This window comes from Chryseobacterium sp. CS2K3, assembly GCF_059515185.1.
Genome location: NZ_JCAKRW010000006.1, coordinates 1 through 57,671, shown reverse-complemented (window position 1 = coordinate 57,671; position 57,671 = coordinate 1). Strand labels below are relative to the sequence as shown.

Here is a 57,671-nt window from a genome sequence, read left to right as displayed (position 1 = left end):
AATGCAGCAATCCCCAATGCTGAAGCTGAAGAGTTTAACATGCTGATGAACATATCACCTGTAGAACATCAGAATAAAACGGTGAAAATCCTGAATTCTCTGTTTGATAATGATCCTAATGCAAAGGAGTGTATTGTCCTGATTCAGAATCAATCGGACTGTAATATTATTGTAAGAATGGAAAGTGTAGGGACCATAAAATACAGGCTTGCTATCCCCGCTCACAGTGATAACTCAATCGTTATTGAGAAAGGGCAATACCTTTTCAGCAGCCTGGTGTGCGGTGCACAGTATGCTTCACAAAAAACCATTCAAAAACCTATTATGGTAGCACTGGGAAGCACAACAGCAAAATAATCAAATCAATATAATAACTTAGCCATAGGTCTTTTAGTTTTAAAACCCCTTAATTCTATGTAAATTTTAGTATTTTTGCAGTCATTTTATAAATGACTCAATGGGCAAGAATAAATTAGCAAGATTTGCAGAAAACAAGATATTACCAAATGTAATTCAACCTACAAGAGAAGATGCTTTAGCAGGCTTTGAACTGAAAGGTAAATGGAGAGACAATTTCTTCAAAAATGATCATCCTATCGTTCTTGAACTAGGTTGTGGTAAAGGAGAATATTCTGTAGGACTGGCAAAAACGTTCCCGGAAAAAAACTTTATCGGGGTTGATATCAAAGGAGCAAGATTTTGGTTTGGTGCCAAAGAAGCAGTAGACAATGGAATGAATAACGTGGCTTTCTTAAGAACGCAGATTGAGCTTGTAGATTACTTCTTTGCAGAAAATGAAGTGGATGAAATCTGGATTACTTTCCCGGACCCACAAATTAAATATAAAAGAACAAAACATAGATTAACTCACCCTGACTTCTTAAACAGATATAAAAAGTTTCTTAAACCAGGCGGAATCGTTCATTTAAAAACAGATTCAGAGTTTCTTCATGGCTATACTTTAGGATATTTGCAAGGTGCCGGATATGAGATCATTTCTGCCCACCATGATATCTATGGAGCGCCCGAATATGATCCGGATACAGAACATTTGAGAGATATCAAAACATATTATGAAGAACTGTTCTCATCTAAAGGGAAAACAATTACTTATATTAAATTTCGTATCAACTAATGAACTGATTCAGTTTATTAATCTATCAAGGAAAAATAAAACGGTATGAAAAAGCTATTCGTTCTCGCAGGAGTATCACTGATTCTTACCAGCTGTAATGTGAATTATGGCGGTTATCCTATCAGGAACCCTTATCCAACTAATAATCGTGGTAATGCGGGTAATGCAGCCAATACGGAAAGAGAATACAATGAGCTTATCAAAACCTATAAACCGGAAACAACAGAGGTACTCAACGATCTTCTCAATAATGATGATCCGGCTAATCCCAGAACTTCCATCTCTGTAGAAAATAAGTCCCGTTGCAATATGGTACTTACCGTAAGCGGAAACAATTTCTTTAAAAAGATTCCCATAGGTGCCGGAAAAATAGGTTATACAATGGTTCCTAAAAATCAAAACTACAGATTGTCCGGAATGCTTTGTAATTCATCTTATCAATCTACAAAGTTTATTACGAGTTCATACTCTATAAAACTTACAAATTAAAATAAAACCCGCAGACATACTGTGGGTTTCCTTTTTCATAGTTAAACGGTCAGTATAGCTATTAATAATGGATTAGTCTCAAACTGGGGATTACATTGTTAGGTGTTATGGAATTTAATTTGACGCAAAGTTTTATAATCTTATCTTATATTCTTAAGAAAGCAAAGGATGAATTAATTTCATTGATTCTTTCTAAGCGAATACCTATTCACAAAGCTTTTTCAGCGACACAGTTGCCCTTCTTAGCTTCCTAAAGTAAAACATTTGACGTCTTTCTTTACGATTAAAAAAAGTGTTTCTTCCATAAAATTAGCTCCAATTTTTGCCCCCTCATTCAATCATTTTCCATTTTAAGAAAAACCATAATACATCATTACAGAGATACTTTAAACTCATTTTGTATAAACAAAAAAACGCTGGACCTAGATCCAGCGTTTTTCCTATATTAAAGAAAACCTTTAATTATTCAGCATCGAAATCAGCATCTGTATCAGCAGATACTTTTTCTCCTTCTTCTTTAGATTTTTCTTTATCAGCTTTTCTTTGAGACTGACCTTCTTTGATAGATTCAGAAACTACGCTAAGGATCATATCAATAGACTTAGAAGCATCATCGTTTCCTGGGATAACGAAATCAACTTTTCTTGGGTCAGAGTTTGTATCAACGATACCGAAAACTGGAATACCTAATTTCTTAGCTTCAGTTACCGCGATGTGTTCTCTTAAGATGTCAACTACAAATACAGCAGAAGGAAGTCTCACCATGTCAGCGATAGAACCTAAGTTCTTCTCTAGGTTAGCTCTTTGTCTGTCAACTTGTAATCTTTCTTTTTTAGATAAAGTTTCGAACGTACCGTCTTTTTTCATTTTGTCGATAGAGTTCATCTTCTTTACCGCCTTTCTGATTGTAACGAAGTTCGTTAACATACCTCCAGGCCATCTTTCTGTAATATAAGGCATATTAAGTTCAGAAGCGTGTTTTGCAACCACTTCTTTCGCTTGCTTCTTAGTAGCTACGAAAAGAACTTTTTTACCTGCAGAAGTTAATTTTTCTAAAGCGCTGCACGCCTCATCTAATTTAACTGCTGTTTTATGTAAGTCTACAATGTGAATACCGTTCTTCTCCATAAAAATGTATGGAGCCATATTTGGGTTCCACTTTCTAGTCATGTGACCGAAGTGTACGCCAGCCTCTAAAAGGTCTTTTACATTTGCTTTTGCCATGTTTTCTGTTTTTGTTAGTTTACTTTCCGTCTTTTAAACAATCAACAACTTCTTTAGATGGGAGAAGCGTTTGGATGCTAAACGTAACGGGCAATTTTAAATTTAAGATTAATAGATTTCAGATATAAGATACCAGACAAAAAAAGTCCGAAATCTGACATCTCCAATCTGATGTCTGAAAAAAAATTAACGTTTTGAGAATTGGAATCTCTTTCTTGCTTTTTTCTGACCTGGCTTCTTTCTTTCCACCATTCTTGCGTCTCTTGTAAGTAAACCAGCTGGCTTTAATGCTAATCTGAACTCAGCGTTGATTTCGCATAAAGCTCTTGAAATACCTAATCTGATAGCTTCTGCCTGACCTGTATTACCACCACCGAATACGTTTACGGTAACGTCATACTGACCAACAGTCTCAGAAAGGATGAACGGTTGGTTTAATTTGTAAACCATCACGTCTGTAGAGAAATATTCTTTAGCATCTTTACCGTTTACTGTAATGTTTCCAGAACCTGGTTTTACATAAACTCTAGCTACAGAAGTTTTTCTTCTTCCGATTTTGTGAACTATAGACATAATTAATTATTTAAATTCGTTAACATTAATTGTTTTAGGCTGTTGAGCTTCATGTTTGTGCTCAGTTCCTTCATATAAATAAAGGTTCTTAAGGATAGCAGCACCTAATCTGTTTTTAGGCAACATACCTTTTACAGATTTCTCTAATACCTTTAAAGAATCTTTCTTTTGAAGTTCAGCCGCAGTCATAGACTTCTGTCCACCAGGGTATCCTGTATGCCAGATATAAGTCTTATCAGCCCACTTGTTTCCGGAAAGCGTAATTTTCCCAGCATTCAAAACGATTACGTTATCACCACAATCTACGTGAGGTGTAAAGTTCGTTTTGTGCTTACCTCTCAAAATCTTTGCAACCGTAGAAGCTAGTCTTCCTAACGGCTGTCCTTCAGCGTCTACCACAACCCATTCTTTATTAGCAGTAGCTTTGTTCGCTGAAACAGTTTTGTAACTTAATGTATTCACACGTTTTAGTTAAAGATTAAACATAATTTACCCCTAAAAGGGTGTGCAAAGGTACAAATTATTTTTGTAACCCAAAAACATATTTCATTTAATCTATAGAATATCTGCTATTCAGCCTTCTACCATTATATTTTAACAGTTTTTATATTTTGGCATAAATCTTGTAAATTGTTGCTGCGATGAAAAAAAACGCTTAGAAGATTCTAAGAACACAAATATGATAAAGCAAGAGTTTCTTCCCTCAACTCTTTCTTTATTCACTTTCCTTACTATTAACTTTTATCTGCTATCTCAGATTGGGTCGTTTTAAAATATTTTTATTCATTTTATATTTATATTAATATTTTCTTCAAAAAGACATCATAATCTTTATTTATTTCATTAAATAATTATCTTTGTCGCAGAAGAAACTACCCATGAGTCACGGAAAAATCAGAGAAGATAAATCCTGCCTGAACTGCGGGCACCACGTCGAAGAAAGATTCTGCCCCCATTGCGGACAGGAAAATACTGAACGCAGACAACCTTTCTATTTCCTGTTTACCCATTTTGTTGAAGATTTTACCCATTATGACGGACAATTTTGGGGCACAGTAAAAAATCTGTTATTTAAGCCCGGTAAACTTACCAACACGTACCTGGAAGGTAAGAGACAAAAATTTGTTCCTCCTGTAAAGCTTTATATTTTTGTCAGCTTTATTACATTTTTTGTATTTGCACTATTTCCCATGGTAAATACAGGATCCAGTGAAAAACATAATGAAAAGCAAGGTGATACAGGTCTTGCAAAAATTATGAACCCCATTAAAGCTATTGGAACACAAAAAATAATAGACAGTATAAAAGCAAAAAAAGCATTAACCGAACAAGATTCTCTTGCTATTGAAAAACTAGAAATGATTCCTGATTCTGCCGATGTGGAAAAAATACTGGATATGGACAGTACAATAGATTCAGGTGATGGAAACTATAAAACAAAAAAGTCCTATGACTCAGCTAAAGCTAAAAACCCAGGGCTCTTTGATTTTGTAGAAAGACCGATTATTCATAAATACTTTGAGCTTAAAGAACACGGGGTTACTAAAAAGGAGCTATTAAACAATATGTTAGAAAAATCATTTCACAATCTGCCTAAAGCCCTCTTCATCTATCTGCCTTTGTTTGCCTTCTTCTTATGGGTATTTCACAATAAGAAAAAATGGTGGTATTTTGATCATGGAATTTTTACCCTGCATTACTTCTCTTTCTTATTACTCATCGTTTTATCGATATTCCTATTTGGAAAGCTAGCAAAACTAACAGAAATTAAAGCTCTTAATGCACTTATCTATTTCGTAATGACTATCATTACCATATACAGTATGGCGTATTTCTTTATTGCTCATCGCCGGGTTTATCACTCACACGGACTGGTAAGCATTATAGTCGGGATCATATTATTTGCTATCAACTTCTTTGCATTCATGTTTTTACTGGCAGGGCTCGCTCTGGTAAGTTTTATGATGCTCCATTAAATAAAAAGAGACTATATTAAATAAAAAAGGCTGTCCATTGGGCAGCCTTTTGTTAGTTTTCATTTTCTTAATGATCTATTTCCTTAATGATTTCGTCCCTCTAAAACTTGCAATTAAATAATAGGCTACAAAAACCATAGAAAATTTCAGAATAGATGGAATAGCCAGCTCAAGTTTAAAAATCAGAGTCCCAATAAGAACAAGAACTCCCATAGCAACGAAAGATAAACCTAGTTTCTTAGGTAATGTAAAATCCGGAGTATCCAGATAATAGGCAGTTCCCCATGCCGCACCAAAGGCAACAGCATAATAGATTTCCAGTGCTATACTCTCTGAACTTATAAAGAAATAATTAATAAGGAAGCTCACCACCGTTCCCAATGCGAAATATATCAAAGCTTTTTGCATGTCTGTAAAATATGGTGCAAAAATAAAGATTTAATTCTAGTAATTACCGACCTACTGATTTCTAAACAAAATACGTTAATTCTTTTTGATTCTGTAACCACCGAACCTCAGCACTTTGAAATCATCAAACATTAAATTGGAGATATTTTATTAAATAACCCAACACACAATACTGATATTCAACAATATAAAATCAAACACAAGGTTCTTTTTTTATTATTATATTTGAAAACTTAGAAACTTTCTAGAATTTTTATGGAAACCCAAAAATATACTCCAACCAACAAGGTAAGAATCGTAACAGCTGCCTCATTATTTGACGGGCATGATGCTGCGATCAATATTATGCGTCGTGTCATTCAGGGAACTGGATGTGAAGTTATTCACCTAGGACATGATAAATCAGCAGAAGAAGTTGTAAATACGGCTATTCAGGAAGATGCCAACGCTATCGCATTAACGTCCTATCAAGGGGGTCACAATGAATATTTCAAATATATCTATGACCTTTTAAGAGAAAAGAATTCCCCACAGATTAAAATTTTCGGTGGTGGCGGAGGTGTAATTCTTCCGGAAGAAATCAAAGATTTAATGTCTTATGGAATTGACCGAATTTATTCTCCAGACGATGGTCGTGAACTTGGACTTCAGGGAATGATTGATGATCTGGTACACAGATCAGACTTCGCTACCGGAAAGGATGTTACAGCAGAAGACCTGGAGGCAATCAGCTTTGAAAATTCAACAAGCATTGCAAGAATTATTTCTGCTGTTGAAAACTTTTCTGATGAAAAACCTGAATTGGTAAATGCTATTGACGAAAAAGCAAAAGATTTAAATATTCCGATTATTGGTATTACAGGAACCGGTGGTGCCGGAAAATCATCTTTAACAGATGAATTGGTAAGACGTTTCTTACGTGCCAATACTGATAAAAAAATTGCGATTATCTCTATTGACCCTTCTAAAAAGAAAACAGGAGGAGCGTTATTGGGAGACAGAATCCGTATGAATGCGATCAACGACCCTAGAGTGTACATGCGTTCTATGGCAACCAGAGAAAACAATGTTTCTGTTTCTCCGTTCATTCATTCCGCCTTGAATGTCTTGAAACTGGCTCATCCGGATGTAATCATTCTTGAAACTTCAGGGATCGGACAATCAGGTTCTGAGGTTTCTGATTTTGCGGATGTTTCCATGTATGTGATGACTCCTGAATATGGTGCATCTACACAGTTGGAAAAAATCGACATGTTAGACTACGCTGATCTGGTAGCCCTAAACAAATCTGACAAAAGAGGAGCTCTTGATGCTCTTCAGGCAGTAAGAAAACAATTCCAGAGAAACCACCTTTTATGGGAAAGCCCACTGGAAGACATGCCGGTGTATGCTACTAAGGCTTCTCAGTTTAATGATCACGGAACAACGGAGCTTTACAACAGATTGGTTTCAAAAGTAAATGACAAGTTCGTAGATTTAGGACTGAAAACGTTTGTTGAACAGGAAATCACAGATGAAGTAACCATCATCCCTCCAAAAAGAGTTCGTTACCTTTCCGAAATCGTTGAAAATAACAAACAATATGATGCAAACGTTGAAAAACAGGCTGCTCTTGCAAGAACTATGTACCATATTGAAGGAGTAAAAAATATTATTTCCAATGAAGCTTTAGACACAGAATACCAAAAAGCAGAAAAAGAGCTTCAACAGGAAAATATTGACTTTCTACAGACATGGGATGATACTAAAAAAGCCTTCCATGCTGAGTTTTATTCTTATTTTGTAAGAGGAAAAGAAATAAAAGTAGAGACTTCTACAGAATCTTTATCTCACTTAAGAATTCCTAAAATTGCATTACCAAAATATAACGATTGGGGAGACCTGATCAAATGGAAAGGACAGGAAAACCTTCCGGGAAGCTTCCCTTATACGGCAGGAATCTATCCATTCAAAAGAACTGGTGAAGATCCTACAAGGATGTTTGCCGGAGAAGGAGGTCCGGAAAGAACCAACAGAAGATTCCACTATGTATCTGCAGAGATGCCTGCAAAACGTTTGTCCACAGCTTTTGACTCGGTAACGTTATATGGACAGGATCCTGCCTTACCACCGGATATCTATGGTAAAATTGGAAATGCCGGAGTTTCTATTGCTACATTGGATGATGCTAAAAAACTTTACTCAGGATTTGATCTGGTAAATGCATTGACTTCGGTTTCAATGACGATCAACGGACCTGCTCCGATGCTATTGGCTTTCTTTATGAATGCTGCTATCGATCAGAATGTTGAAAAATACATTAAAGAAAATGGTTTAGAGGCTAAAGTTGAAGCTAAGCTAAAAGAAAAATTTGATGATAAAGGGTTAGAAAGACCTAGATATAACGGTGAACTTCCTCCTTCCAATAATGGGTTGGGATTACAGCTTTTAGGATTAACAGGAGATGAAATAATCCCTGCTGATGTATATGCTGAAATTAAAGCTAAAACAATTGCTACCGTTCGTGGTACCGTTCAGGCTGATATTTTAAAAGAAGATCAGGCTCAGAATACCTGTATTTTCTCTACCGAATTTGCCTTAAGATTAATGGGTGACGTTCAGGAATACTTCATTAAAGAAAAAGTAAGAAACTTCTATTCAGTTTCCATTTCAGGATACCATATTGCAGAAGCGGGAGCCAATCCTGTTTCTCAGCTTGCCTTCACTTTAGCAAATGGGTTCACTTATGTGGAATATTACTTGTCAAGAGGTATGGATATCAATGATTTTGCACCAAACTTATCTTTCTTCTTCTCTAATGGTATTGACCCTGAATATTCAGTAATCGGACGTGTGGCAAGAAGAATCTGGGCTAAAGCAATGAAACTGAAATACGGAGCAGACGAAAGAAGCCAGATGTTGAAATATCACATTCAGACATCAGGACGTTCTCTTCATGCTCAGGAAATTGATTTCAACGATATCAGAACTACACTTCAGGCGCTTTATGCAATCTATGATAACTGTAATTCACTTCATACGAATGCCTATGACGAAGCGATCACTACACCTACCGAACAATCTGTAAGAAGAGCGATGGCTATTCAGCTGATCATCAACAAAGAATTAGGTCTTGCTAAAAATGAAAACCCACTTCAGGGATCATTTATTATTGAAGAGCTTACAGATCTTGTAGAAGAAGCTGTATATGCAGAGTTCGACAGAATTACGGAAAGAGGTGGCGTACTGGGAGCAATGGAAACGATGTACCAGCGTTCTAAGATCCAGGAAGAATCTATGCACTACGAGTGGTTGAAGCATACAGGTGAATATCCAATTATTGGTGTGAATACCTTCTTAGGAAAAGATGGCTCTCCAACTGTACTTCCTGGTGAAGTTATCCGTTCTACTGAAGAAGAAAAGCAGGCACAGATTGAATCACTTCATAATTTCCAGAAAGCAAATGAAGAAAAATCTGAGGATGCTTTGAGAAAACTTCAGCATGCAGCGATCAACCAGCAGAACTTATTCGAAGTGATGATTGATGCTGTAAAATACTGTTCTTTAGGACAAATAACCAATGCTTTATTTGAAGTAGGTGGTAAATACAGAAGAAACATGTAAGCCTTCTCATCAATACTTACAAAAATCATATATCAAAACCTCAAGGATTTCTTTGAGGTTTTGTATTTTTAAAGATAATTAAGAACTTAATGACCAAAAAATTTCAGATTAAAGAACCGTGTAAACAAAGATGGGAGGATATGCAGAATGTACCGGATGGTAAATTTTGTGAGGTATGTACTAAAAAAATCTGGGATCTTGACTGTTTTTCCGAGAAAGAAATTGAACAGATTTTAGAAGATGAAAAATCTATCTGTGGAAAAATTTCCTTTTTAAAACCTGCCTTATCAAGCGTAATGTTAGCTTTAACTTTAACGTCTGCAACACATATCCAGGCTCAGACAAATACTTCCGTGGTGGAAAATGTTTATCAAAAAAATATAACCATCAATGGTAAATTGATCTCTATAAACAATGTAAAGCTCAACTCAGGAGAAATTTCTCTGGTAACATTGGGAAAAATTTATACAGCAAAGGCAGATGAAGAAGGAAACTTCACTTTAACTTTTCCCGAAAAAGTTTTAGGAAAACAAAATATCATCAGAATAGATTATTCTGTAACGGGTTCCAATAATAAAGAATTTATAGATTATACCACTTCTATTCTACAACCCAACGAACTGCTGAGCAAACAGAATTTTGAAATTGAAAAAAAATATGTCACTATTGGCGGGATTTCAATTACGGATCTACAGCCTCCCGATTATTATTTTTTCGATGGAAAAAAAGTTGGAAAAAGAAAATTTGAGAGGATAAGACAAGAACATCCTGAATATAAGTATCTGGCTTTTTATGATCAAGTAACTGCCAAAGAATTATCCGGTAAAGGCTTTATCGAAAATTTGTATTTACTCTATTCCCATTAATTATTCTGGACAATATCATAAAAATACATTTATAATTTATCTGTATAACAATACATGAAATCTCCTTATTTTTGGGAGATTTTTATTTTTGAAAATGAAACCAAAAGCCTTATTTAATTGGAGCAGCGGAAAAGACTCTGCATTGGCTCTTTACAAAACCCTGAAAGAAGATCAATACGAAGTTGCTACTTTACTAACCAGCGTTAATAAAGAATTCCAAAGGATTTCTATGCATGGTGTTCATGTTTCCCTTTTAGAACAACAGGCTTCTCTTCTTAACATTCCTCTTACTAAAATGGAACTTCCCAAAGAGCCCTCCATGGAAGAATATCAGGAAATTATGAGTAAAACAATGGCTGAAATACAAGCTCAAGGCATTACCCATTCTGTTTTTGGAGATATTTTTCTTGAAGATCTTCGTAAATACAGAGAAGAACAATTAAATAAGATTGGAATGCAAGCCGTTTTTCCACTCTGGAAACAAAATACTTCAGATCTCATCCTGGAATTTTTACAATTAGGATTCAAAACTATTGTAACATGTGTCAATGGCTCCTATTTAGACAAAAGTTTTGCAGGAAGGATTATTGATCAGCAATTCCTTAATGATCTGCCGGAAAATGTAGATCCTTGCGGAGAAAATGGAGAATTTCACACCTTTACTTTTGAGGGTCCTATTTTTAAAAGCCCCGTTCAGTTTGAAATTGGAGAAACAGTACAGAAAACTTATCCCAAGCCTAAAGCAACACCAGAGGATGAGGATGGAGAATATACCTTTTGGTTCTGTGATCTGCTCCCGAAATAAAATATTCCCGGGAATGTTTATTTGTACCCTGAAAAATCCTTCTTAGCACGCATTTTGCTTCCTATAATGCTCTTAAAAATTTCAGTATCTTTAAGAGTATCAATGTTAATTTCAAAAAATAAACACCCGTGATCAAAAATTTAGTATTCCTCATTTCTTTTTGTTTTTTACTATCATCCTGTAAAACAGAAACTTCCCCCTCTCCTATCGATAAAAAAGCAATTATAGACTCTACCGTTACTGCTTTTCAAAAGACCCTTTTAGAGCAACAGATTGATTCTGTTTTTAAAAAGTATCATTTTAATGGAAGTATTGCCGTTTTTAAAGACTCTATTCCTCTTTACAGAAAAGAAAGCGGATATTCTGATTTTAAACGAAAAACAAAAATTGACAGCAATACTATTTTTGCGATTGGATCGGTAAGTAAGCAATTTACTGCAGTAATGATCTTACTTCAGATGGAACAGGGAAAACTGAATGTGACGGATAAAGTTTCAAAATACTTAAAGGAATTTCAGCTTAAAGAATACGAAAATATCACTATTCATCAACTTCTGAATCATACTTCCGGACTGAATATGATGGGTGGAAAACTTATGTTTAAAAGCGGCTCGGATTTCTATTACTCAAATGACGGATTTAATGCGCTTGGAAAAGTTGTAGAAAATGTAACCGGAAAATCTTATGATGAAAATGCACGGGAGCTTTTCAAAAAAGTTGGGATGGCTCATTCATCAACAGGTACTATTTTTCAAGGAAATAATTTCGCCTCCGCTTACGTAGGAAATAATAATACGGCTCAAGAAGTTCCGAATATGCCCAAAAGGGTAGGTGGAAAAGAAATAGGTACTCCCGCCGGTGGTATACTTTCTACCATTGATGATCTTCACACCTGGAGCAATGCTTTATATGGCGGAAAAATCCTTAAGCCAGCAACTCTCACTCAATTTATGGCAAAAAGTGCGGAAAGACACCATGCCATCTTTGGAAAAATGGGGTATGCTTACGGCATCATGCTCAATATCGGAAAGCCCAATTCTTACTTCCATAGCGGATATATAAAAGGGTCTCCGTCTCTGAACATTTACTATCCGGAAACGAAAACCTCTGTGATTATTCTGTCTAATATTGCAGATGAAGAAAAAGGAAAAGGACTTGTTTTCAGACCTCATATCGAAGTGAAAAAGATTACAGATAATCTTGAAAATACTTTAACACAAATTAAATCAAAACATTAGTCTTTTTTCTAATTAATAGCTGAGATCAAAATAAAATATATTATTTCGAAGATGTATTGATGCTAAGAAAATCTTGCATTTTCAACAAACTCTTTTTATGTTCGAAAAAATTAAGTAAAGTAAAAATCACACCGGTCTGAAGTATAAAAGGTACGATCAATGTAATCATAACCATCAATAGACTTACCTCATTCTGTTCTCTGAAAAACTGATATGCGTAATGTCCGTTTTTGGTAGTGATCTGAAACATAGAAATAGTACAAATCAGCATTAATCCTATATTTTGCTGATACATTGTATAAAAACATCTGCCCCTGTATTTAAAATCTGTTTTCATATATTTCCAGATTTTAAAATTCATGATCCATACCACTCCGAGAATAAGTAAAAACAATGCATTAAATGATCTGAACAAAATTCTATAAGTCTCCTGATTATTGGAAATGAAGATTAGCAATATATTGATCCCAAAAGCTAATATCCCAGCCAGAAAAGACGTTTTCATTAATCTGTTATATTTCTCCCTGATTATTTTCTTTGCAATAAAAGGAATGGGCGTTGAAAAAAACATCCAGTAGTTCACCGGAACAAATTCTCCTTTCCAGGAATCTTTTACTTTTGAAAATGCTTCTTCAAAGTCAAGTTTTTCTTCCAACTCTAAATCCATAATCTGGTTGATCATATGGTCTCTGATCTCCACGAGAATATCCACTGAAATCTGTTTGGAAACCAGATAATCTGTTATGCTGTTTTCTTGTGTCTGGGTTATCATATGTTGAAGATTGTTTGCAGGTTTACCAGATAACTTTTCATTTCATTCTCCTGATCTACCTGCTGTTTCTGTCCTTTCTCAGTAAGCAGATAGTATTTTCGGTCTCTTCCATTGATCTTTTGAACTTCTGAAGTAATCATTCCATCACTTTCCAGCTTATGCAATAATGGATATAAGGCTCCTTCAGTCATTTCAAGTTCTCCTTGGGTAAGTTCTTTTGCTCTTTGGGTAATTTGATAACCATACATTTTAACTTCTTTTGCAAGCAGCTTCAAAATGATATTCTGTAAAGTACCTTTATAAAGACTATTCTTTTTCATGGTGTTGCTTTTATACATTGCAAACATATGCATAATTTTCTTATGTATATAAATTTTATTAAAATTATTTAATTTGCCATCATGAAAAAGAGGTACTTTATTGCCATTTATCCTCCCCGGGAAATAATAGAAGAAGTCAAAATTTTTAAAAGAGACTTTGCTATTTCATATGACAATTCCAAAGCATTAAGCAATGAGGCACATATTACTCTTTTACCTCCTTTTCTCAGAGAATTGGAACTGGAAAATGACATCCATATTGCTTTTCAAAAAATTGATACACAGATACCATCATTCGAGGTTGAACTCAACGGATTTGGAAGTTTTCCAAACCCTAAAAACCCCGTGGTCTTTGTACATCCTGAAGATAATATTCATCTAACAGATCTTCACAACAGAGTAAAGCGGCAGTTCACTTTTGCTAAGCATTCTTTTAACCCTCACATGACCGTAGGTTACAGGAATCTCACATGGGAAAATTATCTTAAAGCATGGGAAAAATATCAGACTAAAGAATACAAAACTAAATTCATAGTTGATAAAATTTTATTATTGCGGCATGAAGGAACATGGGTGCCAATTGCAGAAAAAAATCTTCTCGGCTAAAATTCTAAAGGTTTATAAATCGTTTTAGTACTTCTTCTGCTTTAAATATTATTTTATAAAGTCATATCTTTGAACCAATGATTTCAGAGAAAATAATTTTAGGTATTGACCCAGGAACAACGGTTATGGGTTTTGGTCTTATTTCCGTTAAAAAAGGTAAAATGGAAATGGTTTCTATTCATGAATTAATTCTAAAAAAATATCCTAATCATGAAACCAAACTTAAATATATTTTTGAGAAAACATTAGCCCTTATTGATGAATACCATCCCGATGAAGTAGCTCTGGAAGCACCATTCTTTGGAAAAAATGTGCAGAGTATGTTAAAATTGGGACGTGCTCAAGGAGTTGCAATGGCAGCCAGCCTTTACAGAAACATCCCTATCACAGAGTATTCTCCAAAAAAAATTAAAATGGCTATTACAGGAAATGGTAACGCCAGTAAAGAGCAGGTAGCTGGAATGCTTCAGAATTTGCTTAAACTAAAGGAATTCCCAACAAAATATCTGGATGCATCGGACGGTCTTGCGGTTGCCGTATGTCACCATTTTAATTCCGGAACAATTGCAGATACAAAATCCTATTCCGGATGGGATAGTTTTTTGAAACAGAATCCGGACAGATTGAAATAATAGTTTTTCACTAAATTGAAATTCCAGATAAATTTTTTTTTGAATAAATAATTCTAAAAAGTACATTTTTGATCGTGTAAATATTAACGTTGGTAAAATTACTTGGTAAAACATAATACTATCTTTTACATTGGTATGATTTTTAATACTACCTTTGTATAAATTTTCAGCTATGAAAACAAACCAACAAACTATAAATCAAGTGAATCATAAAATAAATTGGTTCCAGAAGTTTCTGATGCTCTGCTCCGGCGGAAACATCCATATTTTAAGAAAAACACCTAGTGAATGGAATAAATTCTCAGGAATTGGAGGAATTGTACTCTTTACCGCAGTATTTGCAACATTATCTGCAGGCTATGCCATGTATACAGTATTTGATGACATTTGGACATCTGTAGGATTCGGTATTTTATGGGGATTAATGATCTTTAACCTTGACAGGTATATTGTTTCCTCCATTAAGAAAACCGGAACATGGTGGAATCAGATTTTAATGTCTATCCCCAGATTGATTCTTGCTACGTTCTTAGGAATTATTATTTCAAAGCCTTTAGAGCTTAAAATATTTGAGAAAGAGGTAAACAAGCAACTGAATACAATTATTCAAAGGAATAAAAAGCAGCTTCAGGGTGAAATGTCCGGAAGGATTCTCCAGCAAAGCGGTCCTTTTGAAACGGAAAAGAAAGAGATTTCAGAAAAAATTGCAGTATATCAGAAAGCGTATGACTCTGCATCTGTAGAGCTTGAAAAAGAAATCCTGGGGAAACAATCCGGCTTAACGAGCGGTAAAGAAGGTTTCGGATCTAATGCGAAGCGTAAGCAACAATTAAAAGAGCAGCGCAGACAGGATCTTGAAAACTATCAGAAACAAGCTGCTCCAAGACTAGAATACCTCGATAAAGAGATTTCAAAAGTATATACAAATCTGGAAACAGAAAGAAAATCAACAGAAACTTTTGAGGATAAATTCAATGGTTTTGCAGCCAGATTACAGGCATTGGACGAATTGGGAAAAAATTCTGCCATCATAGGTCTTGCAGCAACTTTTATCATGGGATTATTTATCTGTCTTGAGATTTCTCCTGTTCTCGTAAAGCTAATCTCTCATGTAGGTCCTTATGACTACCTTTTAGAAAAAACGGAAAATGACTTTAAACTTTATTCTAAAGAAAAAATTGAGAAAGGAAATGCTTTAACGGATTTTAGGATCGATGATTTTAAGGATAATTTAAAAAAATAGTATGTTTTTACATATAAAATTGTTGATAAGAAATAAAGTCAGAAAAAGCTGAATGCTTACAATATATTAAAGGAATATTTTTTGCAGGAATCTGAATATGCCATCCAGTGTTGTTAATAGTTTTATATACTTCCCGGAAACTGAAATATTGAGAATTGTATATCAGTCAGGAGCTGTTTATGATTATTTTAAAGTTCCGTTTACCATTGCGGAGAATTTTGGAAAGGCAAGTTCTAAAGGAAAATTTCTGAATACGGTTATTAAACCTAAATTTCGATATCGTAAGATTAAATAAAAAATGCCTCCATTTTGGAGGCATTTTTATATATTTTAAATCAAAAGATTATTTGATGATCAATTTCGAAGACTTACTGTCTTTACCATTAGAGATCTGAATCATATAAACTCCTTTTTCTAATTGTTGGTTTACTTTATAAATTCCGTTTCCTTCTTCAGCTACATCTGGGCTTGCTACCAATCTTCCAGCCATATCAGAAATTGAAACTTTTAAATTTTTACCGTTTTTAGCTTTGATGAAAATTTTATCACCAGTAGCTACCGGGTTAGGATAAACTACCAAATCATCATTATTAGCTTTTACTTCGTTGGTTGCTAAGCTTGTTACAAATGTTACAGAATAATCTTCTATTTGTCCGTAATTTAAGTTTCCACAAGCAGTTAGAGGTCCACCAATATCAGCTAAAACTCTCATACGAAGAGGAGTATTCATTGTTGCTGTTGCAGGTGGGGTGAAAGTAGCTGTGAAAGTCCCCCAATCATCAGCTCCTGCAGGAACATTATTTCCTGAAGCCACCAATTCATTAGATTCAAAAGTTCCGTTGTTGTTATAATCAATCCAAACTCTTATTGACTGATTTAGATTTGTTCCTTGTACAAAACCTACTTCAATAGTTTGCTGCTGACCTATCACTAATGGTGTATGAGCATTTGCTAAACAATTTTGAGTCGTATAATCAATATAATATCTTAAATCTCCAGGCCAAGCACCTGAAGATGAGTTATTAATATTTCCAAGCTTTACAGATGTAGGTCCAGCAAGAGATACTATTCCATTTGGACTTCCTACACTTGGGTTAGTAACTCCAGCAGGATTACAGGTAGCAGCAATAGGAGTAGTTGAAACACTACTTGCAACAGGTGCTGTTGCTCCTTTTGAAGTTGTTAAACTATTTCTGATTAACATAAAGAAGTCATTAATTCTTTGCCCTTGTCCTGCAGTAAATTTCTGTGCAACAGAGTTTGTATAATTCATCATATTATACTGTACACCCTGATAGTTTACCCCTGTACAAGGATTCACTGTAGAATTGGAAGGAATCGTTGGCCAGAATGTATATGCACTTCCTGCTCTTTCAGTATCACATACTTCATCATCATCATTGGCACAAACACCTGTTGTAGGAGGACAATAATCCGGATCTCCTGGAACAGCGTCATATCTACCTCCGTCAAAAGTATGATATAATCCCATTGCATGACCAAATTCGTGTGCAAATGTTGTATCATGCGGGTTGGTTACTACACCAGTTTTCATAAAAGACTCGTATCCTGCATCAGTACTATTCGGGAATGCGGCAAACCCCATTAGACCAGCATTTGGTGTATTGCTTCCATCAAAAGTAGTAATTACATAAATATTAAAATAGGATGCTTCTGGCCAGTGCGGAGCCAAAGCTTTGATATTAGCTCTACTTGCTCCATTTGTAGTCTGATAAGCCATCCCCGATGTATTATATCCAGATAATGATGAACCGTTGTATCTTATAATACCATTTGTTGCCGTACAATTAGGTGTTCTTTTTGCTAGTACTAATTTAATTGGAAAAACGGCAGAAGTTCCAAAATCACTAGGTGTGCCTGATGCCGGCCAAGGATATGTACCTGCATACATTTTATTAGCATTATCTATCCAAGCCTGGATCTGAGCATCTGTTCTGGTATAATTGGCATTACTTCCTTCAATAACGTGAACAACCACTGGAATTTCATAAACTCCATTTACCGTTTTAGCAGATTGAGATAATGGATTAGCTTTTCTGTCAGCCTGAATTTTTCTAACTACTTGATCAAACACCTGTCTTAATCCAGGATTTTCTTTATCCTGCACTTGTAAAGTTTCATCAAAGCCACATATTTTAGCTTGATGTTGCTGTTGCTGCGCCGTTAACGAAAGCGAAAATAACATCGCTCCATAAAGGAAAGTTTTCTTCATTTCAATAATTTTTAAAAAGTTTTTAAATTTACAACATTACAATAAAAAAATGTATTTTTTACTTATTTTCATCAATTAAAAAACAAATAAAACACAAATATCATTACAGTTAGTAGTAAAAAATACTTTTTTGTTACATTAATCAAAATTAAAATTTAATAATTAAAATAAATATTTTTTAAACCAGATCATAAAAATAAACGATTTTAAGAAAAAACTCATTTAAAATAAAATTTATTAAAATCATAAGATTGCGAAACAAATACCTAATAATCAACACTAAAAAAGTATTTAATCAAATTAACTCTAATTATAGACAAAAATAAAAGCCGCACAGACGTGCGGCTCTTTTATCATATGAATTATATTCGTTTATAAAGAATAATTCGGAGCTTCCTGAGTGATGATAACATCATGCGGGTGAGATTCTTTCAATCCGCTTCCTGTAATCATTACCAATTTGGAATCTTTCTGTAAAGCTTCAATATCTTTAGCTCCACAGTATCCCATACCGGCTCTTAAACCTCCCGTCAACTGGAAAATTACATCTTCTAATTTTCCTTTGTGCGGTACTCTTCCTTCAATTCCTTCCGGAACGAATTTCTTAGCTTCACTTTGGAAATATCTTTCTTTTCCTCCTCTCTTCATTGCAGAAAGACTTCCCATACCTTGATAAGACTTGAATTTTCTTCCCTGGAAAATAATTTCTTCTCCCGGAGCTTCATCTGTACCAGCTAAAAGAGATCCAAGCATTACTGCTCCTGCTCCACTTGCAATAGCTTTTACAATATCTCCTGAAAGCTTGATACCTCCATCAGCAATTACTGTTACATTTTTAGATTTTGCGTACTCGTATACGTTGTAAATTGCTGATAACTGAGGAACCCCAACTCCTGCAACTACTCTTGTTGTACAGATAGAACCAGGTCCTACTCCTACTTTAAGAACATTTGCTCCTGCTTCGATAAGATCTTTTGCTGCTTCCGCAGTTACAATATTTCCTCCAACGATATCTAAGTTCGGATATGCTTTTCTAATCTCAGAGATTTTGTCTAGCACACCTTTAGAATGTCCGTGAGCAGAGTCAATAGCAATAATATCTACTCCAGCCTGAACTAAAGCTTTAATTCTGTCTAAAGTATCTTCTCCTACACCAACTCCGGCTCCTACAATAAGGCGTCCGTTTCCGTCTTTATTGGCATTTGGATATTCTAATTGATTATCAATATCCTTGATCGTAATTAATCCAACAAGTTTGTTATCTTTATCTACGATAGGCAATTTTTCCACTCTGTTTTTAAGAAGGATTTCTTTTGCTTTTTCAAGGTTAGTATCTTTGTCAGAAGTGATCAGGTTATCTTTAGTCATGATCTCTTCCACTTTTATATCAAGATTTTCCTGATATTTCACATCTCTGTTGGTAATGATTCCGATAAGAACATTATCAGCATCTACCACTGGTAAACCTGAAATTTTGAACTTGGACATCATTTCCTTAGCTTGTCCTAAAGTATGATCTTTAGAAAGGGTAACCGGGTCTGAGATCATTCCGTTCTCGGAACGCTTTACACGGTTTACTTGTGCTGCCTGCTCGGCAATCGTCATGTTTTTGTGAATAAAGCCTAAACCTCCGACTCTTGCCAGGGCAATTGCTAAATCACCTTCAGTAACTGTGTCCATCGCAGCGGAAACTATCGGAACATTCAGCGTGATTTTGTCGGTAAGTCTTGATTTTAATGAAACCTGGTTAGGTAAAACTTCTGAATAAGAAGGGACTAGAAGAACGTCATCGAAAGTGATGGCTGTCTCTACAATTTTGTTATGAATAGACATCTTTACTTTCTTTGCAAAATTAGGTTATTTTGACGAGATATGAAAATCCTTTTTGATAGTTTACATAAAATTTAATAATCAATAACTTAAATCGAAAAACCATTCCTTTATAGGAACGGTTTTTCTTCACAAAATAATTTTGAATTGTACGAATTACTTGCTTTATTTATTATTTACAGTAACGGAATTGATCATTTTTGAAATATCATCAGGGGTAAAATTTCCTTTTACATCTACAAAAACCAATTCTTTATTCTTAGAATCTACTGTAAGTAGCATATTTTTAATACTCTCGCCATCCTGCTTTACTCTTATATTAATATTATCACCATCATGTTTTATGGTTGCCCATTCTTCATAATGATTGTCATTTAAATATTGAGCATAATCATTCAGCATTTCTGCATTTCCATCGGTTACCGTAAGAACTTTTATTTTAGATGCTTTCTTTATGAGATTAATTGTCTCTTCATTTTCTCCTTCTTCTCTTAATGCTTTTTTAATATAAGACTTTGCGAGAAACATCGGTACATTAACACTCATAAATTTTGCTCCTTTAAAATCATATTTTGCATTAGCAAAGAAGTCTATATTGGGTTTCTTTGAGACAACACACGACTGAAGCATAGCTATTGTCAAGACAACTAGAAAAATGTTGGTAAGAGTTTTCATAGTTTTTGTTTTATTTCACTTGTTTAAAGCTTCCTCCTGATACTTTGTCTATTTTTGCATCCAGCTCAGGATCTCCTTTTAGCTTAACAGCAGCACCGGATGACACGCTTACTTTTAATTTATCTGTTACGAACAGAGAAAGGCTTGATCCGGATGTAGATTCTACTATTGCAGTATTTACTTTAAACTCATCCGCCTTACATGAAGAACCACTGTTAACATTCATATTAGCTGTATTTGCAGAACCTGATAAACCAACACTTGCTCCACTTGAAATATCTAAATTGATTTTAGGAACATTAATTTCAGTTTTTAATATGGAACCGGAGCCTACCACAACATTAGCAGCCTGTTTAATATTAAATTTACCTTTAATAATGGAACCTGATTCCGCGTCGATGTTCACGGCATTTTCAGCAATAGGATTCACGGCAGTAAATATACTTCCAGAAGAAGTTTTTATCCCGTTAATATGAGGCGATGAAACATTTACATTTAAATTTTTAAATCTCAGGTTTCTAGCTCCTTTATTATCTACATAGATCTTTAATACTCCGTTTTCAACTTCGGTAATTACGTTATGGAGTTTATCCGCATCAGCGATTACTTTTACACTTCTTGGGCTCTCCTGTTTATAGACAACATTTACTCCCATGCTTACGTCTATCCTTGAGAATTCTCCTACGTTTCTATTGTCTCCGTTAAGGTAAGAAGATGCATTTTCTGCCGTGAGATCATTCTTTAAAGCTGTTTTTGCCGGAACGGCTGCAATTTCTCCAGAGCTAATGATTTTATTAACATCGGACATCTTCATTTTCCCATTGAGAATAAAAATAACATTCTCATCTTTTGAGTCTACATTGAAAACAAGATTTTCAAGATAGTTATCCCTTTCTTCTTCAGCGAGGAATTTCATTGAGGCACCATCACTGTTCAGTGTCATCAGTTCGTTGAAATTCAGGGATTGTAAAGCGCGGTTAACTTTTTCGCTTTGTAGTACATTCAGTTTTATGTTCTGAATATTTTCATCCTTTAAATCATCCGGAAATGTTATTTTTGGGATAATCAGGATCTTAAGCCCATCAACCTCGTTCAATATAGGTTTTATTTTTCCAACATATGCATCATTAACATCTATTGTGTTCAATAGTTTGAACATAGGTTTTTTAATATTGATAGATGTAACTCCTCCATTCTTTTCAAAATCCTGAAAAAGTTTATTCAATTTATCAGTTTGCGCAGAATAAGTCGCAAAGCTGGTTAAAATCATTGCTATTATAAAAAATATTTTTTTCATGGGATTAATCAGGTTTTTTAGTATTCGCTGTCAAGATTTTCGTTTTTTTGAGAAGATGCTACAGTCTTTTTAAACTCGTTTCCAAGTTTCATAAAGGAATATTTTGCAACATCGATGGCTTCTTTTTCACTACTGATCCTTTTTCCGTTTACAATTACGTAAGAGTCATTATACATTGTGGAATCATTGGAGGTTTTGCTGCTAATAGAAGAATTATCTGCATATCTTGGCTTTCTTTCTTTTTTCAGCCTTCCTCTTTTTGGCAATATCTCATCCAGAACATCTTTTTCTGCAACAGAATTTTCCTGGAACACAGAATCCTTTTTTACTCCAGAAATTGAATCTGTATGATTCACTGCTACTTGCGCTTCATGATCCTTATTTTCTTCAATGAAATTTGATTTCTGTCTTAGCACTTCATCTTTTACCAGTTTTTCTTTATCCGACATCCCGGAATCTTTGTTATATAAGAATAATCCGATACCGAAAACCAACATTACACTGGCTGCCATCCAGAACCATTTAGGAAAAGAAGGCTTTTTCTTTTCTTCCAGCGGAATGATAGGAATTATATTTTCTTCAGATGCTGTACCTTCTGCTTTTTGAAGAAAATCTTCAAAACTCCAGTCCATTTTTTCTTCCTTTATATCCTGGAAGACTTTATCATATTTATCTTGTAATTGATCTTTTTTCATAGCTCATCAGTTGTGAGATTTGTTCTTTTACTTTTTGTCTCGCTCGCATAAGGTTTACCCTTACTGCATTTTCTTCCATTTCCAGCATTTCAGAAATTTCAGAAACATCATAGTCTTCTACATCTTTCAAGTGGATGACCATCTTCTGTTTTTCGGGGAGCTGATTGATAAATCCTATAATATGTTCCTTAAGGTTATCAACTTCCATACTATAAAGCTCCGATCTGTGAAGCTGCATATCCGCAAAGCCGATCTTTACATCGTGATGCTTAAGCCGGTTCAGACATTCGTTCCGGACGGACTTTAGTGCATAGGATTTAAAATTTCCAAACTGCCCAAGCTCATCCCTTTTCTGCCAAAACTTCATCATGAGATCCTGTACTACATCTTCTGCTTCATCGCTGCTCATGACGAATCGCTTCGCAAAACGATACATCTCGTCTTTGAGAATAAACACCGTATTCTTGAAAGTTTCCTGGGTCATGAGTTTTGTTTCTTATAGGTAAGACAACTAAAGTTTCAAATCTATTACATCAAAAATAAAAAAACTTCAAAAAAATTGAAGTTTTAAGTATAATTGGATTAATATGTATCAAAAATATGTTTAAGGATAGCCTTATCTTCCTCTGTTAAAGCCACTTTTCGTCTTGCCATAGCTCTTTCTGCCACTTCATAAACTTTATCAAGTTTAAATCTTTCATCATCTTTCAAGCCACCCCACGAAAAGTTCTCCACAAGATTGGGTGGAAAACCGGGTTTAAAAATATTGGAGGCAACCCCAATCACAGTTCCTGTATTTAATTGTGTGTTGATTGCCGTTTTGGAATGATCTCCCATAATAAGCCCGGCAAATTGTAATCCTGTATCTTCAAAAGCTTTGGCTCTGTAACTCCAAAATTTTACATTTCCGTAGTTATTTTTCATATTTGAAGAATTCGTGTCTGCACCGAAATTACACCATTCACCGATTACGGAATTTCCTACAAATCCTTCATGCCCTTTACTTGAGTATCCGAAAATGATAATATTATTGACTTCACCTCCTACTTTACAGTGTGGTCCTATTGTAGTTGCTCCGTAAATTTTTGCACCAAGATTGAATTTAGAATCATCACAAAGTGCAATTGGTCCACGAAGATGGCAACCTTCCATCACTTCAGTATTTTTACCGATATAAATTTTACCGGTTTTGGTATTGATCGTTGAAAATTCTACATAAGCTCCTTCTTCAATGAAAAGATCTTTTTTATCACCTAAAAAACCGTTTGTGGAAGATAATTCCTGAGAAATTCTTCCTTTGGTAACCAGATCAAAATCGAAATCGATGGCATGTTGATTATAAGTAAAGAGATCTTTAGGTTTTTTAAAGAAAATCAATTCTTCTTTGATATCAGTCATTTTTTCGATCTGATTCAAAGAAAATCCTCTCATATTAATTTTTGCAGCCACCAATTCATCTTCATACACCAATGCTTCTCCCTGCTTAAGATCTTTTATCTGCTGGATAACAGTTTCTGTGGGAATAAAGTTCGGAACCAGAAAGAGACTTTCTTTATCTTCCGGACTTTTAAATTTATCCTGAAGATATGTTTCTGTAAAATAGGTAACTTCGTTATTTCCCAGAATTTTTTGCCATCTCTCCGAGAATGTAAGGATTCCGCATCGCATTGCTGCAACAGGTCTGGTGAAAGTAAGCGGAAGGAAGTCTTCCCAATATTGTGCGTCTGAAAATACTAATTGCATTTTTTAGAAGTTAGAGATTAAAGGTTAGAAAACGAGAGACCAAAGACGAACTTTCAGTTTCTGCTTCTGTCTCAAACAAAAATACAAAAAGATGGGGAAAATTGGTGTAGAAGACAAGAGATAATAGACGAATAGATAATAGACCTGGAATGGGAAGGTTATATTTCACAATATTCTTCAATACTGTGTGGGGTTTGACTAAAGCCGATGGAATTTTTTTATTTTTTTAATGAACTAAAGTCCATTTCTATTGAATGGTAGGAGAAGAAAATATGAATAACTTATTCTGGATCGCTCCTGGATTATAGAAATAATAATGACATAGAACGTTCAGTAAAACATTGAGCTTGTCATTTGCAAGGATCTAAACACTCCTACAAAGCAAAAATAAAATTTACTCTGGTCTAATTATTTTATTTAATAATCTGTATCAGATTTTCAGGATTAGTCATATCCTACAATAAAAAAGTCTCCCAAATTATTGGAAGACTTTTTTATATTTTAAATTACAAAAATTACTTAGCGAATTTTTTGTATTTGTTCATGAACTTATCAACTCTACCTGCAGTGTCAACTAATTTAACTTTACCAGTGTAGAAAGGGTGAGAAGTTGAAGAGATTTCCATTTTGATTAGTGGGTACTCTTGTCCTTCGAACTCGATAGTGTCTTTTGTTTCTGCAGTAGACTTGCAAAGAAACACCTCGTCGTTACTCATATCTTTGAAAACAACAAGTCTATAATTTTCTGGGTGAATTCCGTTTTTCATAATACAATTTTTAAAAAAATTAAAGTTTGCTTTCGAAATAGTAATGGATATTTCTCTGCTAATTTTAGGTTGCAAAAGTACAACTTTTTTTCTAATTTCCAAATACTGAATCCAATATTTTTTTAATGATAAGAAATTCAAAGTATTTTCGTTAAATTTGGAACCTACTTAAACTTTAATTTCGATGAAATTCAAATTATTACTGGCTTTTTCTTTCTGGATGCTACTTGTCGCAGTATCATGTAATAAGGATGACATTACGTTTGATACTCCTTCCCAGCAGTTAAGTTTTTCAAAAGATACAGTGTTCTGTGACACGGTTTATCATCAGGTACGTTCAGAAACTTATGTTGTAAAAGTATATAATAATGAAGACAAGGATATTTTAATCCCAAGGGTGAATCTTGAAAAGGGGGCTACCTCATTATATAGAATCAATGTGGATGGAAAACCGGGATATGATTTTAAGGATGTTCCTTTAAGAAAAAAAGACAGTCTTTATATTTTCGTTGAGATTGCTCCGGTAGCCACAGGTCCAGAGGCTATTGCTGAGGACAGAGTAGTTTTCACAGGTCCGGCTGGGCAGCAGCATGTGACTTTATTTTCTGTAGTTCAGGACGCTGAGTTCTTTATTCAGACTCCTACCAATCCTAATATTATAACTTCTTCTACAACGTGGCATAATAATAAGGCTAAGATTATCTACGGAAATCTTACTATTGATGAAAATGTTGCTCTGGATATAGATCCGGGTACAAAAGTATACTTCCACAAAAACAGTGGGATGAAGGTTGCCAAAGGTGGTGTTTTGAATATCAATGGAACAAAGGATAATGAGGTAATTCTCCGTGGGGACAGAAATGATCCTTATTATGATACGATTTCTAAAAACTGGAATTCTATCAGAATGGAAGCTAATTCTATTCTGAATATGAACCATGCAAGACTTTTCGGAGGGACGAAAGGATTGGAACTTAGACAAACAAAAGCAAAAATTACGAATTCGTTTATTCATACATTCTTTGAATATGGAATTTACGCTGTAGGAGCTACTATTGATGCGAACAACCTGGTAATGAACAATTGCGGATTATCCTGTATCGGAATTTTCAGAGGTGGAAAGCATAATTATACTCACGCAACGATTGCCAACTATTCAAAATCTATGGGAACGTTTGACAGAAACGGTATTTTCGCAACGAATGAATGGAAAAATGATGCGGGACAAACTGAGCAAGGCGCTTTACAGGAGCTTAATATTAGAAACAGTATCGTTTATTCGGACAGAGATAATTCTGTACAGTTTGAGCAGACTCCCGGGCAGCAGTTTGAGTTTTTAATTCAAAATTGTCTGCTGAAATATTCCGGAACGTCTGAGGCTGGTTTCCCTTTTGATAATAATACAAAGGTGATACAAAGCATTAAAAATGAAGAGCCACAGTTTATGAATTATTTTATGGCAAAAATGAACCTGAGAGTAAAGTCTACATCTCCGGCACTTAATAAAGGAAATGTATCGGTTGCACAAACTGTACCTTTTGATATTGTAAATGTATCCAGAACTACTAATCCTACTCTTGGCGCTTATCAATAATGGAAATTACACAATTACAACAACAGGTTGATGAATGGATCAAGACCATCGGCGTAAGATATTTTAATGAGCTGACCAATATGGCAATGCTGACCGAAGAAGTAGGTGAAGTGGCAAGGATCATTGCAAGAAGGTATGGTGAGCAAAGTGAAAAGGAAAGTGACAAGAGTAAAGATCTTGGAGAGGAACTGGCAGATGTGCTTTTTGTAACATTATGCCTTGCTAACCAAACTGGAGTGAATCTACAGGATGCTTTTGACAGAAAAATGAAGATCAAGACGGATCGCGATAAGGACCGTCATCAGAATAATGAAAAATTAAAATAATTATAGATTATGAGTTATCAATCATCACGATATTGCTGACTCATAATTTTTTAATATCATGCAGTAAACAATAATGAAGAAGCTGGAAAAATCAAAATTAACAGGAAATAATACAGTACAGATCAGCGGTTCGAAGAGTATTTCGAATCGTTTATTGATTTTGGAAAGTTTATTTAAAAATATAACCATCGGGAATTTATCTAATTCTCAGGATACTCAATTACTTAAAAAGGCATTATCTGAAGTTACAGATGTGGTGGATATCCATCATGCGGGAACGGCAATGCGTTTTCTTACTTCATATTATTCTATTCAGGAAGGGAAAACAACTGTACTTACCGGCTCCGGAAGAATGAAAGAAAGACCTATTAAAAATTTGGTAAGTGCTTTAAGAGATCTTGGTGCTGAGATTGAATATATGGAAAATGAAGGTTTTCCGCCTTTAAAAATTACCGGAAAAAAGATTACACAGACTTCGGTGAATGTTCCTGCCAATATTTCCAGCCAGTTTATTACTTCTCTGCTTCTTATTGCAGGTAAGCTCGAAAATGGTTTGGAGATCCATCTCGTGGGTGAGATTACTTCAAGATCTTATATTGAAATGACTCTTGATATTCTGACAAGATTCGGAATTAAAAACAGTTTTGAAGGAAATACGATTAAAGTAGAGTCTTTCAATCCGGGTAATGAATCTGTATCAGACAGCTATGAGGTAGAAAGTGACTGGAGTTCGGCTTCTTACTTCTACTCTATTTGTGCGTTGGGAAGAGAAACTATTCATCTGAAAAGCTTTTATAAAACTTCTACTCAGGGAGATTCTGCAATTGCAAAAATATATGAAGATTTCTTTGGGATTAAAACGACTTTTACTGAAGAGGAGCACAAATTAACTTTGGAGCCTCAACAAGATTTTATTTTCCCTGAAAAGATCGTTCTGGATATGAATAACTGTCCGGATATTGCCCAAACGCTTTGTGTAACGGCTGCTGCTTTAAAGATTCCTTTTGAAATTTCAGGATTGGGAACGTTAAGAGTAAAAGAAACCGACAGACTTCAGGCATTATATAATGAACTGAAAAAACTGGGCACAGAGACAGAAATCACAGACCTTACCATTAAATCTGTCAGCTTTGGAGAGCCTGAGAGTGATATTTCCATTAAAACATATCAGGATCACAGAATGGCAATGAGCTTTGCACCGTTCTGTCTTATCAATGAGCTTACAATTGAAGATGAAGATGTAGTAGAAAAATCTTATCCGATGTTTTGGGAAGATCTTTCGGCTGTGATGCATTAATTTGAAAACTTTGTGAATGTGGTTATTTGAAAGGGTATGTGTACTTTTTCAAATGATCACATTCATTATTATATAACCACCATTTCATGAAAAAGTATTTATTTTTATTTGCCTTAGCACTTCCTTTGTCGCTTTGGGCACAATATCTTCTTCCTAATGAAGAAATCCTCTATTCCTTTGAGACAAAAGCCGGAAAGAAAATGGCTTTGGTAAAAGATAAAAAAGATGCCTATATCCAATACCGATTCGGAAGTAAAAATCATGTAGAAATGGAGTTTCCTGCTGAAAGAACAAAAGACAGCTGGAAAAAATTCAAATACAGATCCTATATGCGTGGCGGCGGTAAACAAAATGCTGCGATGGAGCTTAATTACTTAACTTTTACTAATAAGGATTACCAATATCAGCTATATAAAACTTATTATGCAGAAGATGGTTCTTACAATACAGGCATTACTGTAACTGATCATAAAGGCAAGGAAACTGATATTTCCGGAATCTATAAAACAATAAAAGGCTGTATGTGTAAGCTGGAGGAATCTGCATTGATAGAAAAAGAAGACACCGGATTATAATTTATGACTAATTATATGAAAAAGTTGCTCCCAACACACAACAACTTAATCATCTTTTAAAGTTAAATTAACTCCTGATCGTTTGAAATATTATTATTTTTAAGATACAATTAAAAATATAAACTATGTTCAAACACCACATGAAATATGTAAAAAGTTTTACACTTAGTATTTCGACGGCAGCTGTTTTATTTTCCTGTTCAGAAGGCACGCTTGAGAGAGATTCAAATGAGATGTCTACTATTGAAAAGGCAAGTTATAAGGTTGCTTCTCGAGCTACCATTGAAATGAACAGTTGGATGTCCGGTTTACAGGATAATATTTCAATTTCAAAAATTTCAATCCCGGGAACTCATGATTCCGGTGCGCGTGTAGATGCTCCTGTAGTATCAGGCACGGCGAAAACACAAGACCTCAGCATTACTGAACAACTGAATGCAGGTGTCCGTTTCCTGGATATTCGTTGCAGACATATAGATAATTCCTTTACGATTCATCATGGTGCGATTTATCAGAATTTAAATTTTGATGATGTGCTTAATGCCTGCTATTCATTTCTGGAAAGTCATCCTTCGGAAACGATTATCATGTCTGTAAAGGAGGAGCATGATCCTTCAAATAACACGAGAAGTTTTGAAAAAACGTTTGATGCATATGTTCAGAAAAACTCAGCAAAATGGAATCTTGGAACAAATATTCCGACCCTTGGAGAAGTAAGAGGAAAAATCAGATTGTTAAGAAGGTTCTCTGCTGAAACGGCAAAAGGTATCAACGCGACATCATGGGCGGACAATACAACTTTTGAAATCAATAATCCGGGTGCTCAATTAAAAGTTCAGGATTATTATAAGGTAACCAATAATGATGATAAATGGAATGGTATTTCCAATCTGCTCAACGAAGCAAAAAGCAGTAACAGCGACAAGCTTTTTATCAACTTTACAAGTGGTTATAAGCCTGGGATATTTGGTATTCCAAGTATTCCTACTGTTTCCAACAATATTAATCCAAGACTTAAAACATTCTTTCAATCCAATACGAAAGGGACTTTTGGAATTATGCCAATGGATTTTGTAAATGCAGAATTATCCGGGCTGATCGTGAAGACCAATTTCTAAATTAATTTATTTGTTAGATTTATTGTAAGGCTGTCTCTGTTTGGGATAGCCTTTGTATATTTTAAGCATTTTTACTCAGCTTAAGAAAAGAAAACGGGCAATTGTGGATAACTTCTATGTTATTAACATTTACAGATAAAAAAAAAGACTGTCTCAAAAGTGAAACAGTCATTATTATCTTTAAAACGGGAACCTATTTCTGAATCCCGTAAGCTGCAAGTATTTTATTAAATATCTCTGTATTTTCAAACAACCCTGTGAACTCTTTGGAATTCGGTCCGTATGCGAAAACACTTGAAGGAATGGAAGTATGATCATTGGTACTGAAATTTCCGAATATCCAGCCATCTTTTAAGCTTCCATCCAAAAGCGTCAGACCTCCGGTTTCGTGATCTCCTACTACCACAACCAGTGTTTCTTTATTTTCATCAGCAAATTTCATTGCTTTTCCTACAACATGGTCGAAATCTAACAACTCTGTTACAAGCTGTTCAATATTATTGCTGTGTCCGCCACCATCGGTTTGGGAAGCTTCCACCATCATAAAAAATCCTTTTTTGTTGTTCTTAAGATCATTTAAAGCAAGATCAAAGGCATCAGCAAGCCAGCTTCCTCTGCCGTCCGTTATACGTTTTGATGCTAAAGGATCAATAATCAAAGTCCGGTTATTAATTGTATTCACAGACTTCAGGTCATGATACAGATCTACTTTTGCGTCTTTTAATTTTTGTTCTGCCTCCTGTGTTAATCCGCTTGTGGGACCTCCAATGAGTATTTTTGCTTTGGAAGTGGCAAAATCTTTAAGAATAGGTTCCGAGCTGTTTCTGTTATCTGAATGTGCATAAAAATCTGCCGGCGTTGCATCCGTCACATCACCTGTAGAAATCAATCCTGAAACTAAACCTTTTTCTGCAACAATATCAGGAATCTGAGCCAGCGCTTTTCCCATATTATCTACGCCTACAAATGTATTTTTAGTTTTTACTCCTGTCGCAAAAGCTGTAGATCCCGGTGCAGAGTCTGTAACATAAGCATTGGAGGAATTGGTTTTGGATAAACCTGTAGACTTCATATTGAACACGTTCAGTTTTCCTTTATTGGCTGTAAAAGCTGCGTAATATTGTGGTAATGAAGTTCCATCAGGGATCAGAAGGATTACATTTTTCACTTTTTTATTTACTCCGTCTGTTTTATAGGTAGGAGCGTAAGTGCTGTACTCTTTTATATTTTTATAGAAATTTTTCGGAATAGCATTCATGAATTTTTTAAGGTCCGGAATATGATCAGTGTTGATATAATCTACTCCAATATCCATTAAATTCACCCAAGCATTAGGAAAATCAGGAGCTCCGTAAAAACGCATTGGCTTTTGCTGTGCATGAGCTTTCCCAACAGCATTTTTAATTTTTTCTGTTTCTTCATCTCTTGGAATACCTTTTCCATTCCATTTTACCAATCCTGGTAAATCTGCACTGAACATTCCTACTCTTTTTAGCTGATCAGGTGAATAATTTTTATCCAGATCGCCATCAAAATAAAGATAGCTTGGATAGTTTTTGAAATCTGCAGGTTCCGGTCTCCCTCCTGTTATGACAATTTTCACTCCTGAATTTCCGGTAATCTCAGGATATTTTTTTAATGTATTGACTAATGCTGAAAGCGTTGTTTTATAATCCTGCTTAATATCGATGAGCAACTGTAATTTTCTGGTTGCATCCGGATAAATATTTCCTTTATTCTTTTTTATCTGTTTTGAGATATTGTCCAGATACAGGCTTTCCAATGTTTTGTCTGCCGATAACTCCTTTTCTGTATGAGCCACCCATAATTTCCCTTTTACCAGAAATACATCTGCTTCAATGGAACCGAAATTGGCATAATAAGCATTCCAAAAAGGAACTTCCTGCATATAATCATTGTGAGAGTGAGCATTTCCTACATTATAATTTAAATAATTCTGAGCCTGACCTTCAGAAAAAAAAGCAAGTGCCAAAACACCTAATATCTTTGATAGTTTCATACGTATACTTTGATTGTTTTTATGGTAGCGGAATATTGTTTTAACATTCCACAAAACCCGTTAAAATACTATATCACCACAGAAATTCCTGTGATGATATAGTGGATAATATATAAGGTTAAAATTTACCAACCTTCGTTCTGTTTGATAATTCCGTGGCTATTTACGATCTCTACCTGCGGAACTGCCCATACATTATGGATTGTCGGATTGAAGTTTCTTGCAGCCCAAACCTCTTCTCCTGTAACTCCGTGTAAAGGTTGTGCATAAGCTGTCTGCGCATCTCCCCAGCGTACGAGATCTCTGTGTCTGTCTGCCCATTCACCGGCAAGCTCACAACGTCTTTCATGCTTAAGGTCCGCCATTTTACAATTGGTTTTTGGAGCTAATCCTGCACGCTGTCGGATCATATTAATTTCTACATCTCCATTTTTCCCCTGCATAATCAATGCTTCTGCTTTAATAAGAATTACCTCAGCATAACGCATAATCGGAATAGCAAGATCTGTACACGGATAATCTCCGTTTGCGCTTACATGTCCGGCTTTTAAATCATATTTGAAAGCATCCATATATTTATTGAACTGATATCCCGTGCGGCTGTTTTCCTTCTGATAAATTCTTGGTTTCGCATTAAAGGTAAACTGATCTCCCGGCTTTAGGATGGTTACACTTCTTCTAAGGTCGCCTGCTTCATATTCATCAAACAATTCTTTTGTCGGCTGAAAATATCCCCAACCGTTATATTCTCCCCAACCTTTATTTTCAAGCATTACACCTGGCAGGATACTTCCCCATGCAGTAAATTTAGGGGTACTCGGAACAGACCAGATGTATTCTGAACTGTAGTTATTATCTGCTTTGAAGACGTCTGCAAAATTCGGCAGCAAACTTCTACCTCCTTTTGTGATTACTTCATTTGCCCAATATTCTGCATTCTGATAGTCTTTCATAAACAGATATACCTTTGCAAGAAGTGCCCATGCAGCTGCTTTATGGGGTCTTCCGTAATCTGTTAGTGGCAATTCAGCCTGGCTGGGTAGTAATTCTGCCGCTCTTTTAAGGTCTGCTACGATATAATCATAGTTCATCTTAACATTAGCAGCTCTTGGAATTGGATTAGGGTCCGGTTCTTTTGTGCGGTCTATGATAGGAACTCCTGCCTTTTCATTTCCATAATTGGAAGCCAGCTCAAAGTACATTCTGCTGCTCATGAATAAGGCTTCCCCAAGATATTTATTCTTAACCGCTACAGAAGTCTGGATATTATCAATATTACGGATCACACGGTTTGCTACCCCTATTACATTGTATCTTTTATTCCATTGCGTTTCAAGATCACCCGCTGCGATGTAGTTACTGCTGAAATTCTTAGCATTGTCTGCCTCACTTTTTGTTCTTCCGGTTACCATATCATCACTTGCATTGATAAACCAGAAAAGCCCTCTACCGTAGAACTCTTCATTGAACAAGGGCTTATACATTGCATTCGCTCCCGTAATAAGGTCATTTTCCGTTTTCCAGAAACTGGCTTCTGTAGGAGTTCCTTCCGGCTGAACATCCAGTTCTCCTAAGCAGGACGTAAGCATTAAAACCATTCCCGATACTAAAAATATTTTATTGAAAAATTTCATTTTTTACTTTTTTTAATGTTAAAAATTATAATCCTACTTCCACTCCAAAGATGAATGAACGTGCTTGAGGATATCTTCCGGTATCTACACCGTAAGAATTCATTCCTACTTCAGGATCGAAGCCTGTATATTTTGTAATGGTGAATAAATTATTAGTGGTTACATACACTCGTACCCTACTCACATCCAGCGTCTTGTAAAGCTCTTTTGGTAATGAATATCCAATGGTAAGGTTCTTCAGTCTTAAATAAGATCCATCTTCCACATAGAAATCTGATACTTTTGAATAATTTCCTGCCGGGTCACCTTGTACTACTCTTGGGATATTTGTGTTTGTATTTTGAGGGGTCCATGCATTCAGGATATCCCGCTCCATATTATAATTTTGCCCTGTTCCGCCCGGATTCAGAGAAATAAACTTCAGCCCGTTGAATATTTTATTACCATAAACTCCCTGGAAGAATACATTTAAATCAAAGTTTTTCCACGTCATATTGTAAGAGAATCCATATGAGAATTTAGGATAAGGACTTCCTAAATTGACAAAGTCTGTATTATCAAGAGTTCCTGTATTTCCATCTTTTTTCAGGAATTTGATGTCTCCCGGCTTTGCATTGGGCTGAATTAAATTCCCTTTGGAATCTCTATAATTATCAATTTCAGACTGAGACTGGAAAATTCCGCCGGTTTTGTATCCATAAAAAGAATATAAAGGATCCCCGACTTTTACACGGGTAGGTTTCAATACGCCTCTGATACCATTATCATTTATAAATATCTCATCTACATTCGCCAGCTGCTTCACCGTATTTTTTAGTTGACTGAAAGTAGCTCCTATGGAATAAGTAAAATCACCTGACTTTTTACTGTTGTAATTGATGCCTACTTCATATCCTTTATCCTGGAATAATCCCGCATTTACATACTGATTATTATAAGTAGCGGTACTTGGTAAGCTTACATTAAAGATCTGATCTTTGGAATTTTTCACAAAGTAGTCAAACTGTAAGGAAAGGCTGTTTTGTAAGAAAGAAGCATCTACACCAAAGTTGGTTTGCTCAGATTTTCCCCATTTCAGATCCGGATTAGGTCGGGTAGTCGCATAATAAGCAATATTCTGAGATGGATCTTTACCGAAAATAATATTATTATCTCTGGTCATTAAAGGATTTACAGCCTGTGGAGAAATACCGCCAAGGTTTCCTAAAATACCGTAACTGCCCCTAAGCTTTAAACTGGAAAGCCATGAAAGATCTTTCATAAAATTTTCTCTGGAAACGACCCAGGCTCCTGAAAGGGCATAATAATTTGCAAAACGGTTCTGCTTTGCCACCAATGAAGATCCGTCACGTCTTCCCAGTACACTTACAATATATTTTCCTGCATAATCATAGTTTACCCTTGCCAGATAAGAGACTAAAGCCTGCTTGTATCTATAACTTGAAACATCTTTATTGGTATCTGCGGCGTTCTGAAGATACTGGAAAACCTCTGCTTCACTTCTGAAATCAAAAGATCTCGCAAGAAAACCATCTTCTGTCGTTTTCTGAAAAGTAAAACCACCAAGGAAATCAAAATTATGTTTGCCAAGAGCCAGTTTATAGGTAAGAAGCTGCTCTGCAAGAACTGTTGCGGAATTGTTTGATTGATATTCCAGATTATTGGTATCAAAAATTTTCCCGACTTCAAGAACTCTGTAAGTAAAGTTTTTGGTATCTCCTATTTTAAAAGTCTGTGAAAAATTGGATCGGAATTTTAAATCTTTTGCTAACGTAATTTCTGCATAAGGATTGATCAGGATCTCGTGTGTAGGATTTCTGAGATTGATTCTTTTAAGATAGGCTACCGGATTGATCATATCTCCATATCCTCCCGCCACGTTGATCGGCAACCCAGAATAGGCACCTGATGGTGTATATACCGGAACATTGGGCGGATAATACATTGCTGCTACAATGGCACCAGTGTAACCACTTTTTGTGTCTGCTGTATTTCCGTCAGAGTAATTATAGTACATATTTTCTCCAATCGTTAACCAGTCTTTTACTTTATGTTCGGAATTAACTCTGAAGTTATATCTTTTTGCCTGAGTATTTAATAAAATTCCCTCAAGGTTTCTATGATTCATCCCAACGAAATATCGTGATTTTTCATTTCCGCCACTAAGGTTCATATTGTATTCCTGGATGGTTCCTGTACGGAAAATTTCTTTCATCCAGTCTGTTTTGGTAATTCTTCCTTCCGGATATAGCTCAGGATTGAATGCTTTGGGTAAACTTCCCAGCTTGTCTGCATTTTTAAATGCCTGATACATTACATCCTGAAATTCTGCCGCATTTAAGGATTCTTTCAGCCTCCATGCCTGATTCACCCCGTATTTAACATCAAAGTCTACTGTTAAGTTTCCTTTTTTCCCTTTTTTGGTCGTAATTAGAATAACTCCTCCTGAAGATCTTGCTCCATAAATGGCAGCTGAGGCATCTTTAAGAACAGAGATATCCTGAATATCATTCGGGTTAATAGAAGGTGTTCCATTAAATACCACTCCATCTACAACATACAGTGGCGTCTCTCCATTTATTCCTCCCAGACCACGTATGTTTACTTTAGGTGAGCCATTAGGATCTCCTCCTTCGTTCACTACGGTAACGCCCGGAGCTTTTCCCTGAAGTACATCTCCTACTCCGGATAAGGATCTGGAAGTAAGTTTATCTAAAGAAGCTTCCGTAACAGCACCGGATACTTTACTTTTTTTCTGTGTTCCGTATCCTACAACAACAATCTCATCGATGGATTTTTCTTTTAAGCTGTCTTTTTTTTGAGATAGAAACATCGGTGAAGCTGATATTGCCCCAATAAGTAATACCCTACCCGTTAAATAAGCTACTGAGACAGGGGTTTTAAATACAATCATGACATCCTTTTTAATTAGATGCAAAATTAGAACAGCCCTTTCTCTCTTATCATTAAGGTTTTCTTATGTTTTTATTAACAAATTTTAGATATTTTCAAAAATACATCAACCATAATTCGTGAATAAACAATACTATAAATGGATAAAATAATTATTTTATTAATATTCAATACATAATTGATATTAAATTTCTTTTAATTTTATTATCAAACGGAGACCATATAAAATTCGATTGAAGCTATTTTTCAGATATAATAAATGACAGACTTCATTATTCTTTTTTTACATTTGCTGAAAATAGATTTTACCTTGTTCATTAATAGACAGGAAAAAATTAAACAATATAAAAATCATAGGATTAAATGACCATTATTATCACAGGAACCTCATCAGGAATTGGATTTGCATTAGCCGAATATTTTGGTAAAAAAGGGCATAAAGTATACGGTTTGAGCCGCAAATACACAGAAAGCCAACACTTTCAATCTATCCCGACTGATGTTACTGATAACACGGCTGTTCTGAATGCCATTGCAGAAGTTCTGAAAACTGAAACACGAATTGATGTGCTGATCAATAATGCCGGAATGGGAATGGTAGGCGCTGTAGAAGATTCTACAAAAGAAGATATCCTGAAGTTATTCAGTCTGAATCTTGCAGGTGCTGTTCAGATGATGAGCGCTGTTCTTCCGAATATGCGTGGGAATAAATTCGGAAAAATCATCAATGTATCCAGTATTGGAAGTGAAATGGGACTTCCTTTCCGTGGTTTTTATTCCGCTTCAAAGTCTGCATTGGATAAGGTAACTGAAGCGATGAGGTATGAAGTATACCCTTGGAATATTGATGTATGCACGCTTCATTTGGGAGATATCAAGACCAATATTGCAGATAACAGAGTCATTGCACAGGTTTCCCAACCTTATAAAAATGTATTTGATAAAGTATATTCTTTAATGAATGCTCATGTGGATGAAGGAACAGAGCCCGTAGCAGTAGCAGAATACATTGAAAAACTTTTAGGAAAAAAGAAGTGGAAGGCTCATTATTATTTTGGTAAATTCGGGCAGAAGATAGGTGTTCCGTTGAAGTGGCTTCTTCCGCAGAATACTTATGAGAATTTAATGAAGAAATATAATAAACTGGATTAGTTTCAGTTATTAAAAAGTTAATTAATTACTTTAAACCTTACTAAGCATTAAGCTGTTTCTAAAAATATTTTTTGTTCTTTTCTGCGTTTTTGTACAAGCGCAGAAAAAGCAGTATTGGCTTATTGATACAGAGACAAAGGTTAAGAAAAAAGTAAAAGATTCCGTTTCTGCAGTAAAGTTCCTGGACTCTCTGGCTCAGAACAATTATTTTTTTACTCAGCTGAAAGATGTAAAAATTAAAGGTGACAGCACGGAGATTTTTTATGATAAAGGAAAGAACTTTAATGAAACCTATGTGAATCTTTCAGATTCTATTGTTCAGAAATTAAAAGTTCAGAAAGATTTTTTCACTAAAAATTTAGATTCTACAAAAAAAAGTATCAACAAAAGTTATATTGATGACGGATATTCTTTCAGTAGAATTAAATCAAAATATAAAGGACAGAAAAATGGTTTTCCCGTTGTAGAGCTTGATATCAATAAAAATGATAAAAGAACGATTGACGGTTTCGTTGTAAAAGGTTACGAAAAAGTTCCCAAAAGGTTCATCAAAAACCTGGAAAAGGAATTTAAAGGGAAAAATTATGACGATAAAAACCTTCTTGCCATCAACAAAAATTTTCAAAGCCACCCTTTCCTGATCCTTGAAAGACAGCCACAGACTTTATTCACGAAAGATTCTACCAATATTTACCTGTTTTTGGAGAAGAAAAAGACCAATACCTTTGACGGGGTAATCGGTTTTGGTAATGATAAGACTGATAAGTTTACTTTAAACGGAACCATGAACGTAAATTTCAGAAATATGTTCAATGGCTTTGAAGCAATTAATCTATATTGGCAGAGAAACCCTGATAAGGGGCAGACTTTCGACCTCCAGGTGGATATCCCTTATCTTTTAAAGTCTAATATCGGGATGAATACAAAGGTGAATATCTACAGGCAGGATTCCACCTTCGCAAATGTAAAGTTTCTTCCTGCTTTTTATTATCATATTAACAACCGTAATAAAATCGGGTTCAGAGCGACTCTTGAAACATCTACAATTATTGATACACTGTATACTCAAGGAAGGGACTACAATAAAAGAGGAATCGGAGTATGGTTTGAAATGACGGAGCCTACAGATATTGATCTTTTTCTTCACAAAACAAGGATCAATGCCGGATATGATTATTTAACAACCACTTATACCGAAGGAAATATAAAATCTACGCAGAATCAGTTTTATTTCTCAGGAGAACATAATTACCATATTTCCGGAAATCATTTTCTGAATATTAAAGCAGAAGGTGCACTAATGGATTCTAAAATGGCGCTTTCCACCAATGAATTATACCGTTTCGGGGGCTGGAACTCTATGCGGGGCTTCAATGAAAACTCCCTCGCCGCCGATTTTTATTATTACGGAGGCTTAGAATACCGATACCTCATCGGAAATCAGGCATTCTTTGATCTCTTTGGACAATACGGACAGCTGAATAATAAATCTTTGAATGTAAAACCTAAGCTCTACAGTGTCGGGCTCGGTTTCAATTTCTTTATTCCGATTGGGCTGATGAGTTTCCAGCTTTCTAATGGTAATGAGTTTGGAAATCCTTTTAAATTCAATGATATCAAGATTCACTGGGGAATCTTGAGTAGATTTTAGGTTTCCGACATCCTGCTTAACAGAGTATATTCTAATTATTTCTATCCATATATCATTGAAAATTACTGTATCACAAAGGTGCTCAGTTATTTTGAACTTCAGTACCTTCCATCATATTATAATAAAACAAAATTTTCTATACGGGCTGCTTTATCTATTTTACCAATTCGTTAATTATTTCCATCAATAAATACATAAATCGTATTTTTATTTTAATATGACCTTAAAATACACGTAATAATGCGCGGTTAAATTTGCATTCAAAAAAAATGAAGAAAACTTTAGCCACGTGTGCAGTTTTTTTGCTTCCCTTATATATTACAGCTCAGGAAATTAACATTTCAGGAAATGTAAAATCTGAAAACGGCATCAGTGTTTCAGGCGTCAATATCACTGATAAAAACACAGGAAATACCGCCACAACAGACGAAAACGGGAATTTTACTATTTCAGCTAATCCTAAAGACATCCTTGAATTCTTTTCACCTGATTTTTCTTTATATACGGTAGAAGTTTCTTCAAAAAAGCAATATTCTGTTGTTTTAAGGAAAACCAATGAAAAACAGATTGAAGGTGTTGTAATTACCGCGCTGGGAATCGCCAAGAAAAAGGAAAAGATCGGATATTCTACACAGGAAGTGGGAACGAAACAATTTGAAACGATCACTACTCCAAGTATTGGTAATTTATTTTCAGGACAAGTAGCGGGATTGAATGTTTCTAACCCTACGGGAATGCAGCAGGCTCCACAGTTTACATTAAGAGGAAATTCCAATTTGGTTTTTGTGATTGATGGAGTGATTGTGGAAAAAGAGGTTTTCCAGAATTTAGATCCTAATAATATAGAAAACATCAACGTACTGAAAGGTGCCACTGCTTCGGCTCTTTATGGCTCAAGAGGTAGATACGGAGCAATTCTGATCACGACAAAAAGCGCTAAAAAGAAGGGATTTTCTGTAGAGTTTTCTCAAAATACAATGATTACAGGAGGGTTTACCAATCTTCCGAAAACTCAGACGGAATATGGTAACGGTTCTCATGGAAAATATGAATTCTGGGACGGAGCTGACGGTGGGGTGAATGACGGAGATATGATCTGGGGACCAAAATTTGTTCCCGGATTAAAAATTGCGCAGTGGAACAGCCCTATCAGAGATAAGGTAACCGGACAGGTTATTCCCTGGTATGGAGCAGTAACAGACACTCAGTATAATGATAAATCAAGATATGAGAGGGTTCCTATTGAATGGAGATACCATGACAACCTAAAGACCTTTCTAAAGCCGGCTGTTATCAACAATAATAATTTCGCGATCAGCTATAGGAATAATAAAGATGTATACAGGCTTTCCGGAAATTTCATGAATTATGATGACAGGGTTCCGAATTCATATCTACAGAGATACGGAGTGAATTTTTCTTCTGAAAACCACATCAGTGATAAATTTGTCTTTGATACGAAATTTAACTTCAACCAGACTTTTACACCTAACGTTCCCAACTACGAGTACAATCCGAGCGGACACATGTATACCATCCTGATCTGGATGGGTGGCGACGTAGATGGAAAAGCTTTAAGAAATCATATGTGGGTGCCTGGAAGAGAAGGAGTGGCACAGGCAAACTGGAACTATGCCTGGTACAACAATCCCTGGTTCGGAGCTGAATATTATAAGAATCAGAACAGAACGAATATTATTAATGCCCAAACAGGATTAGAGTATAAAGCGACAAAAGATTTCTCGGTAAAAGGTAAAATTTCCCTTGTTGAAAATCATAGTAAATCTGAAACCTTCAGCCCCTATTCCTACTTCAATTACAGCGCACCAAGAAGCGGAGGTTATATTTTAAAAGATTTGAAGACCTGGAATCTGAACTACGATGTACTCGCCACCTATAAGAAAAAGATTTCTGAAAATTTTGATTTCACCATCAATGCCGGAGGTTCTGCATTTTACTTTAAAAATAACAACAATGAAACTTCTACAGATGGTTTGAGAGTTCCTGAAGTTTATACCTTCGAAAATTCCATCGGGAATATCAAAAAATACAGATACCTGAAGGAAAAATTGATCTATAGTGCTTATTCTACGATTGATATTGGATTATACAATGCATTTTTCATCAATATTTCCGGACGTAATGACTGGTCTTCTACACTTCCTAAAGCCAACAGATCGTATTTCTATCCATCAGCTTCCATCAGTGCCGTTATTTCCAACCTGGTAAAACTCCCTGAAGCTGTTAATATGCTGAAACTTTCTGCTTCATGGGCAAAAGTGGCTTATGACTTCCAGCCTTATTCCATCAGGAATTATTATATGAATGATAAAGGAATCAGCTTTAACGGCAATCCTACCTACTATTATCCTACAGCTTTAAACATTGAAAATTCATTAAAGCCGGAACAGACCAAATCTTATGAATTAGGATTAAGCGCAGGGTTTCTTAATAACAGAATCACTTTAGATGCGACCTATTTCAGAACACTGGATTACAACAACATTCTTGAATTCCCGACTGCAGAATCTTCAGGCTTTATTTCCCAGTATGTGAATGGAAATGAATACACAACCAAAGGATTTGAAATCTCTCTTGGAATGGTTCCTGTAAAAACATCGGACTTCACCTGGAAAACGTTGATCAACTGGAGTACTTACGAACAAAAGCTGACTTCTATTTATGATAATATGCCTAACTACAACAACATCAAGCTAGGTGAAAGAATGGACAGCTATTATGATTATACCTGGCAAAAATCTCCGGATGGAAAAGTAATTCTGGACGCGAAATCAGGAATGCCAACGAGAGCTGATGCTCCTAGTAATCTTGGGCACTTCAATCCGGACTGGACTTTTGGTTTCAACAATACCTTTAAATATAAAAAGCTTTCTCTCAATATAGGGATCGACGGAAGCATCGGTGGTATCATGAGATCGCAGGTGGTGGAAAAAATGTGGTGGGGCGGAAAACATCCGAACTCCGTTGCTTACAGAGATCTTGAATATGCAAAACCAGGAAAGTATTATTTTGTGCCGGATGGTGTAAACTATGATCCTACTACGGGTAAATATACTAAGCACACCAAAGCAATCAGTTTCCAGGACTGGGCACAGAACTATCCGTATCAGGCAAGGGTAACACAGGATGAAAGTGAAGAATTCGCGAATGTTTTTGACAGAACCTTTATCAAGCTAAGATCTGTAGTGCTGGAATATGATTTCTCTTCATTACTGAATCCAAAAGGAATGATAAAAGGTTTTACAGCTAATATCTCCGCGTACAATCTTGCTATGTGGAAAAAATCAAAAAACCTTTATTCTGATCCTGACTTCCAGATCAAAACAGGAAGAAAGGATGATGTTACGAATGATATTCAGGATCCTTCAAGCAGATGGTTCGGATTAGGGTTTAATCTTAAGTTTTAACTAAAAAGTACGTCTATACAATGAAAAATAATATAAAGGCAAAAAGGCTTATCAGGTCTGTATTTTTTGCAGGATTACTATCACTAGCTTCTTGTGAATCCAGTCTGGATCAGATTAATGATAATCCCAATGATCAGGCAAATATTGATCCTAAATATCTCTTAACTTATGTTTCAAAAAACACCTTCCAGGTGAATGCAGATAATATGTATGCTTCGAGAATGATGATCGGGACAGATGGTGAAAATACATATCAGTATATGAAATGGAACAATACCTCTTTTGAAGTATACACGAAGCAACTTCTGAATACGGTAAAAATGATGCAGGAGGCAGAAAAGATCAATAATAAAAATTATGTTGCCATCGGTAAATTCCTTAGAGCTTATCATTTCTTTACTATCAGTTTAAAAGTAGGAAGTGCACCATATTCTGAAGCTGTAAAAGGGGAATTTGGGATCACCCAGCCTCAATATGACACTCAGGAAGCGATCATGTCCGGAATTTTATCAGAATTAAAAGAAGCCAATGACCTCATCAATACCCATGATAAGATTGAAGGCGATATTGTTTTCAACGGGGATGCTCAAAAATGGAAAAAACTGATCAATTCTTTCCGTCTGAAAATTTTAATAACCTTATCGAAGAAAGCTACGGTAGGAAATTACAATATCGCAACGGAATTTGCTGCCATTGCAGGAAGCCAGCCTCTGATGACTTCTATTGCTGATAACGGCGAGCTTAAGTTTGTAGACGTGGCAGACAGCAGATATACAATGTTCAACAATAGTGGATACGGATCCAGTTTATATATGGCGGATTATTTTATCAACCTTTTTAAAGACAGACATGATCCCCGCTTATTTACTTTTGCAGCACAAACTACCGGAGCTAAAGAAGACGGAAAAGCCATCACAGATTTTACCGGATACAACGGAGGAAATCCAACTTCTTCTTATTCTGAAAATGCAGATTTGATTACTGCCAAAAATATTTCAAAAGTAAATGACCGATTTTATAAAGATCCTACCAACGAGCCTTCCTCTATTTTAAGCTATCCAGAGCTGGAATTCATTTTAGCAGAAGCTACCGCCAGAGGCTGGATCTCAGGATCAGCAAAAGGTCATTATGATAATGCTATTAAGGCAAGCTTTACATTCTACCAGACGTATGTAAAGAATCCTGGGCAATACTTTACCGGCTTTGATGTGAATCAGTATCTGGCAACTCCTTTGGTAGTGTATAACAACTCAGCTCCTTTGCAGGAACAGATTGAAAAAATCATCACGCAGAAATATATGACAATGTTCCATCAGGCACAATGGACATCTTATTATGATTATTTAAGAACCGGATACCCGAATTATCCTTTGAAACCAGGTGTTCCAGCACCATTCAGATTCAGGTATCCTCAATCTGAGTATAATTATAACAGTGCTAATTTAAAGGCTGCTCTTTCCGCTCAATACGGAGGAAATGATAATATTACCTCCAAACCTTGGTGGTTACAATAGAAATCTGAATTATTTTTATACAAAACAAAGAAATCGCAGGAAAATCCTATTAACTTGCGGTTTCTTTCTTATTACGATTGATCATGAACAGAAGAGAATTTTTAGAAAAATCAAGTATTTTATTAGCCGGATTAGGAACCTCAAGTGTTCTTCATCCTTCCATTTTAAAGGCATTAGCTATTGAACCCGCTGCCGAATCCACCTTTTATGACGCTGAACATGTGGTTATTCTGATGCAGGAAAACCGATCTTTCGATCATGCTTTTGGTGCGCTTAAAGGAGTAAGAGGATTTTTAGATAAAAGAACTTTTGTAAAACCGGATGGACATTCTGCATTTTTTCAAAAAGGAAATAACGGACAATATGCTGCTCCGGCACGTCTTGACCTCAAAAATACCAAATCTACATGGATGAGCTCACTCCCCCATTCATGGGATAACCAACAGCATGCACTGAATAAAGGGAAATATGATCAATGGCTTCAGGCAAAGGCTTCGGGGAATAAAGATTATAAAAATATCCCGCTTACATTAGGATATTATAACCGTGAAGATCTACCGTTTTATTATCAACTGGCAGATGCTTTTACCATATTTGATCAATACTTCTGCTCTTCACTTACAGGAACTACTCCAAACAGGTTATTTCTTTGGTCCGGAACCTTAAGAGAACAGCAGAATGGTAAGACAAAAGCCAATGTTGTCAATGAAAATATTGACTACGACAAAGCCAGACAGGCAAAATGGAAAAGTTTCCCTGAGATTTTAGAGGAACAGAATGTATCATGGCGAATCTATCAGAATGAGATCAGTCTTCCGAAAGGATTATCCGGAGAACAGGAGGCATGGCTGAGTAATTTTACAGATAACCCTATTGAATGGTTTGAAAAGTACAACGTTAAGTTTTCAAAAGGGTATTATGAAAATATTCCTAATATGATTGCTTCTTTAAAAAAGGAAATCGAGAAAAACCCTGCTCAAAAGGAAAGATTGGAAACGATTATTGCTGAACTTAAAGACGATCAGGTAAAATATCATCCGGATAACTATTCTAAACTTTCTCAAAAAGAGAAAAATTTACACGAAAAAGCATTTACCACCAATCATAATGATCCTGATTATCATCAACTGGAAATTGGAAAAGATGAAAACGGAGAAAGATTGGTAGTTCCTAAAGGGGATGTTTTGTTCCAGTTCCGTAAAGATGTGGAAGAGAAAAAACTTCCGTTGGTTTCCTGGCTGGTAGCTCCTGAACATTTCTCTGATCATCCCGGCTCTCCTTGGTATGGTGCCTGGTATATTTCTGAAGTGCTGAATATTCTGACAAAAGATCCTGAAACATGGAAAAAGACAATTTTCATTATCAATTATGATGAGAATGACGGGTATTTTGATCATGTACTTCCTTTTGCTCCGCCAATGAATCCAAGTCAGCCGGTTGATATGAACGGAAAAGATGGTGCAGAATATGTAAACAGATCTCAGGAATACATGGCTGATCCTAAACTTAAAGATTATGAAAAGACAGAAGGAACAGTAGGGCTCGGTTATAGGGTTCCGATGATTATTGCTTCACCTTGGACAAAAGGCGGTTTCGTAAATTCTGAAGTATCCGACCATACTTCGGTATTACAGTTCCTGGAAAAATTCATCATGAAAAAATTCAGGAAAGATGTTCATGTAGACAATATAAGCGATTGGAGAAGAGCCATCTGCGGAGATCTTACCTCTGCTTTTAATACTGCGAATGTAAAGGCTCCACAGATGAATTATCTGAATCAGAAAGATGTTGCAAAAACAATTAATTCAGCGAAAAATAAACCTGTTCCTAACCTGAAATGGTATTCTGAAAACGAATTGAACGATCACCTCCTTGAAGTTCAGGAAAGAGGAATAAAACCATCTAATCCGCTTCCTTATGATTTCCATGTCAATTTAGAAGGGAAGCAAATTAAAATGACAAACCTTAAAGATAATGGTATCCCATTGCTTCTTTATGACAGAACCAAGCTGAATGATCCATCTGGATACCATTTTTCTTATACTCTATATTCGAAGCAGGAGCTACCACATTCTGTTCATTCAGGAGCATATGATTATGAAATTTTTGGTCCCAACGGCTTTTTTAGGAAATTTAAAGGGAATAATATTCCTAAAATTGAGGTTATTTTAATTAATAATTCATCAAAAAATCAAGTTGAATTTATTTTCAAGAATCCCCAAAAGGGAAATATCAGTTTAACAATGGAAAATTTCTACGAGAAAAGTAAAAGGACTATTTCAATACAAAAGCCAGAAGAAAAATTGATTATTGATCTTGGTAAAAACAAAGGCTGGTATGATATTAAAATAGCTGCAGACAGTAATATATGGCACTTTTCAGGAAGGATAGAAACCGGAAAAGTTTCTGTTTCCGATCCTCATTGGGCATAAGAGTCATTAAAAAAAAATACAAAAAATCCTGTACATATTGTGCAGGATTTTTCATTTCCAGACTATAATAATTCACAATTATATTATCCAAAAAAGATCAAATAATCAACAATATAAAAATTATTATAAATTTATTTCATAACATGCTGAATTTAATTATATTCACCTAACTAATTATCAGCATCATGAAAAAACTAAAATTAACGATTGCAATGTCTTTATTTGCAGTTGCTGTATCTGGAAATTTAAGTGCCCAGGATAACAATACAGATAATCATACGATCACAATTTCTATTCCTGAAGTTGCACTGGTAGACATTGAACCTGCCGCTACAAAAAATATTACACTTGGATTCTCTGCTCCTACAGACGCTGGTAACGCTATTGTTCCAAGTGCAGCTAATAATACACTATGGCTTAACTATTCTTCCATCAAATCTGCTGCACATCCTACACGTAAGGTAACAGTGAGTCTCAATTCAGTCATTCCCGGAGTAGATATTCATGTGACAGCTGCGTCTGCAACCGGATCAGGAGGTGGCCATGTAGGTAATTCCACAGGTCTTCTTACACTGAATACTACAGATCAAACAATTATTTCAGGGATAGGAAGTGCCTATACAGGAAATGGTGCCGATAACGGACATAATCTTACGTATGCTCTTGCTGCCGGAAGTGGTCCTGGAGGGGTGGCAATCTATGACAATCTAGAGGCTACAGCAGCTGGATCAGTAACTGTTACGTATACAATATTAGATAACTAGTATTCACTAGATTTTATCCCGACCCATATTCAAAAACAAGGAGAAATTGTCTTTCAGTTTCTTCCTGTTTTTGTTATTTTAATTATCTAACTCTATACATTACATAATGACAAAGCGTATACTTCTTTTGGTCACCCTGATATTACAGTTCAGCTTTTTACATGCCGGCATTGTGATTCTCAACGGGCTTACGCATTCCTACAAAATAGAAAACGGAAAGGTTTATAAAGGAAAAATAGCTATTGAAAATACAGGTACTCATCCTCAAAGTGTAAAATTATTTTTACAGGACTTTACTTATCATGCAGATGGAACAACCAATTATACTGCCATAAAAACAAACAAAAGAACCAATGGGGAATGGATTAAGCTAAATACCAACCTAATTACGCTTAAAGGGAAAGAAAAAACAGAGGTATTTTATGAAATCACCGTACCCAATCAAATAATAGATCCTGGAAGCTACTGGAGCGTACTGATTGTAGAACCTGTAGATGATATAAAACCTAGTGATAAAAAAATCGGGGTCAATATTACTTCTATGATACGCTATGCGATTCAAATTATTACAGATTTCGAAACTGAACAAGCAAAGCCGGACCTGAAATTTGAAAGTGTAAAAGTAGAAAAAGAAGAAGGCAGGCAAACTGTACAAATAGCAATAGCTAATAATGGCAATCTTTATTGTAAACCTACAGCTTCCATTGAAATCTATAACCGCAAAACAGGAGAAAAAATAGGAAATTACTCAAGTTTAGCTATGGGTTTGTTACCTTCTACATCAAAAATTTTCCCTATCGATATCAGTAAAGTCCCACCGGATAAATACAACGCAACTATAATGACAACAGATGAAGAAGAGAATGCATTTGCACTCAATGTGGAACTAGAAGTAAAAAATGATTAGAACCTGGACATTATTTATAATTATACTCTTATTTCCGGTAATTACTTTTTCTCAGAACCAGTCTGAACGATTGATCAGTAAAAAAGATAGCCTTAAGCCGGGAATGTCTACTTCTATTCCCTTCACTCTGGAAAATAGTTCTGCTGAAAATAAAATATATGATATTTCAGCTACAACATCCAGTCCTCACATTACTCCTATTTTAGCAAAAGGAGAATTTCAGATTAATGCACACCAAACTTCTGTATATCTTGTTCCTGTTCGTATTGCAGGAGAGACAGCGCAAGGCAATTATACCATTACTTTACAGATTACAGACCGCCAGAGTGGAATATCTTTGGTGAAAAATTCAACGATTACGATATCCGCAAACAGAAAAATTTCTCTTACTGCATTAAATTCTCCTGAATTCATCAGAGCCGGAGAGACCATCAGTTCTTCGTTCTTATTAAAAAACAATGGTAATATCACTGAAAACATTGTTCTTGGCAGTAGAAACGGAATCATTGATCAGGATCATCTGCAAACATTGGGACCGAACGAATCAAAAGTAATTACAGTTCATAAAGTCACCAGTCCTGATCTTCAGCAAAATGAATTTCAAAATCTAAATCTTTCAGTATATTCAAAAGACAATCCTCAAGAAACTCAAGATGTGTATGTAAGTACACAAGTTATTTCTATAAAACCCTCAGAATCCGATATATATCATAGACTTCCTATTGTAGCTTCTCTTTCTTTCATCGGAATGAAAAATATGGGGATTTACAATGATGGTTTTCAGGGAGAAATATATGGAAAAGGAAGTTTAGATAAAGACAATAAAAATCAAATTGAATTTCATGCCGCTACTCATAGCCCTATTGAGCTTAATACATTTACGCAATATGAAGAATATTTTGTAAACTATAAAAGGGATAAACTTTTCATTCATTTAGGTGATAAAACGTATTCTTCTTCCTATCTGACGGAATTTGCACGATACGGACGAGGAGCAGAAATCCGCTATAATTTCAATAAAGTAAGCTTAGGAGGCTTCTATAATCGTCCTCGTTTTTTCAGAGATATTAAGGATGAGCTTAATATGTATTCAACATTTAAAATCCGAAAAGAGTCTGAAATTACTGCTGGATACCTTTATAAAACGCCTATGAAGGAGGAAGGTAATTCCAGAAATATACAATTAGATTCTGAAGCACATCTTCCCTATACGAAAGGAAAATTTAAGATCTCAAAGAATATTATCCTTTCAGGTGAGTTTTCCTATAGTACTACGAAAAAGACAGAAGGAACTGCTTATATGGCACAGGCTGATATCAATTTTGATAAAATCAACGGAAATTTAATCTATATAAAAGCCAGTCCTGAATTTGCAGGATATTTTACTAATACCAATACTGTAAGCGGATATGTTCAGTACAAGTTATCTAAAAAAATCAATGCTTTTGCTAATTATATGCAGGACGCTAAAAATTTCCAAAGGGATACTTTATTTCTGGCAGCTCCTTACAGAAAGTATTTTCAATATGGTTTACAATATAAATATCTGCCGAGTGGATCTATTATGGTTAATAACGGTTATCAAAAATATCAGGATCGTTTAGAACCCAAACAGTTTGATTATTACGAACGTTTTTTTAGAATTACTGTAGATCAGCGTATTGGAATATTTCAGATTAATATTAACGGACAATTTGGAAAGACGGACAATTATCTGACAGGCTTTAACGGTAATTCAAGTTTATATACGGCTAATCTTTCTTTTGAAAAATTCAGAACTTTGTTTAACATTTATGGAAGTTATGGAAGTACTTCAAGGTATCAACTTCAAAATCAAAAGCAGCTGTATTACGGAGCAAGAGTTTTCACTAGATTTACTGATAAAACAAGCTTAAGTATTTTCTATCAGAACAATTATATTCCCGAAGAATACTTTAAAGACAGAAATTTATTTGAGCTTATATATCATCAACAGCTATTTCCAGGAAATTCACTGGATTTTTCAGGCAGGTATTCCTTGCAGCGTGGAGAAATAGGAGATAAAGATTTCATATTCTCGATGCGTTATACATGGAGTCCCAATATTCCGGTGCAAAAAATTGCAGAATACACCTCCCTATCAGGAAATATAAGCAATCTCGGCATAAAAAAGACAGAAGGCATCAGATTAATGCTGGGCAGCTATCTATCTGTGACAGATAAAGAAGGAAATTATATGTTTAAGAATGTTATTCCCGGGAATTACTTCCTTGAAATAGATCGCTCAACTACTGAGATCAATGATATTCCAACAGTTGTTTTTCCTGCAGCGTTATCTCTTCTTAACAAAGAGAATGTTTTTAATTTCGGAATAACTACTGCAGCCAATATCCAAGGGCATATTCATCTTACAGAAAACCTTGAAAAAGATCAGGCAGATATTGAAACATTACAGAATAAAACAGGGAAAAAGAAAAGAGAAAGCATTATTATAGAAGCAATCAGCAATGATCAGGTATACCGTAAAATATGTTTTATAGATGAAGATTTTGATTTTACTTATCTCCGACCTGGCGATTGGTCTCTTAAGCTTTATAGAAATGGTTTGGATAAACGTTATAAGATTTTAACTGATAAATTCCAGTTTACCTTAAAGTCAGGAGAGATAAAAAAAATAAATGTTCAGATTGTTAAGCAAAAGAGAGAAGTCAAATACCAACAGGAATCCCTGAAAGTAGGATATAATGAAATAAAAAATAAGAAATGATGTTGAAGCGCGCTATAATATTAACCACTTTCATTCTATCTGGTTTGTTGCATTCTCAGGCTACTGTTAGTCTTACATTACCTGTAGTGACTTTGATGGATGTGGAACCTACCGGAAACATTACGCTGAACTTTATAGCACCTACTGAAGCCGGAAATCCTCTTGGAAATCCTACTCCAAATACTTCAAAATGGATCAATTATACTTCAGCCATTACTTCCGGAGGGGCTACCAGAAAAATAACGGCATCTGTGAATCAGGTCATTGCCGGAGTGAATATCAGATTACAGGCTGCCGCTGCATCCGGAGCCGGAGGCGGCACATTAGGAACTCCCTCTGCGCAAGTGACTCTTACAACTACTCCTGTTACCATTATCAGCGGAATTGGTGGTGCCTATACGGGCAATGGTGCCAATAATGGTCATCGCCTTACTATTTCTCTGGTTCCGAGTACCTATGCCAATTTGGAGAGACTAACCAATACATCCGTTACAATTGTGTATACCATCACAGAATAAAACTAAAATGAAAATAAGCAGCCATTATATCAGAAATGTTTTTTTACAAAGAAATCTATCTATTATTTTTTTAATAATGAGTTCTTTCTTTGACGCTCAGACTGTAAATGTTTCGGGAAACTGGTCACCCGTTATTCCTGCTATTACCGAAGCAGGAAATAATTATGCGGGAACTTATGACAATACCACTACTACCCCTACAACAATCACGTTATCCGGAAATTTACCAGGGACATTCCTTAATCTTCTTTCAAGTTCCGGTGCAAAAATGACCATGCGCTACACCCCTAGCCCCTGGAATAATTCATTAAGCCTTTCAGCAAAAAGAACTGGAGGATCCACAACGATACATGGAGTTTGTGTCCTTTGCACAGCCACGATTAATGGGGGAACCACTTATATCCCAATATCAGAAACAACTGATACAACATTTGTAACTTTTACCTTTAGTGGTCTTTTAGGACTGGGTAACAGTGTAAGTTTCTCAGATATCAACTTAATTTTACAGTTAGCAGGAGTTTCTGTAACGCTGCCTGCCAGTACTTATAGTGCAAGGGTGGTTTTTACTATCGTTGCCAATTAGAGTAATTGAAAGTGATCACTCTTTTAAAATTAAAATTCATCATAAAAAATAATCCTTCCCAAAATTTGGAAAGGATTATTTTTTTAAAGCATGTTCAATTTAGTGTTTTGCCCACCAAAGAGGGGTGAGCACAGCATCTTGTCCGCCCAGTAATTGTATAGCTTTTGCATATCCATCCTGGTCTGTATTTCTGAAAGTACTTGGATATCTTAGTCTCTGAGGGAAATTCTGAATAGAGTTGGTCATATAATTTCCGGAATTCAAGTTCGGTAAATTAACTAATGGTGTTTCTACTGCAGGATTTTCAAAGAAAGGCAGTCCCAGTCTTCTTTGATCACTCCATGATTCTAACGGAAGCCACGGCATATTGGCAATATACTTTTGGGTAATGATTTTCGTAAGTTTATCATTCTTCACAGAACCGTTCTTGTAAATCGTATTTACAGGATATTTAATATCTACAGAAACTAAATTTCCGGTTACAGGATCTTTATACTTCATCACATGGCTAGCACCCGGCTCCGTGGTATGAGAATAAGAAACGGAAGTACCATCGCGGTTATACGCTGTTGAGGTAATATATTGTCCATAAAATTGTGAAACGCCGTTATATGCAAAGCTATCCTGAATTCCTTTATTATAGGCAGCTTCATCACTCATAGGAACAGCCCATCCTTTCAGAGCAGCTTCAGCCATCAGGAAGTATGTTTCCCAACTTGCAAAGAAAATTCGAGAGTTCTTACCTTCTCTATATTGTTTTCCTAAAGCCGGCATACAGCCAACAACCCCTCTTAATCCGTTTCTCTGTCCTTTTACACCCCAATTCCCTATTGTGGTCGTATTCCACGTATTTACGGTATTAATTGTAATTTTAGAACCGTCAGCGAAAGTAAGATCACCATGATTGGTAGTTGCCTGATTGGTATAAGTAGGATAAAGTGAATAAATCGGATTGTTGAGATCTCCGGGAATATAAAAAGTTTTATAAGCTCTTGGATCTATGGTATTAGGAAGCCCGTCAAGCCAATATCCTGCACTAGGATCATTCGTCATCGTTGAGAATTGTTCCTCATATTTTACTCCGATATAATCAGAAGCTTTTACTGCGGTGTGCTGCCCTGCCGGTAACTGATCTGTAGAATTAATTCCTCCTAAACCGATATACATATTATTAAGAGTAGCAGATAAAAGCTGTGAATTCCATTCTCTGGACATTACCCCTGATAAAGGATTCCACCCCGGATCTTCTTTTACTTTAAAGTTATCATCGCTTGTGCTGATCACCATATTAGAATTCGCAGCTGCTTCAAATTCTGTTTTTGCTTTTCCCGGATCTACTTCAGCTATTCTCATAGCTATTCTCATTCTCATGGAATTGGCATACTTTACCCATTGGCTCCATTTAAACCCATATACCATATCGTAAGCATTAGGATTTGAAGGTGCGGGTTGGTTGACATCCATTTTAGCAGCTGCATCTTTCAACTCTTCTAAAATAAAATAATACACTTCTTTTTCAGAATTAAATCCCGGGTTTATTCCTTTAAATGCCTGAATAGGTTGTGGACCAAAGTTGTCGGAAAATTCGCTCATTAAATAAGCTCTCCAGATTCTGGCTACCTGGGTAAGATTATCGTAATGCGCTTTGCCTTGACCTATTGCTTTCTTTTCGTTAACGATTTCAATTGTTGTATTGGCATTATTCAGCCATTCTGAAATTCCTTTCCAATATTCTACAGTCCAGGAATCATCATAAGATCCACCAGCAATTCCTGTTGTCAAATGTTGTCTTGCCGCAGTTTTCCAATAAAGGACAAAAGTACGTTCAGCAATATTGGGATCCTGTTGAGCTCCTAAAATAGAATTGTTTAAAAAATATTCCGGTTCAGCTTTATTAATATCCACTGCAAACGGATCATTATTCATGTCTTCAAAATCATTACATGATGTACAAACTGCAGCCAGTGTAATGAGAGATAAAATATATTTTTTCATGATATTATTGATGTTAAAAACCTAATGTAATTGTAAATAAGTAAGATCTTGTAGTAGGAAATGAAAGGTTTTCAAATCCCACAGCATTAGAATTGATCGCAAATACAGATTCCGGATCTATTCCTTTTGCTTTACTGTAGATCATCCATACATTATTGGCTGTAAAGGAAACTTTAGCACTTTGTAATGCAAACTTTTGAAAAATACTCTTTGGGAAACTGTAAGATACCTGAACATTTCGTAATCTGATATTGGTAGCATCATAAATATTCTGCTCCGTAATTCCTAGATTCCCTGCCGTTACAGCTGACCAATAATCCTGTTGGGTAATTTCCTTTGTATTGGCTGTATAGCCACCTCCCGTTTGCTGTACTACTGCATCAAGAACAAAATTATCTCTTCTTCCTCCGGGAGCCGTCTCTTCAGCAAGCCCCACCTTTTGCAAGGCTGATTGGGTAGAAGAATAAAACTTTCCGCCAATACGCCCATCAACCTGGAAAGAAAGCCCGATATTTTTATAACTAAAGCTGTTGGTAAGCCCAAACAATGCACGAGGAGTCTGATCTCCCAAGTAATGCTGATCAGGAGTTGATTGAGGCAGCCCGTTAGCTCCTACAATAAGTTTTCCAAAATTAGGATCATTAGCATCCTCTACTCTTAAGAATTTTGTTCCATAGATTACTCCAAAAGGCTTGTTCAGCTCTGCAAAAAATGTAACATTATCAAAACCGTTTAATGGATATTTCGAAATAGAACCATAAAGTTCTTTTACTTCACTTTTTAATTTTGAGAAATTAGCATTTACATTCCAGGTAAAATTTTCATTTTTAAAAATATCAGTATTTAAAACCACTTCAATTCCACTATTTTGAAGTTTTCCACCGTTAACTTTCATATCCTCATACCCTGAGAGAGGATTCATAGGCAGGCTAATTAATTGTTTTGTGGCTGTGTTGAGAAAATAACTTACATCTAAAGAAATTCTATTAAAAAACTTAAGATCTGCCCCTACTTCAAAAGTTTTTAATTTTTCCGCTTGTAAGCCAGCATCATAAAGAGTCTTTACTCTTTCTAAAATAGCATGTCCGGTAGGATCAGCAGCTAGTCTGTAAACATTATATAATTCGTAAGGATTTAAACCATTACCGGTAGAAGCATATGCAGCACGAAGTTTGGCAAAAGTTAATGTTTTAGAAGTGGTACCATTTAGTTTATTCAACATTTCCGTTAAAACCAAAGATGTACTTAAGGCTGGATAAGAATATGATCTGTTCTCTACACTCAAGGTTGAAGACCAGTCATTCCTGAACGTAGCATTAATGAACCAATACCCATCATAATTAATTTCCAGCGCTCCGAAAACGGAATTAATTTTCTTCCATATATCAACTTCGTTATTTGCAATACCTGCAAGATCACTGGTATTCGTTACGCTAAAAACATTGGGAACAATTAAATTTTGAGTACTAAAATAAAGAGCTTTAGTCCTTGTTTCCATTAATTGTCCATACAATGAAAATGAGCCGCCCCATTTACCAAATAAATTATCCTGTTTAGCCGTAATGCTGGCTATATAATTATTTTCATAAAATTTCTCTTCACTGGTAGCATATGCATTTCTTCTTGAAGAGCCTGTCCATACCCTTGCATCTGCATTCAAAGCATAAAAGTCAGTCCCTAATCTTACATCTGCACTTAGCCAGTCATTAAACTGATATTTAAGGTAGCTATTCAATAAAGCACGGTCTTTTTTATCGGCATTAAGACTATTATATGCAGACCAGTAAGGATTAATACCATTGGGTGAAATCCAGTTAGACATTACATTATTCTGCGTCTGTCCTTCACGGTAATCACGGATATCAATATCCTGTGGCATAAGAAGAATATTAGAATAATAATTTCCATCTCCTCTTCCTCCTGAAGGTCTGTTTTTAGCCTTTGTACTTATATATTGTACCTTTATTTCTGAAGTCCATCTTTTTTCCCTGCCAAAAACTGAATTCATTTTAGCCATCAAATTGAACCTCTCAAATTTAGAATTCGGAATCTGGCTATTATCATTTAAATAATTGAATGATGTATACAAGCTTGTTCCTTCACCCAGATTCTCTTGAAAATTCAACGTATGTTGAGTATTGATTCCTGTTTTGAAAAAATTTCCAAGATTATCATATTTCTTTCCATTTTCAATAGCTGGTCCCCACGAAGTTGTATTGTCACTGTTCGCAGGATTCGATAATCCATTTTGTCCTAAGCCAAAACTTTTCTGCATATCCGGCTTCATAAAAATAGTCTCAAATCCTAAATTAGTAGAATAAGTAATTCCTAAACCACCTCTTTTCTTTCCTGTTTTGGTTGTAATAAGAATAACCCCGTTTCCACCTCGGGAACCATATAATGCAGATGCGGCTCCCCCTTTAAGAACAGAGATACTTTCTATATCCTCTGCATTAATATCGTTCAGCCCATTTCCCATATCCAGATCTGGATTCCAGAAATCATTATTGTACCTCCCATTATTTTGCTTAGCTTTCACTCCCATTCCGTTACTTAACGGGATTCCGTCAACAACAATCAAAGGTTGGCTATCTCCTATAAAAGAGTTAAAACCTCTCAAATTGATCCTTGATGATGACGCGGGACCAAAACCTCCTTTAATAACCTGCATGCCCGCTACTTTTCCCACTAAAGCATTAGTGACATTCGTTTCTTTAGCATCAACAAGTGCCTGCCCTTTTACATCCTGAAAAGAATATCCCAAGGTTTTCTTTTCTTTTTTAACTCCGTAGGCTGTAACAACAACTTCATCAATCTTTCCTACTTTAGTAGAATCTGTATTTTGTGCAGATAATCCAGTCAAGCAAAAAAATAAAGATGAAAGAAGTCCTGCCTTAACTATCATTCTATTCATAATTATATTTAATTTTTTAAAATCAAATATAATATTTTAACAGTATTTAATAGTATACCGATAAAAAATAAGAAGAAACCATAAAATATCATTGAAAATATGAATGTTATGATTAAATAGTAGAAATAAACTTTGATTTTTAACTGAAATAAAAAAAATTTAGCGTGCAAAAAACTTTAGCAACAAATAAAAAATTACAGCTTATCATGCAAATGCTGTCAGAATATATCTGTACAAAATGAAGGAAAAGAAGAAGAAAAAAGATGATTTAAAGGTTATTTGGAAGAATAAAAAAATGAATCATCATCATTCAGAATATTCAAAAATAAGATCTGCATTGGTTTATTCAGTATTCAATAGGAATGGGCTTTAGCCCATTTAAAATAAAAAATTAATCTTCATTCGGCTTTAGCCAAAACGGGAGGTATGTGTTTCTGAACTTTCCTTCTTAGCTATGTAT

The 57,671-nt window shown here is 35.4% G+C and carries 46 protein-coding genes (1 of these 46 running past the window's edge); 27 read left to right on the top strand and 19 right to left on the bottom strand.

The window, feature by feature from the left end; translation table 11 throughout:
• The 3 genes from AC5YGG_RS11810 to AC5YGG_RS11800 form a co-directional block, all read left to right on the top strand.
• Positions 1 to 357: the 3' end of a DUF6759 domain-containing protein gene (locus AC5YGG_RS11810; protein WP_496144693.1), read on the top strand. The gene continues 417 nt to the left of window position 1, outside the view; 357 of the gene's 774 nt are visible here — the last part of the coding sequence; its start codon lies beyond the left edge, outside the window; it ends in the stop codon at positions 355 to 357.
• A 100-nt stretch (positions 358 to 457) separates the two neighbouring features.
• The gene (gene trmB, locus AC5YGG_RS11805; protein ID WP_496144692.1) at positions 458 to 1,135 is read left to right on the top strand and encodes a tRNA (guanosine(46)-N7)-methyltransferase TrmB; all 678 of its coding nucleotides are present in this window, start codon (positions 458 to 460) and stop codon (positions 1,133 to 1,135) included.
• A gap of 45 nt (positions 1,136 to 1,180) precedes the next feature.
• On the top strand, positions 1,181 to 1,624 hold the full coding sequence (locus AC5YGG_RS11800; protein WP_496144691.1) for a DUF6759 domain-containing protein: 444 nt from the start codon (positions 1,181 to 1,183) through the stop codon (positions 1,622 to 1,624).
• A gap of 462 nt (positions 1,625 to 2,086) precedes the next feature.
• On the opposite strand, the gene rpsB is transcribed toward AC5YGG_RS11800, so the two are convergent.
• From rpsB to rplM, 3 genes are all read right to left on the bottom strand, one after another.
• Positions 2,087 to 2,848, bottom strand: coding sequence for a 30S ribosomal protein S2 (rpsB, locus tag AC5YGG_RS11795; RefSeq protein ID WP_034692922.1), 762 nt, complete (start codon positions 2,846 to 2,848; stop codon positions 2,087 to 2,089).
• A 186-nt stretch (positions 2,849 to 3,034) separates the two neighbouring features.
• A complete protein-coding gene (gene rpsI / locus AC5YGG_RS11790; RefSeq protein ID WP_007843277.1) occupies positions 3,035 to 3,421 on the bottom strand; it encodes a 30S ribosomal protein S9 in 387 nt (128 codons plus the stop codon).
• Positions 3,422 to 3,427: 6 nt separating this feature from the next.
• Positions 3,428 to 3,883: a 50S ribosomal protein L13 gene (gene rplM / locus AC5YGG_RS11785; protein ID WP_027375420.1), complete on the bottom strand. Its 456-nt coding sequence runs from the start codon at positions 3,881 to 3,883 to the stop codon at positions 3,428 to 3,430.
• Between the two features lie 416 nt (positions 3,884 to 4,299).
• On the opposite strand from rplM, the gene AC5YGG_RS11780 reads away from it, so the two are divergent.
• Positions 4,300 to 5,397: a DUF3667 domain-containing protein gene (locus AC5YGG_RS11780; protein ID WP_496144690.1), complete on the top strand. Its 1,098-nt coding sequence runs from the start codon at positions 4,300 to 4,302 to the stop codon at positions 5,395 to 5,397.
• Positions 5,398 to 5,472: 75 nt separating this feature from the next.
• On the opposite strand, the gene AC5YGG_RS11775 is transcribed toward AC5YGG_RS11780, so the two are convergent.
• On the bottom strand, positions 5,473 to 5,805 hold the full coding sequence (locus AC5YGG_RS11775) for a hypothetical protein (RefSeq protein ID WP_496144689.1): 333 nt from the start codon (positions 5,803 to 5,805) through the stop codon (positions 5,473 to 5,475).
• A 255-nt stretch (positions 5,806 to 6,060) separates the two neighbouring features.
• On the opposite strand from AC5YGG_RS11775, the gene AC5YGG_RS11770 reads away from it, so the two are divergent.
• From AC5YGG_RS11770 to AC5YGG_RS11755, 4 genes are all read left to right on the top strand, one after another.
• Positions 6,061 to 9,408, top strand: coding sequence for a methylmalonyl-CoA mutase family protein (locus AC5YGG_RS11770; protein WP_496144688.1), 3,348 nt, complete (start codon positions 6,061 to 6,063; stop codon positions 9,406 to 9,408).
• Positions 9,409 to 9,497: 89 nt separating this feature from the next.
• Positions 9,498 to 10,274 carry a hypothetical protein gene (locus tag AC5YGG_RS11765; protein WP_496144687.1) on the top strand — a complete coding sequence of 259 codons (777 nt, stop codon included), beginning with the start codon at positions 9,498 to 9,500 and terminating at the stop codon, positions 10,272 to 10,274.
• Between the two features lie 94 nt (positions 10,275 to 10,368).
• Positions 10,369 to 11,079: a Dph6-related ATP pyrophosphatase gene (locus AC5YGG_RS11760; protein WP_496144686.1), complete on the top strand. Its 711-nt coding sequence runs from the start codon at positions 10,369 to 10,371 to the stop codon at positions 11,077 to 11,079.
• Positions 11,080 to 11,207: 128 nt separating this feature from the next.
• Positions 11,208 to 12,317, top strand: coding sequence for a serine hydrolase domain-containing protein (locus AC5YGG_RS11755; protein ID WP_496144685.1), 1,110 nt, complete (start codon positions 11,208 to 11,210; stop codon positions 12,315 to 12,317).
• A gap of 40 nt (positions 12,318 to 12,357) precedes the next feature.
• Here AC5YGG_RS11755 and AC5YGG_RS11750 read toward each other — a convergent pair whose 3' ends face one another.
• Positions 12,358 to 13,089 carry a hypothetical protein gene (locus tag AC5YGG_RS11750; RefSeq protein ID WP_496144684.1) on the bottom strand — a complete coding sequence of 244 codons (732 nt, stop codon included), beginning with the start codon at positions 13,087 to 13,089 and terminating at the stop codon, positions 12,358 to 12,360.
• The gene (locus AC5YGG_RS11745) at positions 13,086 to 13,409 is read right to left on the bottom strand and encodes a PadR family transcriptional regulator (protein WP_496144683.1); all 324 of its coding nucleotides are present in this window, start codon (positions 13,407 to 13,409) and stop codon (positions 13,086 to 13,088) included. The genes AC5YGG_RS11750 and AC5YGG_RS11745 overlap by 4 nt, the downstream gene beginning before the upstream one ends.
• Before the next feature lie 81 nt (positions 13,410 to 13,490).
• On the opposite strand from AC5YGG_RS11745, the gene AC5YGG_RS11740 reads away from it, so the two are divergent.
• From AC5YGG_RS11740 to AC5YGG_RS11725, 4 genes are all read left to right on the top strand, one after another.
• Positions 13,491 to 14,015 carry a 2'-5' RNA ligase family protein gene (locus AC5YGG_RS11740; RefSeq protein ID WP_496144682.1) on the top strand — a complete coding sequence of 175 codons (525 nt, stop codon included), beginning with the start codon at positions 13,491 to 13,493 and terminating at the stop codon, positions 14,013 to 14,015.
• Positions 14,016 to 14,092: 77 nt separating this feature from the next.
• Positions 14,093 to 14,647: a crossover junction endodeoxyribonuclease RuvC gene (gene ruvC, locus AC5YGG_RS11735; protein ID WP_496144681.1), complete on the top strand. Its 555-nt coding sequence runs from the start codon at positions 14,093 to 14,095 to the stop codon at positions 14,645 to 14,647.
• 172 nt (positions 14,648 to 14,819) lie between these two features.
• Positions 14,820 to 15,890 (top strand): DUF4407 domain-containing protein, encoded by a 1,071-nt coding sequence (locus AC5YGG_RS11730; RefSeq protein ID WP_496144680.1) that lies wholly within the window; start codon positions 14,820 to 14,822, stop codon positions 15,888 to 15,890.
• Between the two features lie 97 nt (positions 15,891 to 15,987).
• Positions 15,988 to 16,185, top strand: coding sequence for a KTSC domain-containing protein (locus tag AC5YGG_RS11725; RefSeq protein WP_496144679.1), 198 nt, complete (start codon positions 15,988 to 15,990; stop codon positions 16,183 to 16,185).
• Positions 16,186 to 16,233: 48 nt separating this feature from the next.
• On the opposite strand, the gene AC5YGG_RS11720 is transcribed toward AC5YGG_RS11725, so the two are convergent.
• From AC5YGG_RS11720 to AC5YGG_RS11685, 8 genes are all read right to left on the bottom strand, one after another.
• Positions 16,234 to 18,123 (bottom strand): GEVED domain-containing protein, encoded by a 1,890-nt coding sequence (locus AC5YGG_RS11720; protein ID WP_496144678.1) that lies wholly within the window; start codon positions 18,121 to 18,123, stop codon positions 16,234 to 16,236.
• A 372-nt stretch (positions 18,124 to 18,495) separates the two neighbouring features.
• Positions 18,496 to 19,956 (bottom strand): IMP dehydrogenase, encoded by a 1,461-nt coding sequence (gene guaB / locus AC5YGG_RS11715; RefSeq protein ID WP_496144677.1) that lies wholly within the window; start codon positions 19,954 to 19,956, stop codon positions 18,496 to 18,498.
• Positions 19,957 to 20,118: 162 nt separating this feature from the next.
• The gene (locus tag AC5YGG_RS11710) at positions 20,119 to 20,628 is read right to left on the bottom strand and encodes a DUF4252 domain-containing protein (protein WP_496144676.1); all 510 of its coding nucleotides are present in this window, start codon (positions 20,626 to 20,628) and stop codon (positions 20,119 to 20,121) included.
• Between the two features lie 10 nt (positions 20,629 to 20,638).
• Entirely contained in the window at positions 20,639 to 21,925 is a 1,287-nt protein-coding gene (locus tag AC5YGG_RS11705) for a DUF4252 domain-containing protein (RefSeq protein WP_496144675.1), read from the bottom strand.
• 17 nt (positions 21,926 to 21,942) lie between these two features.
• A complete protein-coding gene (locus AC5YGG_RS11700) occupies positions 21,943 to 22,620 on the bottom strand; it encodes a hypothetical protein (RefSeq protein ID WP_496144674.1) in 678 nt (225 codons plus the stop codon).
• Positions 22,595 to 23,104, bottom strand: coding sequence for a GFO_1088 family ECF-type sigma factor (locus AC5YGG_RS11695; protein WP_076551732.1), 510 nt, complete (start codon positions 23,102 to 23,104; stop codon positions 22,595 to 22,597). The genes AC5YGG_RS11700 and AC5YGG_RS11695 overlap by 26 nt, the downstream gene beginning before the upstream one ends.
• A gap of 98 nt (positions 23,105 to 23,202) precedes the next feature.
• A complete protein-coding gene (locus tag AC5YGG_RS11690) occupies positions 23,203 to 24,363 on the bottom strand; it encodes a putative sugar nucleotidyl transferase (protein WP_496144673.1) in 1,161 nt (386 codons plus the stop codon).
• Positions 24,364 to 24,878: 515 nt separating this feature from the next.
• Positions 24,879 to 25,130 (bottom strand): type B 50S ribosomal protein L31, encoded by a 252-nt coding sequence (locus AC5YGG_RS11685; protein ID WP_027375398.1) that lies wholly within the window; start codon positions 25,128 to 25,130, stop codon positions 24,879 to 24,881.
• A gap of 184 nt (positions 25,131 to 25,314) precedes the next feature.
• Between AC5YGG_RS11685 and AC5YGG_RS11680 the strand changes: the two genes are divergently transcribed.
• The 5 genes from AC5YGG_RS11680 (at position 25,315) to AC5YGG_RS11660 (ending at position 30,040) form a co-directional block, all read left to right on the top strand.
• Positions 25,315 to 26,724 (top strand): hypothetical protein, encoded by a 1,410-nt coding sequence (locus AC5YGG_RS11680; RefSeq protein WP_496144672.1) that lies wholly within the window; start codon positions 25,315 to 25,317, stop codon positions 26,722 to 26,724.
• A complete protein-coding gene (locus tag AC5YGG_RS11675) occupies positions 26,724 to 27,050 on the top strand; it encodes a nucleotide pyrophosphohydrolase (RefSeq protein ID WP_065395382.1) in 327 nt (108 codons plus the stop codon). The genes AC5YGG_RS11680 and AC5YGG_RS11675 overlap by 1 nt, the downstream gene beginning before the upstream one ends.
• Positions 27,051 to 27,123: 73 nt before the next feature.
• Complete coding sequence (locus AC5YGG_RS11670; protein ID WP_496144671.1) at positions 27,124 to 28,347, top strand: 3-phosphoshikimate 1-carboxyvinyltransferase; 1,224 nt, start codon at positions 27,124 to 27,126, stop codon at positions 28,345 to 28,347.
• A gap of 86 nt (positions 28,348 to 28,433) precedes the next feature.
• On the top strand, positions 28,434 to 28,922 hold the full coding sequence (locus tag AC5YGG_RS11665) for a hypothetical protein (protein WP_496144670.1): 489 nt from the start codon (positions 28,434 to 28,436) through the stop codon (positions 28,920 to 28,922).
• Positions 28,923 to 29,047: 125 nt separating this feature from the next.
• Positions 29,048 to 30,040 carry a phosphatidylinositol-specific phospholipase C gene (locus tag AC5YGG_RS11660; RefSeq protein WP_496144669.1) on the top strand — a complete coding sequence of 331 codons (993 nt, stop codon included), beginning with the start codon at positions 29,048 to 29,050 and terminating at the stop codon, positions 30,038 to 30,040.
• A gap of 193 nt (positions 30,041 to 30,233) precedes the next feature.
• Here the strand turns inward: AC5YGG_RS11660 and AC5YGG_RS11655 are convergent, their stop codons facing one another.
• The 3 genes from AC5YGG_RS11655 to AC5YGG_RS11645 all read right to left on the bottom strand — a co-directional run bounded on the left by AC5YGG_RS11655 (position 30,234) and on the right by AC5YGG_RS11645 (position 36,608).
• Positions 30,234 to 32,060: an alkaline phosphatase gene (locus AC5YGG_RS11655; RefSeq protein WP_496144668.1), complete on the bottom strand. Its 1,827-nt coding sequence runs from the start codon at positions 32,058 to 32,060 to the stop codon at positions 30,234 to 30,236.
• A gap of 125 nt (positions 32,061 to 32,185) precedes the next feature.
• Positions 32,186 to 33,694 (bottom strand): RagB/SusD family nutrient uptake outer membrane protein, encoded by a 1,509-nt coding sequence (locus AC5YGG_RS11650; RefSeq protein WP_496144667.1) that lies wholly within the window; start codon positions 33,692 to 33,694, stop codon positions 32,186 to 32,188.
• 25 nt (positions 33,695 to 33,719) lie between these two features.
• Positions 33,720 to 36,608, bottom strand: coding sequence for a SusC/RagA family TonB-linked outer membrane protein (locus AC5YGG_RS11645; protein ID WP_496144666.1), 2,889 nt, complete (start codon positions 36,606 to 36,608; stop codon positions 33,720 to 33,722).
• A 362-nt stretch (positions 36,609 to 36,970) separates the two neighbouring features.
• Between AC5YGG_RS11645 and AC5YGG_RS11640 the strand changes: the two genes are divergently transcribed.
• The 10 genes from AC5YGG_RS11640 (at position 36,971) to AC5YGG_RS11595 (ending at position 52,302) form a co-directional block, all read left to right on the top strand.
• Entirely contained in the window at positions 36,971 to 37,759 is a 789-nt protein-coding gene (locus AC5YGG_RS11640) for an SDR family oxidoreductase (RefSeq protein ID WP_496144665.1), read from the top strand.
• Positions 37,760 to 38,054: 295 nt separating this feature from the next.
• The gene (locus tag AC5YGG_RS11635; protein ID WP_496144664.1) at positions 38,055 to 39,410 is read left to right on the top strand and encodes a BamA/TamA family outer membrane protein; all 1,356 of its coding nucleotides are present in this window, start codon (positions 38,055 to 38,057) and stop codon (positions 39,408 to 39,410) included.
• 269 nt (positions 39,411 to 39,679) lie between these two features.
• The gene (locus AC5YGG_RS11630; RefSeq protein ID WP_496144663.1) at positions 39,680 to 42,838 is read left to right on the top strand and encodes a SusC/RagA family TonB-linked outer membrane protein; all 3,159 of its coding nucleotides are present in this window, start codon (positions 39,680 to 39,682) and stop codon (positions 42,836 to 42,838) included.
• A 20-nt stretch (positions 42,839 to 42,858) separates the two neighbouring features.
• Positions 42,859 to 44,352 carry a SusD/RagB family nutrient-binding outer membrane lipoprotein gene (locus tag AC5YGG_RS11625; protein WP_496144662.1) on the top strand — a complete coding sequence of 498 codons (1,494 nt, stop codon included), beginning with the start codon at positions 42,859 to 42,861 and terminating at the stop codon, positions 44,350 to 44,352.
• Positions 44,353 to 44,435: 83 nt separating this feature from the next.
• On the top strand, positions 44,436 to 46,784 hold the full coding sequence (locus AC5YGG_RS11620; RefSeq protein WP_496144661.1) for a phosphocholine-specific phospholipase C: 2,349 nt from the start codon (positions 44,436 to 44,438) through the stop codon (positions 46,782 to 46,784).
• A 185-nt stretch (positions 46,785 to 46,969) separates the two neighbouring features.
• The gene (locus AC5YGG_RS11615) at positions 46,970 to 47,548 is read left to right on the top strand and encodes a hypothetical protein (RefSeq protein ID WP_496144660.1); all 579 of its coding nucleotides are present in this window, start codon (positions 46,970 to 46,972) and stop codon (positions 47,546 to 47,548) included.
• 106 nt (positions 47,549 to 47,654) lie between these two features.
• Positions 47,655 to 48,455 carry a WxL protein host-binding domain-containing protein gene (locus AC5YGG_RS11610; RefSeq protein ID WP_496144659.1) on the top strand — a complete coding sequence of 267 codons (801 nt, stop codon included), beginning with the start codon at positions 47,655 to 47,657 and terminating at the stop codon, positions 48,453 to 48,455.
• Positions 48,448 to 51,201 (top strand): COG1470 family protein, encoded by a 2,754-nt coding sequence (locus AC5YGG_RS11605; protein ID WP_496144658.1) that lies wholly within the window; start codon positions 48,448 to 48,450, stop codon positions 51,199 to 51,201. Before AC5YGG_RS11610 ends, AC5YGG_RS11605 begins: the two co-directional genes overlap by 8 nt.
• Positions 51,198 to 51,719 (top strand): hypothetical protein, encoded by a 522-nt coding sequence (locus AC5YGG_RS11600; protein ID WP_496144657.1) that lies wholly within the window; start codon positions 51,198 to 51,200, stop codon positions 51,717 to 51,719. Before AC5YGG_RS11605 ends, AC5YGG_RS11600 begins: the two co-directional genes overlap by 4 nt.
• Positions 51,720 to 51,795: 76 nt before the next feature.
• The gene (locus tag AC5YGG_RS11595; RefSeq protein WP_496144656.1) at positions 51,796 to 52,302 is read left to right on the top strand and encodes a hypothetical protein; all 507 of its coding nucleotides are present in this window, start codon (positions 51,796 to 51,798) and stop codon (positions 52,300 to 52,302) included.
• A 99-nt stretch (positions 52,303 to 52,401) separates the two neighbouring features.
• On the opposite strand, the gene AC5YGG_RS11590 is transcribed toward AC5YGG_RS11595, so the two are convergent.
• Positions 52,402 to 54,297, bottom strand: a complete 1,896-nt coding sequence (locus AC5YGG_RS11590; protein ID WP_496144655.1) for a SusD/RagB family nutrient-binding outer membrane lipoprotein — start codon at positions 54,295 to 54,297, stop codon at positions 52,402 to 52,404.
• A 13-nt stretch (positions 54,298 to 54,310) separates the two neighbouring features.
• Positions 54,311 to 57,211 (bottom strand): SusC/RagA family TonB-linked outer membrane protein, encoded by a 2,901-nt coding sequence (locus tag AC5YGG_RS11585; RefSeq protein ID WP_496144654.1) that lies wholly within the window; start codon positions 57,209 to 57,211, stop codon positions 54,311 to 54,313.
• Between the last annotated feature and the right edge of the window lie 460 nt (positions 57,212 to 57,671).

Bases quoted from the DNA above. Each gene is read 5' to 3' on its own strand.
- trmB (WP_496144692.1), top strand. From the start codon at position 458: ATGGGCAAGAATAAATTAGCAAGATTTGCAGAAAACAAGATATTACCA.
- AC5YGG_RS11800 (WP_496144691.1), top strand. From the start codon at position 1,181: ATGAAAAAGCTATTCGTTCTCGCAGGAGTATCACTGATTCTTACCAGC.
- rpsB (WP_034692922.1), bottom strand. From the start codon at position 2,848: ATGGCAAAAGCAAATGTAAAAGACCTTTTAGAGGCTGGCGTACACTTC.
- rpsI (WP_007843277.1), bottom strand. From the start codon at position 3,421: ATGTCTATAGTTCACAAAATCGGAAGAAGAAAAACTTCTGTAGCTAGA.
- AC5YGG_RS11780 (WP_496144690.1), top strand. From the start codon at position 4,300: ATGAGTCACGGAAAAATCAGAGAAGATAAATCCTGCCTGAACTGCGGG.
- AC5YGG_RS11775 (WP_496144689.1), bottom strand. From the start codon at position 5,805: ATGCAAAAAGCTTTGATATATTTCGCATTGGGAACGGTGGTGAGCTTC.
- AC5YGG_RS11770 (WP_496144688.1), top strand. From the start codon at position 6,061: ATGGAAACCCAAAAATATACTCCAACCAACAAGGTAAGAATCGTAACA.
- AC5YGG_RS11765 (WP_496144687.1), top strand. From the start codon at position 9,498: ATGACCAAAAAATTTCAGATTAAAGAACCGTGTAAACAAAGATGGGAG.
- AC5YGG_RS11760 (WP_496144686.1), top strand. From the start codon at position 10,369: ATGAAACCAAAAGCCTTATTTAATTGGAGCAGCGGAAAAGACTCTGCA.
- AC5YGG_RS11750 (WP_496144684.1), bottom strand. From the start codon at position 13,089: ATGATAACCCAGACACAAGAAAACAGCATAACAGATTATCTGGTTTCC.
- AC5YGG_RS11745 (WP_496144683.1), bottom strand. From the start codon at position 13,409: ATGAAAAAGAATAGTCTTTATAAAGGTACTTTACAGAATATCATTTTG.
- AC5YGG_RS11740 (WP_496144682.1), top strand. From the start codon at position 13,491: ATGAAAAAGAGGTACTTTATTGCCATTTATCCTCCCCGGGAAATAATA.
- ruvC (WP_496144681.1), top strand. From the start codon at position 14,093: ATGATTTCAGAGAAAATAATTTTAGGTATTGACCCAGGAACAACGGTT.
- AC5YGG_RS11730 (WP_496144680.1), top strand. From the start codon at position 14,820: ATGAAAACAAACCAACAAACTATAAATCAAGTGAATCATAAAATAAAT.
- AC5YGG_RS11725 (WP_496144679.1), top strand. From the start codon at position 15,988: ATGCCATCCAGTGTTGTTAATAGTTTTATATACTTCCCGGAAACTGAA.
- AC5YGG_RS11720 (WP_496144678.1), bottom strand. From the start codon at position 18,123: ATGAAGAAAACTTTCCTTTATGGAGCGATGTTATTTTCGCTTTCGTTA.
- guaB (WP_496144677.1), bottom strand. From the start codon at position 19,956: ATGTCTATTCATAACAAAATTGTAGAGACAGCCATCACTTTCGATGAC.
- AC5YGG_RS11710 (WP_496144676.1), bottom strand. From the start codon at position 20,628: ATGAAAACTCTTACCAACATTTTTCTAGTTGTCTTGACAATAGCTATG.
- AC5YGG_RS11705 (WP_496144675.1), bottom strand. From the start codon at position 21,925: ATGAAAAAAATATTTTTTATAATAGCAATGATTTTAACCAGCTTTGCG.
- AC5YGG_RS11700 (WP_496144674.1), bottom strand. From the start codon at position 22,620: ATGAAAAAAGATCAATTACAAGATAAATATGATAAAGTCTTCCAGGAT.
- AC5YGG_RS11695 (WP_076551732.1), bottom strand. From the start codon at position 23,104: ATGACCCAGGAAACTTTCAAGAATACGGTGTTTATTCTCAAAGACGAG.
- AC5YGG_RS11690 (WP_496144673.1), bottom strand. From the start codon at position 24,363: ATGCAATTAGTATTTTCAGACGCACAATATTGGGAAGACTTCCTTCCG.
- AC5YGG_RS11685 (WP_027375398.1), bottom strand. From the start codon at position 25,130: ATGAAAAACGGAATTCACCCAGAAAATTATAGACTTGTTGTTTTCAAA.
- AC5YGG_RS11680 (WP_496144672.1), top strand. From the start codon at position 25,315: ATGAAATTCAAATTATTACTGGCTTTTTCTTTCTGGATGCTACTTGTC.
- AC5YGG_RS11675 (WP_065395382.1), top strand. From the start codon at position 26,724: ATGGAAATTACACAATTACAACAACAGGTTGATGAATGGATCAAGACC.
- AC5YGG_RS11670 (WP_496144671.1), top strand. From the start codon at position 27,124: ATGAAGAAGCTGGAAAAATCAAAATTAACAGGAAATAATACAGTACAG.
- AC5YGG_RS11665 (WP_496144670.1), top strand. From the start codon at position 28,434: ATGAAAAAGTATTTATTTTTATTTGCCTTAGCACTTCCTTTGTCGCTT.
- AC5YGG_RS11660 (WP_496144669.1), top strand. From the start codon at position 29,048: ATGTTCAAACACCACATGAAATATGTAAAAAGTTTTACACTTAGTATT.
- AC5YGG_RS11655 (WP_496144668.1), bottom strand. From the start codon at position 32,060: ATGAAACTATCAAAGATATTAGGTGTTTTGGCACTTGCTTTTTTTTCT.
- AC5YGG_RS11650 (WP_496144667.1), bottom strand. From the start codon at position 33,694: ATGAAATTTTTCAATAAAATATTTTTAGTATCGGGAATGGTTTTAATG.
- AC5YGG_RS11645 (WP_496144666.1), bottom strand. From the start codon at position 36,608: ATGATTGTATTTAAAACCCCTGTCTCAGTAGCTTATTTAACGGGTAGG.
- AC5YGG_RS11640 (WP_496144665.1), top strand. From the start codon at position 36,971: ATGACCATTATTATCACAGGAACCTCATCAGGAATTGGATTTGCATTA.
- AC5YGG_RS11630 (WP_496144663.1), top strand. From the start codon at position 39,680: ATGAAGAAAACTTTAGCCACGTGTGCAGTTTTTTTGCTTCCCTTATAT.
- AC5YGG_RS11625 (WP_496144662.1), top strand. From the start codon at position 42,859: ATGAAAAATAATATAAAGGCAAAAAGGCTTATCAGGTCTGTATTTTTT.
- AC5YGG_RS11620 (WP_496144661.1), top strand. From the start codon at position 44,436: ATGAACAGAAGAGAATTTTTAGAAAAATCAAGTATTTTATTAGCCGGA.
- AC5YGG_RS11615 (WP_496144660.1), top strand. From the start codon at position 46,970: ATGAAAAAACTAAAATTAACGATTGCAATGTCTTTATTTGCAGTTGCT.
- AC5YGG_RS11610 (WP_496144659.1), top strand. From the start codon at position 47,655: ATGACAAAGCGTATACTTCTTTTGGTCACCCTGATATTACAGTTCAGC.
- AC5YGG_RS11605 (WP_496144658.1), top strand. From the start codon at position 48,448: ATGATTAGAACCTGGACATTATTTATAATTATACTCTTATTTCCGGTA.
- AC5YGG_RS11600 (WP_496144657.1), top strand. From the start codon at position 51,198: ATGATGTTGAAGCGCGCTATAATATTAACCACTTTCATTCTATCTGGT.
- AC5YGG_RS11595 (WP_496144656.1), top strand. From the start codon at position 51,796: ATGAGTTCTTTCTTTGACGCTCAGACTGTAAATGTTTCGGGAAACTGG.
- AC5YGG_RS11590 (WP_496144655.1), bottom strand. From the start codon at position 54,297: ATGAAAAAATATATTTTATCTCTCATTACACTGGCTGCAGTTTGTACA.
- AC5YGG_RS11585 (WP_496144654.1), bottom strand. From the start codon at position 57,211: ATGAATAGAATGATAGTTAAGGCAGGACTTCTTTCATCTTTATTTTTT.